Raw genomic sequence first — 57671 nt, 5'->3', positions numbered from 1 at the left:
GGTGACCGTGGCAGCGGCCACCGCGCTGCTGTTCGGGTCGCTGTTCCCCAACGTTCTTCCCTCGACCCTCGACGCGGCCTTCGACCTGACCATCTACAACGCGTCCTCGACGCCCTACACTCTGCGGGTGATGAGTTGGGCCGCAGTGCTGGTCACCCCAGTAGTGCTGGTGTACCAGGGATGGACCTACTGGGTGTTCCGCAAGCGGATCACGGTAGAGCAGATCCCTGCCTCGGTGGGCCTGCCACTGGAGAGCGCGCGGGATCGGTGACATGGCCCGCCCGCCGATCGATCCACGCCTGTGGCGATACGCCCGTTCGGCGCGTAGCTATCTGGCGTTGAGTATCGCGTTATCGGTAGTGATCACCGGTGCGATTGTGCTGGCGGCGGTGTTGATCGGACGGGTGCTGGCCGGTGTTGTCACCGATCCGGACCAGCGCACACTCGGTGCATGGACAGTGGAGGTGTTCGTCCTCGCACTCACGATCGTAGTGCGGGTACTCGCCACCTGGCTGCAATCCAGGCTGGCTCACCGCGCGGGCGCGAATGTCGTAGCGGAGCTGGAAAACGCGGTGCTCGCGGCAGGTGCGCGGCAGCCCCCGCGCGAACTCGACACTCACCGGACCGAGCTGGCAGTGGTGGTCGGTACCGGGCTGTCGGGTTTGCGCGGCTATCTCGTCGGCTATGTGCCCGCATTGCTGCTGGCGGTACTGGTGCCACCGATCGTGCTCGTGGTCATCGCGGCGTACGATCTGACTTCTGGTGTGATCGTGGTGATCACACTGCCGCTCATCCCGGTTTTCATGATCCTCATCGGGAAGTTGACTCAAGGGCGGGCCGAGGCCACACTCGCGGCTACCACCCGGTTGTCGGATCAGGTGCTCGACCTATTCGCGGGCATGCCGACTCTGCGGGCGCTCGGCCGGGAGACCGGCGACACAGAACCTGTTCCGACAGTGCGCTCGGTGCACGCGCGGCAGGGTGACAATGGTTCGAGTATGCCGGGCGATGCCGCCGGAACGCGCACCATGCGGTACCGGGTGCGCGATCTCGGGGACGCACTGCGGCAGCACACCATGCGGGCGTTGCGCATCGCCTTCCTGTCTTCGATGGTGCTGGAGCTGCTCGCGACTTTGAGTGTGGCGCTGATCGCGGTCTCTATCGGTATGCGTTTGGTATTCGGCGAGATGAGCCTCTACTCGGGCCTGGTGGCCTTGATGCTCGCCCCTGAGGTGTATTTGCCGTTGCGCATGGTCGGTGAGCGTTTCCACGCTGCCCAGGACGGTATGGCTGCCGCGGAGAAGGCATTCGCACTCCTGGAATCGGTGCCCGCCGAACGAAGCCACCCCACCGCAGACCTGTCTGGGCGGGTTCCGGCTGATCAGGCGGTAGCGGGAGACGATGTCCAGCGCGTGCGAATAGCTGGAAATTTGCTCGAAATCGATGATCTTTCGGTGCGAACACGGGATGGGTTCGCACCGGCAGGGCTGTCAGCAGTCTGTACTCCCGGCTTTCTGACTGTGCTCACCGGGCCTAATGGGAGCGGTAAATCGACAGCGGTACAGGCGATTCTGGGTTTGATCACCCCTGATCGCGGAGTGGTCACAGTCGGTGGAGTCGATGTGCGCGGGCTGTCCGCGGATCGGTGGTGGGCTCATTTGGCGTGGTTGCCGCAGCGACCGGTGTTGGTGCCTGGCACATTACGGGATAATCTCGAGCTGCTCGGCGCCGCAGCGGTGGACTGGAGCATGGGGGAGCGGAACGATGGTACGGATGAACTCGCCGCGGCATGCGCGGTCACCGGCTTCGACACGGTGCTGGACGAGTTGCCCGACCGCTGGAACACTGTGGTCGGCCCTGGTGGCACCGGGTTATCGCTAGGGCAGCGGCAACGCCTCGCACTGACCAGGGTGCTGGTCGCGGATCGACCGATTCTGTTGCTGGACGAGCCGACAGCGCATCTGGACGCCGAGGCCGAAGCCGCAGTGCTCCGCATGCTTCAGCAGCGGGCCAGAGCGGGCGTGACGATCGTTGTCATAGGGCATCGCCCTACGGTGCTGGCCGCGGCCGACCGGATTATCCAGGTGCACGCGGATCGGCTCATGGAGGTCGGTCCATGAGCAGAGCGAGTTCTGACTGGGCACAGCGGCTGTCGAGGTCGGCTGGCGCCACCCTGTTCGGCGATCTGCGTCGGATGTGCGTATTGCTCGAGCTTTCCGCACCGCGGGTTCTGGTGGCGATCGCCTGGGGTGTAATCGCACTGGGCAGCGGGTTGGGTCTCGCGGCGTTGGCCGCGTGGCTGATCGCCAGGGCATGGCAGATGCCGCCGGTGCTCGACCTGACTATTGCCGTGGTCACAGTGCGCGCGTTGGGTATTTCACGCGGTCTGTGCCGGTACTTGGAACGCCTCGCGACCCATGATGTCGCGCTACATACCATGACAGCGGCGCGCGCTACCGTCTATCGGACGTTGGCCCGCTCGGATTTCTGGCTGCGACGGCCGGAGCCCGCGGACATCGGTAGTCAGCAAGCGATCGAGTCACCGCAGGGCAAAAGTAGTTCTGCTCCACTACGACGGGGTGATCTTCTCGTCCGGATCGGCAGCGACATCGATGATCTGGGTGCTGTGGTGGTGCGCGTCTTCGTGCCGGTCGCAGTCGCTGTCGTCCTTTCTCTCGCGGCGGTAACGTTGCTGGCCATACTTTCGGCGGCGGCCGCCATGATTCTGGCGGCCGCATTGGTGTTGTCCGGGGTCGTCGCGCCGTGGCTGTCAGCAAAAGCGGCGTCCGATGCCGAACGCGCAGTGCGTGCCGACCGAGCTGAGTTCACCGCGCAGGGGCTCACCATCCTCGATCACGCGGCTGAGTTACGCGTAGCAGGCAGGCTCGATGCCGCCCTCGCCACTGCGTCGGCCGCCTCGAGCCGGGCGGCCGACGCGGAAGACACCGCAGCGGCTCGAAGTGCGTGGGCGGCCGCGGCGATGCCACTGTCGATCGGCGTCAGTGTGCTCGGTGCGTTGATGATCGGCATTACCCTCTACGGCCCTGACGGAGCGGCGACGGGGGTGACGACACCCATGGCGCTCTGTGTATTGGTGCTGCTTCCCCTCTCGGCTTTCGAGGCTGTCGGTTCGTTGCCCGCTGCGGCACAGGCATTGACGACTGCGCGCGCGGCCCTGCGCCAGCTGACTGGGTTGGAAGGTGATCGGGCCGAGGGCGCCAGAACCGCGCGGCGTACAGTCCGGGCCGGGATGGCTGATTCGGCCCGTGTCGTCGATGCGTACATTCCAGAGCTACCGGAAGGACAGCGGATCGCGGTGGTCGGCCCGAGTGGCTCCGGAAAGACGACACTGCTGATGACCTGGGCAGGGTTATTCGACACACCGCGTCCCGACATCACCTTCTTCGCTGAAGACGCTCATCTGTTCAGCACATCGGTACTGGAGAATCTGCGGGTAGTCCGGGGTGACCTTACCGAGAAGGCCGCCGAGAGCGCTTTGCGAACAGTCGGTCTTGGTCCTTGGTTGGATGGGTTGCCTGCGGGGATACACACCGACCTGACCGCAGGAGCGTCGGCTGTGTCGGGTGGTCAGCGACGGCGTATTCTGCTCGCTCGCGCGCTGGTGTCACCAGCGCGGGTGCTGCTGCTCGACGAACCCACCGAGCACCTGGAGGCAGCGGCCGGCTCGCGGCTGCTGTGTGAGTTGTTGGACGTCGATAGCGGTTTCGTCGAACCCGATCGTGTCGTTGTGGTGGTCACCCATCAACTGCCGCCAGATCACCGAGCCGACGTGGTACTACGGCTCTCCGCATCCGGTCAGGTGACGGCTGATTTCACGGCCTGCGCAACTGTATCGGAGGCTCGGTTCGCGCCTCGACGATAATTCCGTTGCCGATGTACTGACGCGTCGCTAGATTCGGTCGTACACGAGAAAGGAGGTGGTTCGAAGAATGATTATTCATAGGACACGTGAGGTGGCTGTCCGCTAGCGCCACCGCTGCAGGCGATGACGCTCGCGCGAGCGCTGAGCGAATACCAGGCAGTCACCCGGCCCCCGAGCCCCGGTCCGTCCGGCCGGACCTATGCGATAGCGATATCGTATAGGTATGGCTCGGGGGTCGTCTCGCTAGCGGAGCAGCGCCTGGTCGAGTGGTCAGCCGATGTAGCGTTGGAGTCGGGCGGAGAGGCGGGGTTCGAGGGGGCCATCGGCGACGACACGCTCTTCGACGTAGGCCAGGTCGCCTCCTTCGACGATGCCGTAGAGGCGTTTGGCGCCGCCTACGACAATGCCGGATTGGCTGCGGATAACCACATCGGTGACCAGCTCCCAGGACGACTGTGTCAATGCCTGCCCGTAGAACAGTTCGACGATGCCGCCACTGTGCGTGAGTAATAGTTCGATGATCTCGTCGTCGCCGTCGATACCCATTCGCCAGAAGCCGCTCTCACGCAGATCGGGGCCTGCGTAGCTCCCCTCGGGATCGATGACCCAGGACCTGGACTCCCAAGAGAGGTAGTCCCCGCCGTCATGGGAGACGACGATCTGCTGGCCGAACCGGTAGTCTCCGCGTTCGGGATCGTTCCCTTCCCCTTCGCCGCGCCATACACCGACCAGTGGCAGCAATGCGAGCATCGAAACGCTCAGATCCGGCCCGAGCCGCAGATTAGCGGTGTCCTCGGGTAGCGGAAGATCCGGCAGGACAGGGATGTTGCGGGCGCCGGTCGATTTCGCCCGCACGGCAGCATCGGCGACAGCCTGGTCGCCGCTGCGGCGTGCGGCGGCGGCAGCGGTGGTGCCGTTCAGTTGTTCACTCGCTCGCTCGGCCGGATCGGCACCCTCGCTCGCGAGTTCGCTCATGATTCGGTGAACAGCCGGTAGAAGACGTACAGGCCGAACCAGCCGGTCAGCACGGCTATGGCTACCAGCAGAATCTCGAAGAATAAGACCACGTTTCGAGTGTAACGACACCCGCATCCTCCCGTGTAAACAGCCCCGGCCGCTTCTTCGAGAGATGAAGCGACCGGGGCCGTCCAAGCGCGAAGCGCGGTGTTCGCCAGGTCTTACCTGGCGACCGTGATGTCGACCGCGTGGATACCCGCGCCCTCGGGACGCACTTCGGCGGAGCCGTTGCCTGTCGGAGACAGTGCGCGAACGGTCCACGAGCCGGGAGCCGCGAAGAATCGGAAGTCACCGGTGCCCGATGCGACAACCTCGGCGGTGAAATCGCCCTTGCCGTCGAGCAGGCGTACGAATGCGCCGCCTACCGGCTGACTATCGGTGCCAAGGACCCGACCGGTGATGACCGTCTCCTTTTCCACATCGACCCCCGCCGGAATGGCCTGGCCCTGGGTAGGTGCTGCACACATAGTGATTATTCTCCCAACTCGATCGGTGCGCCGACGAGGGAGCCGTACTCGGTCCAGCTCCCGTCGTAGTTCTTGACATTCTGGTGGCCCAGCAGTTCCTGCAGCACGAACCAGGTGTGCGAGGAACGCTCACCGATTCGGCAGTACGCGATGGTTTCTTTGGTGTCGTCCAGACCTGCGACTCGGTAGATCTCGGTCAGATCGGCGTCGGACTTGAAGGTGCCGTCCTCGTTCGCGGTCTTGCTCCACGGCACGTTGATGGCGCCAGGGATGTGGCCGGGGCGCTGGCTCTGTTCCTGCGGCAAATGCGCGGGCGCCAGGATCTTTCCGGTGAACTCGTCAGGCGAACGCACATCGATCAGGTTCTTGGTGCCAATGGCCGCGATGACTTCGTCACGGAAGGCGCGGATCGACAGGTCAGGCGCGGCGGCCTTGTACTGGGCCGCGGGCCGGTTTACCGGCTCGGCGGACAGCGGACGACCGTCCAGCTCCCACTTCTTGCGTCCGCCATCGAGCAGCTTGACATTGTTGTGGCCGTACAGCTTGAAATACCAGTAGGCGTACGCGGCGAACCAGTTGTTGTTGCCGCCGTACAGGATGACCTCGTCGTCGTTCGAGATGCCGCGCGCCGAGAGCAGATCGGAGAACTGCTCTTGGTTCACGAAGTCCCGTCGAACTGCATCCTGTAGGTCCTTCTTCCAATCGAGCCGGACGGCACCCTCGATGTGACCACCGTCGTAGGCGGAGGTGTCCTCGTCGACCTCGACGAAGACCACGCCGGGGGCGTTGAGGTTCTCTGCGGCCCAGTCAACGGAGACTAGGACATCGGAGCGAGCCATTGTTTTCCTTTCAGATATGGCGTGCGATGACGTGTAGCGATCAGTTCGATACCGGAGACAGGGTCCGGCGGAGCTGAGCGACCAACGGATAGATCCGACAGCCGAGACAGATCCCGAACGCAGCGTTCAGGGACGCCGCGAATAGGGCCGAGCCGACGAACACAGCGCCGACGACTGGGGAGCCGAGCACGAAGCCCAGCAGGCCGGCAACCACGGTGCCGAAGCCGATCAGCTGCGCGAGTTGCAGTGGGGCTACCGGTTCTGTCGCACTGGTCGGGGCGCGATGTGGCGCGACGAACCTGGCGTAGAACCGGCCGTACGGATGGCGGCGTGGACCATAGGTGGCGCCGATGGCGAAAACGGCGGCCTGAAAGATGATCAGCACGGTCGCGACAACCGGGGACAGCGTAATCGCGATCAGAGCCGCAGCGAGGACGGCAGTGGTGACCCATGCGGCGAATCGCGGCCCGTGAATGTCGACGTGGTTACTGGGAACGAGAGCCGGTCGGGAAGAATTATGCGATTGGGTGGACATTGTGCGTACTCCTGCGCTGAAGATGCATAATCTATGGAGAATTACCGGTTACCGGAGTGTGGAGATCACACTCGGCGCGCGCGGTCGGCGTCAGAGAATCCGCAGAAGCCGACCGATCAGCAGCACAGGCAGCAACAACCACCGAGCCGACACAGATCTACTGTGCGGCGTCGGGTGAGCATCAGCTCATGGTCGGAAAGCACGTAAGCAGCTTACCCAATTCGGCGGGGAAATTGGACTCGGGGCTGCCGCAACCTGTTGGTTGGGCTTGTTCGCGCAGCTCAGCTGGTGGTGAGTGGCTCCAGCGCAGAACGCAGAGCCGTGGCCTTCGGCACGCCGGAGATCCGGAATCGTTCGATGCCCGCGATGTCGAAGACGAATGTGGTGGGCAGTGAGAGCACGTTCAGTTCGCGGGCGAGCGCGGGCGCGGCGTCGATATCCACCTCGATGTCTTGCGGCGGCCGCGCTGATTCCGTGAGCTGGCCGGTGACGCTGGCGACCACCTGGCGAACGGAAACGCATGGCCCGCACCACTCGGCGGAGAAGTGCAGGACCGCAGGGCCGGAACCGGTCACGCCGACCGCGGCGAGCAGCGCGGCGCGGCGCGGATCGGACTGGGGGATGCCCTTCGCTACACGCACCAGGCCTGCGCGGCTGCGCAGCCAGAGGCCCACCGCGAGCGCGGCGAGTAATGCTACCGCCAAAATGATGATTTCGATCATGGACGACGTAAGCGGTCGAGGTCTACTGTGACGTTTGTGCCCGTGCCTTCCACAACGATCTGGCCGCCTTTGGCGGAAACTGTGGTGGGCTGGATACCGAACGGCAGTTCTTTCGTATCGATGGTACGGGTGAACAGCGCGAGCACGGCAGAACGTTCGGCTTCTGTGATCGCTGCCACAGGCATAGTCTCGGTGTCGGAGTCGGCGCGATAGAAGTCGGTCGCCACAATCTTCACCTGATCGGCGTCGAGCATCAGATCGGCCTGCACGCTGACCTTCTGGCCGCTGTATCGCGTCCCGGCGAACTTCGGCAGGGTGCCGGTCAACACCAGCGCGCCTGCGGTGTTCTTGTCGGAGCCATCCGAGCCTCTCGCCTCATCGGATTTGTTCGCCGGGCGCGAATGCACCTGCAGGTCGGGAATGCCGAACAGTCTGCCGAGCTCGGTGGGTTCCACCCGCAGCCTGCTGTCCACCCGCTCCACGGGGACGCTGCGCAAGCTGCCCTCGACCAGTTCCTCCATCGGCAGCCGCACCCCGGTCAGTGTCGCTTCCAGGGCGATCTCGCCGGGAATATCTTTTCGGTTGGCGCGGGCCCGGATCTCGATATTGTCATAGCGGCTGTTCCATGCCTGGAGGAGGAAGGGGAAACCGTGCATCGTCACCTCGGGATCGGCGGTGAGATCGGCGCCGTCGCGTAGCGCCCGTGACACGCGGTACTCCGAATAAGCCGCGACGCTGAAGTCGACGATGACAGCGAATCCCGCCAAACACAGCAGGCCGATGATCAGCTTGCGCATGTTCCCCCGTTTCTGCGGGTCTCTGGCCGTGTCGGTCGGCCTCGTACGGCGCACATTCGGATCGCACGCCGTGCACCGCGTGGGTGCTGAGCGGGCGGCGGTGCGTAACCCATGCACGCACCATATCGGTTGGCTCGAGTCGGGGCCTCGGGTGTCCTCCGCTAGGGTCCGAGACCCGGAATACGTGGTCATGCCCGGTCACGCGCTAACCTTGCATCCGATTACCTGTGATTAGCGACGTGGCTGTGGCGGTGTTGCCGCATTCGCGAAGTTACGAGATGGGAGGAGGGCCTGTGGAGCTGCTCCTGCTTACCTCCGACCCCAACCCCGAGTCAGTGTTGCCTTCGTTGGCCTTACTCGCACACACTGTGCGCCCCGCACCTACAGAAGTGGCTTCACTGCTAGAGGCGGGCACGGCGGATGTGGCGCTGGTGGACGCCAGGACCGATTTGGCCGCCGCCCGCGGATTGTGTCGACTGCTCGGAAGTACGGGATCGTCTGTGCCGGTGGTCGCGGTGCTCACCGAGGGCGGACTGGTTGCGGTGAATGCCGACTGGGGGCTCGACGACATCCTGTTGCCCAGCACCGGACCTGCGGAACTCGATGCCAGACTGCGATTGCTTGTCGGACGTAACGGCGGCCTGACCAGCCCGGAGAACACCGGTAAGGTCACTCTCGGTGAGCTGGTGATCGATGAAGGCACCTACACCGCGCGGCTGCGTGGACGCCCGCTCGATCTGACGTACAAGGAATTCGAGCTACTCAAGTACCTTGCACAGCACGCGGGCCGCGTGTTCACTCGCGCGCAGTTGCTGCAGGAGGTGTGGGGGTACGACTTCTTCGGCGGCACCCGTACCGTCGACGTGCACGTTCGGCGATTACGCGCCAAGCTCGGCAGCGAGTACGAGTCCCTGATCGGTACGGTGCGTAACGTCGGCTACAAGGCGGTGCGTCCAGCACGTGCCGCGACCAAGAGCGAGCCAGCGAACTTGCCGGGCGACGAGGGCACCGGCGACTCCCCGCTCGCGCCGGTCAATGGCTCGGCGTCGTGAGTTCGGTGGCAGTTGATCACCAGAGCTCCCGGTGGCGCTCCTGATCACTTCCGGATAAGGCGTTCTCGGCCGAAGCATGCACGGCTGAATCCGACGACGTTGCAGAGGCGGGATCAGGCAAGGGCGCACAGGCTCGAAGAACGGAGGCCGATGAGCGGCGTGACGACACAGTGGGATGACCGTCCCGACCCGGCTACGGCACGGTCGATCACGGATCTGCTCGCACGGGCGACAGCCGCCGATGGGGTGGCCTCGATATCAGAACAGGCTGTGCTGTCGCTGTCGGCAGGAGGAGGCGCGGCTGGTGCAGGTGCCGATGCCCGGCATCTGCTCGCAGTACGCGGGGATGTGGTCGTGGGATATGCGAATCTCGTTCCGGCGCGCGGTGAACATCCGGCGATGGCGGAAGTAGTGGTCGACCCGTCGCAGCGCGATCACGGGGTGGGTACCGGCCTGGTCTTGGCTGTGCTCGCCGCAGGTGGTCCGCACACGCGAGTCTGGGCACATGGCGATCGGGCCGCTGCCAAAGCCGTCGCGGCCCGGCTCGGGCTACGCGCGGCGCGGGAGCTGTGGCAGATGCGTCGAGCACTTGCTACGCCAGAGCTACCTGAGCTGATCGTGCCGGATGACATCGTGCTGCGTACCTATCTCGGCCCAGCTGACGACGCGGAGTTGCTGCGGGTGAACAAAGCGGCCTTCGCTTGGCATCCTGAGCAGGGCAGGTGGACCGAGCGTGATGTTGCGATCCGCCGCAGTGAGTCGTGGTTCGATCCGTCCGGCCTGTTCTTGGCGTTCGCCGCGGCGGACCCCGACCGCTTGCTGGGGTTCCATTGGACCAAGGCGCACCATATGGCGCGCCCGCCACTCGGTGAGGTCTACGTGGTTGGTCTGGACCCGGCAGCACAGGGTCGTGGACTCGGGCGCATGCTCACCGTCGCCGGATTGCGCTATCTACGTGATCGCGGTTTCACCGAGGTGTCGCTGTATACCGAGGCCGACAACACCGCCGCAGTACGCACTTACACCCGGCTCGGGTTCGCACTCGCGCACAGTGATGTCGCCTACGCGGCGGACAAGCAAGTATGAATAGCGATCGGCAAGCACGTTGCCGACGAGTAGGATTGGGGCAAACGTCACACCGAACGCCGACGATCGCTCTGGGCTGTTCACCCTCCGTTCACCTGGTTCCGTCCAACTGTCAACCACGTGACCCTACGTTAAGTGAGGGCAGCAGAGGGCTGCCTGGTGCGCGAGTTCCCCGCGAACAGCACCACAGTACACGTCCGGACCGGTGAGGGGCCCGGACGAACAGGACGCCCTTCCGGAGGAATAGTGAATTTCAAGCGCAGCAGCGCCTTCGTTGGTGTGCTGGCCGTCGGTGCCATAACTCTCGCCGCCTGCGGCAGCGACGACAACGCATCGGCCCACAACGGTGTGGCCAAGGTCAACATCGACTGCGGAGGGAAGTCGGCCCTCAAGGCCAGTGGCTCCTCCGCGCAAAAGAACGCGATGGAGCGTTTCATCGCCGCCTACGAGAAGAATTGCGATGGTGCCACACTCGACTACACGTCGAGCGGCTCGGGCGCTGGCGTTAAGGAGTTCATCGGTGGTCAGACCGATTTCGGTGGTTCGGACTCCCCGCTGAGCTCGAAGAAAGACGAGCCGGCCAAGGCCGCCGCACGTTGCGGCTCGCCGGCGTGGAATCTCCCGACCGTGTTCGGTCCGGTAGCAGTCACCTACAACATCGCAGGTGTGACTGATCTGGCGCTGGACGGCCCGACCCTCGCCAAGATCTTCAACGGTACCGTGACCAGATGGGATGCTCCTGAGATCAAGGTGCTGAACCCGAACGCCGCTCTACCTTCTGAGCCGATCGCGGTGGTCTTCCGCAGTGACGAGTCGGGCACCACGGACAACTTCCAGCGCTACCTGGATGCCGCTTCCGACGGCACTTGGGGCAAGGGCGCGGGCAAGGCCTTCGCCGGTGGTGTCGGCGCCGGCTCGAAGGGCAATGAAGGCACCTCGGCCGCAGTGAAGAGCACTGCGAACTCGATCACCTATAACGAGTGGTCCTTCGCGAAGGCGCAGCATCTGTCGATCGCGCGCATCATCACTTCGGCGAGCCCGGACCCGGTGACGCTGAGCGTCGAGAGCGCGGGCAAGGCGATCGAATCGGCGAAGGTATCGGGCGCGGGCAACGATCTGGTCATCGACACCTCCTCGTTCTACATGCCGACGGAAGCGGGTGCGTACCCGATCGTGATGCCGACCTACGAGATCGTGTGCTCGAACTACGCCGACAACAAGACGGCCGAGGCAGTGAAGGCATTCCTCACCTCGGCGGTCAGCAATGGTCAGGAAGGCTTGGACAAGGCCGGCTACATTCCGCTGCCCGAGAGGTTCAAGACCAAGCTGACCACCGCCATCGACGCCATCTCCTGATATCGATCCCATGACCGTGCACGATGAGGTCCCTACTGTCGGCCAACCCGATTCGACTGGCAGGCGGGTAGGGGAAGATACTGCGCTGATGCTGAGTAAGCCAAGCAACCAGTCGGCTGCTGTTCGGGCCCGGCGGCGTATCCTGAGCGGGGAGACAGCCTTCCGCTGGATGGTCGCGACGGTGCGGGCGATCACCGACATCGTCTGGCGACGTCGCCCGAGCGCGGAGACAGTCTTCCGTTCGCTGGCCACGACGTCGGGGGCGATCATTGTCGCCGCTATCGCGCTGATCGCGTTGTTCCTGCTGATCCGGGCAGTCCCTTCGGTGTTAGCGAACGAAGCGAACTTCTTCACCAGCGCCGAATTCAAGACCTCTGACGCCGACCACCTCCGGTTCGGTATCCGGGATCTGTTCATGGTGACGGTGCTGAGCTCGATCTTCGCCTTGGTGCTGGCTGTCCCAGTCGGTATCGGCATCGCGCTGTTCTTGACGCATTACGCGCCGAAAGCACTGGCGCGGCCGTTCTCGGTGATTGTCGATCTGCTCGCGGCGGTGCCTTCGATCGTGTTCGGTTTATGGGGGATGCTGGTTCTCGCTCCGCGGCTGGAGCCGGTCCAGGTCTTTGTCAATGACAAGCTCGGCTGGCTGTTCCTGTTCTCGGACGGCAACATTCCGTTGGCCAGCGGTGGCACGATCTTCACCGCGGGCGTCGTGCTCGCGGTGATGATCCTGCCGATCATCACGTCGGTCAGTCGTGAGGTCTTCAACCTCACCCCCCGCGCGCACATCGAAGCGGCGCAGGCGCTCGGTGCGACGAAATGGGAAGTCGTCCGGATGACTGTGCTGCCCTATGGGCGCAGCGGCATGATCGCCGGTTCCATGCTCGGTCTCGGTCGCGCGCTTGGTGAGACGATCGCTGTGTTGATCGTGCTGAAGACCGCTGCCCAGCCGGGAAATTGGTCGTTGTTCGATGGTGGCTACACCTTCGCATCCAAAATCGCCTCGGCGGCGGCGGAATTCAGTGCTCCGCTGCCGACAGGCGCGTATATCGCCGCAGGCTTCGTGTTGTTCGCGCTGACCTTCATCGTGAACGCACTGGCGCGACTCGCCGCGGGCGGAAGGGTGAATGGGTGATGGATATCATGAAGACACTGGATCAGCCGATCAAAGCCCCGGCATTCCGGCAGGTGAGCCGGTCGCGTCAGGTACGTAACAACATCGCGACCGGTTCGGTCTGGCTAGCGTTCGCCATCGCACTTGTGCCGTTGGGCTGGGTGTTGATCATGGTGCTCACCAAAGGGTTCCGTGCGGTGGTCCGGGCGGAATGGTGGCAGAATTCCCTGAAGGGTGTGCTGCCCGAGCAGTTCGCGGGTGGTGTCTACCATGCGATTTACGGCACGATCGTGCAGTCGTTGGTCGCGACGGTGATCGCGGTGCCGTTGGGTGTCATGGCGGCAGTCTATCTGGTCGAGTATGGTCGCGGAGCGCTGGCCAAGACGACGACATTCATGGTGGATATCCTGGCGGGCGTGCCGTCGATCGTCGCGGCGCTGTTCATCTTCGCGCTTTGGATCGCGACGCTGGGATTTCCGCAGAGCTCGCTGGCGGTGTCGCTGGCATTGGTATTGCTGATGTTGCCTGTGGTCGTCCGCAGCACTGAAGAAATACTCAAACTGGTTCCCGATGAACTGCGGGAAGCTTCCTACGCACTCGGAATTCCGAAGTGGAAGACGATCGTTCGTATCGTCGTGCCGACCGCGCTGCCCGGTATGATCAGCGGCATTCTGCTGGCCGTCGCCAGGGTGATGGGCGAGACCGCCCCGGTGCTGGTGCTAGTCGGATACAGCAAGTCGATCAATATGGATATCTTCGACGGCAATATGGCCTCGCTACCACTGTTGATCTATCAGGAGCTGGCAAACCCGGAAGCGGCCGGCCGGGCGCGGGTCTGGGGCGCGGCATTGACCCTTATCCTCATCATCGCGATGTTGTACCTGGCGGCAGCAGTTCTCAACCGACTGCTCACGCGGAACCGATAGAAGCGAAACGGATTAGCGAAAATGGCCAAGCGGATCGACGTCAAGGATCTGAACATCTATTACGGCAAATTCCATGCCGTGTCCGATGTCTCGCTGACTGTGTTGCCGCGCAGCGTGACCGCCTTCATCGGCCCCTCCGGTTGCGGCAAGTCCACCGTATTGCGTTCACTCAACCGCATGCATGAGGTGATTCCGAATGCCAAGGTCGAGGGCGCGGTGCTGCTGGACGGCGAGGATATCTATGGCGCGCAGATCGACCCGGTCAGCGTGCGCCGCACCATCGGCATGGTCTTTCAGCGGCCGAACCCCTTTCCCACCATGTCGATCAGGGACAATGTGGTGGCCGGACTCAAGCTGCAGGGTGTGCGCAACAAAAAGGAACTCGACGAGGTCGCCGAGCGTTCGCTGCGGGGGGCTAACCTGTGGAATGAGGTGAAGGATCGCCTGGACAAGCCGGGTGGCGGTCTGTCCGGCGGCCAGCAGCAGCGGCTGTGCATCGCGCGCGCTATCGCAGTATCGCCGGATGTGTTGCTGATGGACGAGCCGTGCTCAGCGCTGGACCCGATCTCGACTCTGGCGATCGAGGACCTGATCACCGAGCTGAAGAAAGAATTCACTATTGTCATCGTCACCCACAACATGCAGCAGGCCGCGCGCGTGAGTGACCAGACAGGCTTCTTCAACCTGGAGGCTCAAGGCAAGCCGGGCAGGCTGGTCGAAATCGATGACACCGAGAAGATATTCTCGAATCCTTCCCAGAAGGCGACGGAGGACTACATCTCGGGCCGCTTCGGCTGATCGCAGCCGCGTAGCGCAGTTCGCGGACCGGATAGACCGAGGACGAAGAAAAGTCCCGAGCAGTGATTCGGCTACTCGGGACTACCCGCTTATCGCAGTCATCGGCAGGGGAACGCCGCAGGCTATTCGCTACAACTCGAGCTCGCCGCGGGGAGCGTCACTTCTCCGTTTCCGGGGGGAGAGCGCCAGTGACCAGGAAGATGACCCGGCGGCCGATTTCAACGGCGTGATCGGCGAAGCGCTCATAGTAGCGGCCGAGTAGCGTGACATCCACAGCAGCGGCGACGCCGTATTTCCATTCCCGGTCCATGAGTAGTGTGAAGAGGTGCCGGTGCAGGTCGTCCATGGCCTCGTCGTCCTCGTTCAACTGAGCGGCGCGCTCAGGGTCGCGAGTTTCCAGCACTTCTCGCGCGCTTGCGCCCATGTTCACCGCGATGCGACCCATTTCGGCGAAATAGCCGTTGACCGCTTCGGGCAGTGCGTGATTCGGGTGACGTCGTCGTGCGACCTTGGCCACGTGCAGCGCGAGCGCACCCATCCGGTTCACTTCGCTGACGATCTGGATTGTGCTCACCACTTGCCGAAGATCACTGGCTACCGGCGCCTGCAGCGCGAGTAGAGCGAAGGCTTTCTCCTCGGCTTCCTGGATCAGTTCGGCGATCTGGTCGTGTTCACTGATCACCTGCTCGGCCAGCAGGAGGTCGGCTTGGAGCAACGATTGGGTCGCCAAGTCCATGGCGGAGCCGGCCAGCCCAGCCATCTTGCCCAGTAGGTGAGCGAGATCGGCTATCCGCTCGTTGTAGATGACACGCATGTTAATCGACATTAGTTCGCGATGCTGACCAAGTCACGAACAACGAGTGAATCACCGGTGCGAACAGTTAGCATGTGTGTTACAGCAGGTAGGAACCTCACCAGGTCTGCAGTGCCGGTATCGGTCCCTACGCCGCGCGTGCTGTTCTGGGCGCAGGATGTGTGGACAGTCCAACGCTTGTGGGGCTGACGGTCGGGCTCGACCTCGGTCGAGCGCGACCGGAGGTGGAGCAGGAATCCACCGGAAACACGGCGTAGCCCGCACGAGCGGGAACCTCTCGCCTAAGAAGGGGGAGGACGTCAACCGCAGATGTCTTCGCCCGCGTTGATGTGCTCCAGATCGGAGGGAAGGGTGACCGGTGCTTTACTGACGGAGACATTTGTGATCGGATCCCCTACCGGCACCGGGCTGGTCACCTTGCCAGAGAAATCAGTCCCCAAAACAACCTCGATGATGCCGCCGAGATCGCTCGCCGGTTCCAGCTCCGCTCCAGGGATCGCTGAGGCCACTGTTGCCGCCGTGGCCTCGTGGCCTGGGGTATAGCGGATTCTGGTCTTGGTTACCTGGCCGTCGGAGTAGTTACCGGTGTTGTAGATATTGAACCCCTGATTGCTCAGCTTGGTCGCGGTGGCACCGGCTATCCCGGTGGCACCGGAACCATTCGAGATCAGCAGTGGCACTGTGCCAGGGTCGACCGCGGTGAACTTCGGTGGGGCGGGCGGTTTCGTTGTGCTTGTTCCTGCGGCGGGTGCCGATTTCTTCTCCCCTGGCAGCGGCTGGTCATCGATGATCGCGCGGAAGATGGCCTTGATGTCGGATTCGCGGGGAATCTCGTTACCGTAGGCGTTGGTACCCGAGGTCGGGATGGTCAGAAAGGTCACTGCGCCCGCATCGATTTTCTGCAGCGACCGCCCGAGAGTCAGCAGGTCGTTGGTGTCGACTCTGTGTACCCACGTATGTTCGGTGAACGCCTCGATGAAGCCGCGTAGCTTGCCGGGGTCCAAGAGCACTTTGCTGGACATCGCACTGCGTAGCAACGAGGCCAGGAACCGCTGTTGTCGTTTGATGCGGTCGTAGTCACTGCGTTCTTCGCCGTAGACGTGTCGGGCTCGCACGTAATTGAGCGCGGTCGTGCCACTGATGTGGTGCTTGCCGGGAGTCTTCAGGACTGGGCCGAGAATCCCGTCGATGATCGGCTTGGTGGTGCATACGTCTACACCACCGACCTGGTTGACCATTGCTTCGAACCCGGCGAAGTCGATGCTGATGAAATGATTGATGTTGAGCCCTGTCATCTTGGAGATGACGCTGTACAGGCACTTCGGGCCGCCTAGGGCATAGACGGCATTGAGCTTGTCACCGATGGCCGAGGGAAAGACCTCATCGGTGTACTTGACCTTTTCGTTGTCCCAGCCGTGGCATCGCGGTCTGGTGACATCCAAGTCGCGGGGAAACGACACGACCACGACGCGTGATCGATTCTGGGGGATGTGCACCAGCATGATGGTGTCCGAGCGAGAGCCTGCGGCATCGCTGACGGTTCCCGCGCCCACCTTCCCGTTGGCGCCTGCACGAGTATCGGTTCCGACGAGCAGATAGTTCTCGTCGCCGAGTTGTGCGCCCGAGTCGATAACGTCTCCGGAGTTGTCACCGAGTGCGGACAACTGATTGAAGCCATTGGCAGTGGAATTCAGGTAGCTCCAGCCGCTGCCGGTGGTCAGCAGAACGAGAACGGCCACCGCGGCCATTGACGTTCTGCCCAGTATCCGGAGCCGATTTTTTCGACGTCGCTGGGCGGTATTGAGGCGTGATCGTGGCTTCGCGCCGATCGCCTTCGGCCTACCAGCTTGTTTCTCGGTGCTTTCGGTAACTTCGCCGGAGTTGCTCTTGGTCGGCCAGTTGGTATGCGCGGCCCGCGACGGTTCGGTGGGTGGCGGGAGAACATCAGTGACTTCTTCAGCCGATTCCGGCGCGGAGTGCTCGAGACGACCATGGCTCGCCGAGCGTGGAGCCGAGGCGTTCGGCTTTCCCGTGGCGCGCTGCTCACCCGGTGAAATGCCGCTCTGCCGTGGTACCGACGTATCCAGCGTGCGGCGAGCGCTCGCTGCTTCGGCGCCGCGGCGATCCGCGGCCTCCGATAGCGGGCGGGAGATTGGCTCGGCCGGGCGGTGCGAAGTCGCCGGTGTTGCGGCGGGTTCGGTTCGATGCCGCCGGTTTGGTGGGCCGCTATCGGAGAGCGGGGCTTCGCCGCGTCGTTCCTCGGGGGACGCGGCATTTTGCGGCGCTGTCGGGGTGGGGGCTCTGCGCCCGCGTTCGCCGTCGACCTTCTCTACGAGATCTTGGACCGTGATCGGTGCGGAATCCTGATCAAGGCCGGTTTCGGTGTGCCGTGAGCGTCGGTGCGCCCGTTCGGGACGACCCGCCTCAGGGTATCGCTCCCACGGGGCGCGACCACCGGGCTTTGGGGAACGCCCGTTCCGATCGTCACCCACCAACGAACCTCGCTTTTCGTCCTACTTTTCCGCCTGAACCGCATCTCGACCGGCAGCATCTGATTCCGCAATGATAACGATTCTGTCAGGACGAGCCACCCAGGCACAGGATCGGCGAGGTCACACCGGTGTTTGACAATGCGGCTCGGGACGAGAACGTGCGATCAACCGCCGCTGTGCATCACATCAGCGGCTCGCGGTACCGCCGGATCGTCTGGATCGTCGAGCCAGCCGTGCGGCAAGGCGACTTTGCCCGGAGAGCCTTGACGGCCGCGGGGGCCCTCGGCATCTTTGGGGAACGGTGCGGTCGGATCGAGCTGCCCGACGAGGTCCGCCAGGTGTGCGAGGCTGCCGACGGTGGCGAACGCGCGGCGCAATTCGGCGCCGACCGGGAACCCCATCAGATACCAGGCCATGTGTTTGCGCAGATCACGAACGGCTTTTTCCTCACCGAGATGCTCGGCCAGCAGCACGCCGTGTCGGTACAATATTGCCCCGACCTGACCCAGGTCGGGTGCCGGCGGCAGTGACTCGCCGCGCAGCGCGGCCTGTAATTCAGCGAACAGCCATGGTCTGCCCAAACAGCCACGGCCGATGACCACGCCGTCGCACCCGGTATCGTCCATCATGCGAACTGCGTCGGCAGCGGCGAAGATATCGCCGTTACCCAGTACCGGGATCGAAGTGACGGCCTCTTTGAGCTGGGAGATCGCCGTCCAGTCGGCCTGGCCGGAATAACGCTGCGCTGCTGTGCGCGCATGCAATGCGACGGCCTGCGCGCCCTCGGCTTCCGCGATGCGCCCCGCGTCCAGATAGGTGAGATGATTGTCGTCGATTCCGATGCGGAACTTCACGGTCACCGGAACGCCTACCGGTTCGGCGGCATTCACCATAGCGCGCACGATATGCCGGAAGAGCGTGCGTTTGTACGGTAGTGCCGCACCGCCGCCGAGTCGAGTGACCTTGGGTACCGGGCAGCCGAGGTTGAGATCGATGTGGTCGGCCCAGCCCTCGCCGACGACGATCCGTACGGCCTCGCCGAGCGTGGCTGGGTCCACGCCGTAGAGCTGCACGGATCGCGGGTATTCGTCCGCGCCGAAGGACATCATGCGCAGCGTCTTCTCGTTGCGTTCCACCACCGCGCGCGCGGTGATCATCTCACACACATATATCGAGGTCGGGCTGCCGAATTCCCGGCACAACCTGCGAAATGCCAGATTTGTGATGCCCGCCATCGGTGCGAGTACGACCGGGGGATCGACCGGATACGGGCCGATCCGCAGCGTGGTATTCGCACCGGTAGTCATCGTCACGCCGTTCAGTGTCTCATTTCCGGACGTGAGCCAACCGGTACGGGCGGGCTGACCGATCAGCACGGTGGCCGCCTTCTCGACGACTTGGCATGAGTCGGCGAGATGTCCTCGATCCAGGAGGAGCCTTCTACGTATGACTATCGCGGCACGCCGATGAGCCGGGTATCCGGTCCGCCGACAGGGTATTCGCTCCTTACTGGTAAATCAGCTTGCAGTGGCATTGGTCATCTCGCGCTTCACCGCTTCACGGGCGAGCATGCGGTCCCGCTGCTCTTCGAACTTGATCACATCCCTGCCCAGTTTCTCCAGAAACAGGCCGAGGCGATCTCGGATCGCTTCGCCGCGTGCGGTGAAGTCGGTGCGCTCGAAGAGGTTCCACTTCTTCAGCACTGGCTGGATGACTTCTTCCAGATGCTGACGCAGATCATAGATGCCGTGCTTGGCCATCAGCACGCCGTTACGGCGGAAGTTGGGCATGCCCGCGCCGGGCATCTGGAAATTCTCCAGGATCAGTGCAATCGCTTCGATGGACTGGTCAGGAGCCAGATCGAGGGCAGCGCCACACATATTCCGGTAGAAGATCATGTGCAGGTTCTCGTCAGCGGCGACGCGCTGCAGCATACGATCGGCGATCGGGTCGTCACAGACCTTGCCGGTGTTGCGATGGCTGACCCGGGTGGCTAGCTCTTGAAATGTGACATATGCAACAGTGTGTAGGAATCCGGCGTCGTCTTCGGTGGGGGAGGCGAAGCCGTTGGTCATATGGACCATTCTGGCCTGTTCGAGGGCTACTGGATCGACTCCTCGGGTGACGACCAGGTAGTCGCGCATGACGATGCCGTGGCGGTTCTCCTCGGCTGTCCAGCGTCCCACCCAGGTGCCCCAGGCGCCGTCCTGGGAGAAATTCTCGGCGATCTCTCGGTGGTAGGAGGGTAGGTTGTCCTCGGTGAGGAGATTGGTGACCATGGCCGCCTTGGCGACCTCGCTGAGCTGAGATTGTTCTGGATCCCAATCGATGCCGCCGAGTGCCGCGAAGTTGCGGCCTTCGTCCCATGGAACATAGTCGTGGGGATGCCATTCTTTTGCTAGGGAGAGGTGTCGGTTGACGTTCTCTTCGGCAACCGGCTCCAACTCCGTGAGAAGCTCGAGTTGAGTTAGATCCCTTGCCATGTATGAACCCTTCAAGTGTGTACGTCCGGTTGTGCTGGTTGTCCGAAGGCAAACCGACACCAATGCGGCAATACCTTACGGCACCGTAGGTGTGATGTGAAACGCATTCTCCGGGTAGTGCTACTTGTATGACCTACGTCATACAGAATATTCGCTGCCCGTATACCCTCACGAGTGTATGAGGTCCGCGAGTGGTGCAGGGTTACGCTTCGGGCGCGGATCCGGATCGCGGGCTCGGCTGTTCGGGTCCGCACGAGGTAGGAGTGCCAGAGGTGCGCCGTGGTCTGCTGCCAGGCGCTGGTCGTCCAGGTTGCCGGAGAGTGTCTTCGGGCGGCCCTACGGACAGGTGGCCGCGTAGCCCGATCTGAGAAAGGCCCCACCGCCCGGGTCGGGGCGAATGGCGCAGAGGCTTCCCATGCGTAGTCGACTTGTCAGGCTCGTCATCGCCCGTCCTTGTCACGGCCGACACCTACCGTGGCTGACAGCACTGCGCTGTCGCGCGGTGACGTGGCGTCGGATTGCTGCCGCGGCTGGCGCATTCTGTCAGCCCTCGAGAAGGCGCGGAGTGCCGCTCCTTCCGCTGGGTTCGTCTGCCATGGCTGTTGTCGGCTATGCTTTTCAGCCGAGCCCCTTTAGCTCAGTTGGTAGAGCTGGTGACTTTTAATCACTAGGTCGTAGGTTCGAGTCCTACAGGGGGCACGTATCGGCATGGTGACTGCGCAGCGTGCTCGGCATGTCCACCGCGCTCCTGGCCTTACCGCTGCTGGAAGTGCTTCAGCGCTAGGGATCGGCATTCTCGGAGCCATCTGCCGCGCGTTCGGTGCGAAGGCGACCATGGCCTGATTGTCCCCGCCGGTCGGCTACACCTCGATCGGGCGGGTTTCCGTTGGCGGAGGAGTCGGCTGTGTGCCGATGCGAACCGCACGCTCAATGCGGCCCAGCTCTGTCCAGCGGAACTCCGTCTGGTTATCATCCAAACATGTTGGCTGACAATATCTTTGGTTTTACCCGGAGAGTTAGTGCCGATCCGGACGTGGTTCGGGGGGCTGGGCGGTGGGCGGAGTGTGCGCAACGATCGGGTATCGGGTCTGCTGATCGGCTCGGGCGAACATCACAGGAGTACTGGTGAATTCGTGTGATCAAGAGATAGACAAGCCGATTGCTGAATATTTGCCTCAATGGAATGCGAACGGGAATGGTTATCGAGCTCTCTGGTTTGCCGTGTGTCGGACAGGATTTCCGGGTACGGTGACGCCTTGGTGAATTCCGAACGAATCGATAACTCGGTTGGCACTGAGGAATTCCGCTTGACGTTGCCGTGTCCGACAGTGTCACGGTCGGCTCCGCCGAGGAAGACTCGGTGGAACTCGATGCCGCAGGAGGAGGCAGATTCGAGACGAACTAGAGCCCGGATGCGCACCCCCTGTAGCGCATCCGGGCAGGTGAATCATATCAGCTGGTGTGTTCCCGGTTTCTTGGCAAATTCCGTACCAAAAGTTTGAAAATAATCAAAAACCCTGATCTTCAGTATCAATTAATTATTAATTCGCACCAATATCTGTACCTTTGGGCGGCTGATTGGTGACGAGTAGGTTTCGGAGGCGTTTCGAGCATGGCACGGCAGCAGGAGCGGGCCCGCCGGACACGGGCGGCGATTATCAGGTCCGCCGCCGTTGAGTTCGGGAAGAGCGGCTATGCCGCGGCATCGCTCAACCGCATATTGGAAGGGTCGCGTGCCACCAAGGGCGCCATGTACTTCCATTTCGACTCCAAAGAAGAGCTCGCGCGCGCGGTGCTCGGGACTGCGGTGGAACGCTACCGTGTCTCTGTCGAGCGATGGCTCGCGCGAACGGATCTCAGCCCGTTGGACATCTTGCACGGGATGGTCGACGAGATTGCACTGCGGCTGGAGCACGACATCATCGTGCGGGCCGAGTACCGCTTGACCATAGAGTCGGATTTCTATCGAGATGTACAGACCGGTGGTGGTCGCATCTTCGGCCGCACGACCAAAGCGCTCACCATGAGTGCCATCGATCACGGTCAGCTGCGCACCGATGCGGACCCCGGTCGGTTCACCCGTACGCTCGCCGCCGCGCTGGCCGGACAGCGATACATGGTGGACTTGGTCGACGACCGAGTCGACTTGCGATCACGGTTCGAGGAGGCGCTCGAGGTGGTGATCGAGGCGATGGCTACCCTGGAGTGGCTGGAGAAGTTCCGCAGTGACGGCTGGCGCGCCCAGGCGCGTATGGAGGATCTCGGTTTAGGTCTTTGACCAGCTGGTTTGGGATTCCGTCCGGTTGTGTCATAAGCTATCCCAGCTCCCAACGGACAGCCGTTGAAAGCCGGTCCGGAGAAATCCGGGACGAGCCCCCTTCGTCTAGCGGCCTAGGACGCCGCCCTTTCAAGGCGGTAGCGCGGGTTCGAATCCCGTAGGGGGTACGATCTTCGGATCGTAGGTAGCAGAGCATGGCCCTGTGGCGCAGTTGGTTAGCGCGCCGCCCTGTCACGGCGGAGGTCGCGGGTTCGAGTCCCGTCAGGGTCGCCAGTAAGCGCCGGAAATATCCGGCGCCTCGCGTACGGCATTCACCTCGGGTGCCTGCGGCCAGGTAGCTCAGTTGGTACGAGCGTCCGCCTGAAAAGCGGAAGGTCGCCGGTTCGATCCCGGCCCTGGCCACCAGATCCCCTCGACGTATCACCTGGTCGGGGGGATTTTCCGTATCCGCATCCGGCATTGTCGGCCCCTGTACGGCACGTTATGCGGAGGAGGTTGCGTCTGATGAGATGCTTGAGGTATGGCTGAGCGCTGGTACTACTGCTTGAAGCACAATCGGGCTGAGCGCGGACGGCAGTGCTGGTTCCGTGATCGTATGGGACCGTATCCGGACCAGGCGATGGCGGAGCGGGCGCTGGATATCGCACGTGCCCGCACCGAACGTGAGGATGCCAGGGATCGGGCCTGGCGGGACGGAGATTGAGTCGCGATACCGCCATGGCGGTGCGGTACTGCGCGGAGTCTTTGTGCGGCAACTAGTTTCCGGTGTGCACACGTGATGCTCCGCGCAGGTGACGACGTGGCCGCAACACGGGGTCGGCCGCTGCTCGGATAGCGAAGTTGATCTAGAAATGCTGGTCGGAGGGTTGCCCGGTGCCACGTCGAGTGCGGCCGCTCGGCTGGTGGTCGGGTGCATCAAGTACCGTTCTCCAGAACTCGTCGAATGCTCGGTGGTCCTGGTGTGGGCTGCGAGCGGAACCAGGATCAGCAGGGAGGGCCGACCCTTGAGGGTTACCGTTGTTGTGCCGACCTACAACGAGCGGGACAATCTGCCGGTTGCGGTGAACCGGCTGACCGCGCTGCCGGTATCCGACCTGCGTGTGCTCGTTGTGGACGACAGCTCACCGGATGGCACCGGAGAGGTGGCGGATAAGCTGGCCGTCGAGCTGCCGGACGTGGTCAGTGTGCTGCACCGGACCGAGAAGGATGGGCTGGGGCGCGCGTATGTCGCAGGCATCACGCGGGCACTGGACGAAGGTGCGGATGTCGTGATCCAGATGGATGCCGACCTGTCGCATCCCGCCGAGGTCATTCCCGCCATGCTGCGGAAGCTGTCGACCACGGATGCCGGTGTGGTGCTGGGCTCCCGCTATGTCCCAGGCGGCTCGACCGCCGCCGAGTGGAAGTGGTATCGCAAGGCGCTGTCGGCTTGGGCGAACTTCTATGTCAACCTGATTCTGCGGTTGGGTGTCAAAGACGCGACCGCAGGCTTCAAGGCTTGGCGGGCCGACACCTTGCGCGCCATCGACGTCGGGGCGATCCGTAGCAATGGGTACTCCTTTCAGGTCGAGATGAACTATCGCACGATCAAGAAGGGCATCTCGATCACCGAGGTTCCGATCCGATTCGAGGAACGAACGCTCGGTGCCTCCAAAATGAGCCTCAAAGTGCAGCTCGAGTCAGCACTGATGCCTTGGAAACTGCTGTTCGGTCGCGCAGTCTGAGTACTGCGCGCCGGTCCGCTCCCAGCGAAGGGCTGGTGGTGTTTCGGGGTAGCGGCCTGCCGGCCACTTAGCGTGACAGGCCCGATGGTGGACACGTGAAAGCTCAGTCGGGCCAATGCAAGAGAGTGTCGGCGAACAGCTGCCGTACTTGCGCCACCTCGGTATCCATATCGACGGGATCCCATCCGCTGACATCGATGGGATCGAGGATTGCCACGTCCACTGTTCCGGGGCGAGCGACCATCGCGTTGCGCCAGCAGATTTCGCCCGCATTGCGGATCACGATCGGGATCACCGGCACTCCGGCTTGGATCGCGATATGAAACGCACCCTTTTTGAACGGTCCGACCCCTGGGGTGTAGGAGCGGGTTCCCTCTGGGGACATCGCGACCGACAACCCGCTGCGCAGGGTCTCGACCACCGGCTGCAATGCTGCTTTGGCCTGCGAGGTGTTCGCGCGATCGATGAAGGTCATTCCTGCGAAGCGCAGCAGCGGCCCGAATACCGGATTCTTGGTGATCTCTTTCTTTCCGATGGCGGTTACTCCGCCATCGAGCACCTTGGGCACGATGATGACATCCAACTGGCTCTGGTGATTGAACAGAAAGACCGCGGGTCGAGGTGAATTCGCGTTTTCGGCACCGGTAGTTCGTATCCGGATACCCGCGTTGTGCAGCGCGTAGCACGTTGCGTGCGATATCAGCGCGTCGGCCATCTGCTGTCTGTCTTTGGTGGGCGCCTTCGACACGACACCGAGGAGCGCACCCCCGAGCAACCCGACGAATCCCGCTGCGGTGCGGATGTAATCAGTCGTGCGTGGCCTGCGGCGGGGACGAAACCTCAGTGTTCTCCACTGTCGCTGGTCGGCGATTCCAGCTAGTGCGTCGTCGGGGTTGACTGCCACGGGGCAACCGACTCTCGAGAGCATGGGCAGATCAGCGATCGAGTCGGCATAGGCGTAGCTGTGTTCGAGGTCTAGGTGGTGCGCGGCTGCGAGCGAGGTGACCTTGTCGCCTTTGTTTCGGCGCCACAGTGTCTTCCCGCCCGGGTAGCCGGTGAGCACCCCAGCACGGGTGGCCATGGGGGTGTAACACACGTGCTCGATGCCCAGCTGCACTGCTGCGGGCAGCACTTGGAATCGGGTGAGTGAACTGATCAACACGACTGTGTGCCCGGCATTGCGATGGCTTTGGATCAGCTGCCACACTTCGGGATACAGATGTCCGTAGATGATGCGCTGGAACAGACGCCTGCCCAACTCGTCCAGCTCCTGTTCGGAGTGTCCGGCCAGGGTACGGGGGAGTTGCCGGAGAAACGTGCCGTACTCGCCGTCGGTCATGTTGTTACGGATGCCTCCGAGTAGTACCTCAGAGGGGGTGTGACGACGTAGTGTGCGCCGTCGCGTTCCCGGCCCATCGAACACTGTGCCGCCGAAGTCGAATATCGCGGCGATGGCAGGGCCCTGCGGTCCGGAGCGGATGGTGGCGATCGCGGTATCGAGCTCAGTGCGGGCGTGGGTCATTGTGCCTCCGGTGTGCCACGGCTTCATCGTGACGATAGCTCACCACGTCTGCATGTTGGACGGATCGAGTGCGGCTGCTCGCGCGATGCGGGCTCCTATACCGCGTAGGCGCTCGGCGAAATCTTTTCGGCGCTGAATCAGTTCCATACGGAGTTCAGCTGCATTGTCCGGCACGATTTCCAGCAGGCGGTAGTTCTCGGCGAGTTTCAGTGCGCTGGCGAACAGTTCGGTAGCGACCGACTCGGGGCCATGTAGCCGCTGCTGCAGGAGCATCTGCTTGCCGACCGCGACGCATTCGGTGATGAGCCCCTTGCGGTCGATTTCGTCACTCGGGTCGCGGGCGGCGAGCCGTTCGGCCAGAACCAGCTGTGCGTCGATGAATGAACGCAATACCCGATGGGCCATCAGGAATCCCGAGGCGGTGAGCTTTGCCAGAATATCCGCGCCGAAGGTGTCTTGGCGGGTATGACTGTACCAGTCCGGATCCACCAGCAGCATTTCCGCGACCATCTGGTCGGTGAACTCGCCTCGCTCGGGGAAGAAGAACTCGAACTTGAGCAGATCGCGTAGCCGGAATGCCTCGTCCCAGCCGGTTTCCAAGGCATCGGCGTCGCCGCTGTCGACCGAGGCGAGAATGGCCAGCTCGAGAATGGCGCGATTGACGAACCAGTGCACGGCGCTGTTGCGGTAGAACGCGGCTTCCAGGTGTGCGCCGGGCTCGATCGAATACACCGGTTCGAGTCCGCCGCGGTACACCGTGACCACCTTGGCCAGCGACAGCTGCTCCAGCACGACAGCCAGGCCTTGCTCATCGCGCAGGGCCTCTAGTTCACCGCCGGGCAGCTCGCGCCTATCGATATAGCCGAGCACCGGCGCGATCACGGTGCGTACCTCACCGAGAGTGAGGGCGCGTCCATGTATGCCTAATAGCGCGAGAGTGGCCAATGCGTTGACCGTGATCGGAGTGACCGCGTTGATACCCACTGCGACTTCGAAGGCCAGTCGCTGCACTGCTTTCCGTTCCTGCTCGGTGATATCCGCTGCTCGCTCCGCGTCCGCGGTCGTTTCGGTGGAATCCGGTGGCAACTGCTCGATATGGTGCAGGGGAATGGTCAGTGGCGGGGCGATGAGCGGATCACCATATGCGGCGAGGCGGTCTCGGGCCGACAGCGGCTCGCCGAACCGCACGTACACGTGTCCAGCGGAGTGTTGCTGGCTGCGGATATAGCGCGCGAGCCAGGTCAGGCCTTCCGGTTTCTTCTTCCCGCCGATCTGTTCGGTGGTGATGGCGCCGAGCTCATTGAGTCGCTCGTAGGTGATCGAGACCGGAACCAGCATGACGTCATCGATGCGATTCGAACGTACCGCCGCGGCGAGATAGTTCAGCAAGCCATAGCGCGGTGGGCGCAGTTTCCCGGTGCGGGTACGGCCACCTTCGAAGTACCACTCCAGATTGAAGCGTTTGGCGAGCAAATAGGCAAAATACTCCTCGACGGCGGCTTTGTATATCTCGTCGTCGCCGAAGCTGCGCCGGATGAATATCGTCCCGGTGCGCCGGGCGATCGGACCCATCGGCCAGAAGCTCAGGTTCGCGCCTCCGATCACATGATTCGGCGGGAAGTCGTTACGCGCGAGCACATCACCGAGCACGAATGCGTCGACGTAGGAGCGGTGTGAAGGCAAGAAAACCAACGGAAAGCGCCGGTTGAGGCCGCGCAGCGTGGAAAGACCGGACTCGTCGAAGCCGACTTTCCAGGTCGAGGCATGCACCGGCCGCATGGCTTGGGTGAACAGGTCGGAGACCAGCCTGCTCTGAGCGGCGACTAATTCGTTGAGTGCTTTCTCCGCGCGCCGGTACACCTCCAGCGAATTCGCCCCGATTCGGTCGGCGATAATCTCCAGCCTGCGCAGGAAGTCAGGGGAATCGAGGATTTCCTCGGCCACGAGTCGCGGCACTTTGTATCGGTCCCCGATGACGGTTCGCTCGGCGCGTTCGAGCGCTACGACTGCCGCACGTACAATGGCGCGAGCGAATGGCTCGGCGACGCCCTTCTCGAACAGCGCCGCGACCCCTGGGTTATTGGCGCGTAGTTCGCTGAGCCGGGCGGGCGCACCGGTCAGTACGATGTAGCGATCCGGTGCCTTGGCGAGCAGCCTGCGCTGCACTAACCGGTTGGGCTTGCGTGGGTTGGTCATCAGGGCCAGATCGGCGAAGGTGACGCGGCGCACGCCGTCGCGTTCCGGCGGCAACCACAGCACACGCACCGGCACTACCAATGGATCGTCGTGCCTGCCGACGAGCTGGACAGCGACGGCGTTCGCATCCAGGTCCAATTGGGTGACCAGGGCGGCGATGCCGAGTTCCGCGCCGAGCCCACCCTCTGCCAACCAGGTGCCGACGAGTTTGCGTTCCACACCCGACGCGGCATCGATCAAGGCCACCACCGATTCCGGTGCGGTCCTGGCTCGGGCAATCACTGGTGAATCGCCGCGGTGATCGATCATCGATGTCTTCCCTCCGCAGGTGACACTTCCCCCCATTCAATCCCGCTGGGTGGATTCCGCGCAGGCACTCGGCCCGATGAGTTCGGTTTTCCGGTACATATCGGCTGGGCTAGGCAGATCGGTGGGCAGCAGGCATGTTCCTGTGTGGTACTGGCTCCTGCGTGGTTTCTGACTATTGTCGCGAGCGATATCGGACGCAGTGTCTTCTTGGCGCGTAGGACGCAGTGTCTTCTTGGCGCGTGGTACGGCGGTGGAAGTATCGCTGGAACTGGTTCGCACGGACTCTCGCTTATGATTCAGGTAATGCTAACCTTACTTTTGTAATGTGGGTCAGGATAACTTTGGAGGATCGTTGTCGACCACGGAACGCCCGCGGGTTGAGTATGTGACCGATCCCGCGGCGGCGATGTCCCAGCTGGCAGCCGCGGGTCAGTTCGGCGAGTACGTGGTGTACGAGCGTTCAAAGGAATGGGTGTTCGCCGCCGATCCCATAGGGAGTGTCGAGTTGGACTCTCGGGAGCTGCGAGTCACCTGGAAGGGGCGGACCACGACCAGCCGCTGGGCCGGAAATCCAGCGGGGGTGATCGACCGCGCGCTCGGCGCGCTCGCGCTGGGGGGCCGCAATGTCTACGGATGGATCGGTTTCGAGTTCTGCGCATGGTCTCTCGGCGTGGCCGGGCATGTGGATCCGCGTACCGCGTTGGCTCATCTGATGATTCCCCGTATCGAGGTGCGAGTCGGCGAATTCGGTGTACGGATATCCGGCGCCACACTCGCGGAGACCGGTGATATCCACAAGTTGATCGCACAGTCGCAGTGTCTCGAGCTCCCGCAGGCACACCCGGTCGATGTCCGGATCGACCCGACCGGGTATCGAGATCGAGTCGCCGAGGCGGTCGGCGAGATCCGTGCCGGGCGGTACCAGAAGGTCATCCTGTCCAGGAAGGTGGATTTGCCGTTCGTGGTCGATATTCCGGCGACCTATCGGCTCGGCCGTGCGCACAACACCCCGGCGCGATCGTTTCTGCTGCGGCTCGGCGGCCTGGAGGCGGCGGGCTTCAGCCCTGAGCTGGTGGTCGCTGTGGATGATGAGCGGGTAGTGACCACTGAACCGCTGGCGGGTACCCGCGCTTTCGGTCATGGCCGAGCGGCCGATTCGGCAGCAAGAGAGGATCTGGTCACCGATCCTAAAGAGATTGTGGAGCACGCGATTTCGGTAAAGTCTTCCTGGGCGGAGATCGCGGCCGTCGCCGATCCGGGCACGCTCGCCGTATCCGATTTCATGGCGGTGCGTGAGCGCGGCAGTGTGCAGCATCTGGCGTCAACCGTGCGCGGGCGGTTGGCTGCCGATCGATCCAGTTGGGATGCGCTGGAAGCGTTGTTCCCCTCGGTGACCGCCTCGGGTATCCCCAAGAGTGTGGGGGTCGACTCGGTTTTCCGGCTCGATCATGACCCGCGTGGCTTGTACTCCGGTGCGGTGCTTACGCTCGCCGCGTCGGGAGCGCTGGAGGCGACCCTGGTGTTGCGGTCGGTGTACCAGAACGCTGAAGGGGCCTGGTTGCGTGCGGGTGCGGGTGTCGTCGGTCAGTCCCGACCGGAGCGAGAGTTCGAAGAGACATGCGAGAAACTGGGCAGCATCGCCCCCTATGTAGTGAAAGCCTGAGGCCGACCCGACCCAGCGGTGCGGTGGTGGCGTGTTGCTGGTTCGGCCCATGTCACGGATCAGTCTTCGGCACGCAGCGCTTTCTTGTCGATTTTGCCGACTGCGGTGATAGGCAGCTTGTCCCGGTGGCGCAGGACGTCCGGCAGTTTGTAAGTCGCCAGTCCTCGGTGGGCGAGGAAGGTTTTGATCTCGGCCAGCGTCGGCATTTCGCCGTCGACGACGAGAACGGCGCACACCCTCTCGCCGAGTGCGGGGTCGGGCAGCCCGACAGCGGCGGCATGCCGGACCGCGGGATGGGCGAGCAAGTGTTCTTCTAGCTCGTCGCAGGAGATGTTCTCGCCGCCACGGTTGATCACGTCTTTGATTCGACCCGAGACGACGAGATGGCCGCTGGGCAGGCGGCGAACCAGATCGCCACTGCGGTAGAAGCCATCCGGGGTGAACGCGCGCGCATTGTGCTCGGGCGCGCGATAATAGCCGCGAATCGTATATGGTCCCCTGGTCAGCAGCTCACCTTCGGCGCCAGGGGCGACGTCATTACCCTCGGTGTCCACCACACGGATCTCGTCGGCCGGCGACAGCGGCCTTCCCTGGCTATTGTGCAGCAGTTCGGCCGGGTCGTCGAGCCGAGTGTAGTTGAGTAGTCCTTCGGCCATCCCGAACACCTGCTGTAAGGTTGCGCCGAGCGCAGGGGTCACCTCCTTCGCGTTGACCTCGGCCAGCCGGGCGCCACCCACTTGGAGCAGGCGCAGCGAGCTCAGGTCGGCCTCTTCCCATTCGGTAGCGGCGCACCAGAGCTGGGCCAGTGGTGGTACGACAGCGGTGCAGGTGACCTGATGCCGTTCGATCGCGGGGAACGCGGCCTCCGGACTCGGGTCACCGACGAAGGTGACCGCGCCACCGGCGCCGATGGTGCCGAGGATGCCGGGACAGGCCAGTGGAAAATTATGTGCGGCAGGCAAGGTCGCCATGTAGACGTCGTTTTCGGTCAGAGCGCACACCTCAGCGCTCGCGGTTGCGTTGTAGACGTAGTCGTCGTGCGTGCGCGCGATCAGCTTCGGCAGACCGGTGGTGCCGCCGGAGACCAGCATCAGGGCGATGTCACTCGGATCGATCTCGGGTAGCTTGCCGCCATTGCGCGGGATCGAGCTCAGGTCAGTGAAGGGGCCCGGGTCACCGAGCACCAGTACCAGGCGCAGCTCGGGCACCGCGGATCGCACGGTGGTAGCCAGCTGGCGGTAGTCGAACTCGCCGATCTGGTCTGCGATGATGTAACCGACAGCTTCGGCCTGTCGTGCCAGATGTTCGATCTCGGCCCGCCGGTGTGCGGGCAGGCTCAGTACCGGGATGATCCCGGCGCGTGACAGGCCGAACAATACGGTCAGGAATTCGGGCACATTCGGCAGCTGGACCACTACCCGGTCGCCAGGCGCGAGGCCGAGCGCGAGCAGTCCATGGGCCATCCGATCCGCCGTGGCATCGACCTCGGCATAAGTGTGCGCGCCATTGGTATCGAGTAGCGCTGGTCGCAGTGGGTGTCTGTGCGCACTTGCGCGCAGCAGATCACCGAGTGGTCGCCCGGCCCAATATCCCGCGGCCCGATATTCCGCGGCTGTGGGCGCGGGAAAAGGTACATGGCCGACGCGATGCATCGTGTATGCGGAAGGGGTGGAAGTCACGGTCTGCCTCACAGTAATTCCGGGCTGAGCGGGCTGAGCCATCCTTAAGTAGGTTAGGCAACCCTATATCATAGTATTGCTGGCTGAGCAGCTGCGTGGGCCGAGAGCGCGGACTAGGCTTGCGTTCATGAGCAGGTGGGACATTTCGAATATCTCCGACCAGAGTGGTCGGTCGTTTATCGTGACAGGGGGAAACAGCGGACTAGGGGCGGAGACAGTGCGCGCGCTGGCCGCAGCGGGAGCTGAAGTGGTGCTCGCCTGTCGGAACGTGGCTAAAGGAGAGCGCGTAGCCGAGAAACTCGAACGGGTTCTGGTGCGCCGGCTGGATCTGGCGGACCTGAACTCGGTCCGCGAGTTCGCTGAGAGCATCGACCGGGCCGATGTGCTGATCAACAACGCGGGAGTGATGGCGCTGCCCGAGGGGCGCACTGTCGATGGGTTCGAAAGGCAATTCGGTACGAACCATCTCGGCCACTTCGCACTCACCGGACACCTGTTGGACAAGATCTCCGATCGGATCGTTACCGTCGCGAGCTTCGCGCACCAGATGGGCGAGATCGATTTGACCGATCCCAACTGGGAGCGGCGCACATACCAGCGCTGGTCCGCATATGGGCAGGCCAAACTGGCCAACTTGATGTTCGCGCGCGAACTGCAGCGCAGATTGACCGCAGTGGGCGCACGGAAGATTTCGGTGGCCGCGCATCCCGGCTACGCGGCCACGGAACTGCAGTCGCATACGGAGTCGTTTCTGGACAGGGTGATGTGGTTGGGCAATCGGCTGTTGGCGCAAAGTGCTGCCATGGGTGCGTTGCCGACGCTGTACGCCGCGACCGCTGATGTCGAGCCGGGCGGCTACTACGGTCCGACCGGGTTCGGTGGTATGCGCGGCTATCCGGGCCCGGCCGACTCGTCGAAGGCATCCAAGGACGAGAAGGTCGCGGGCGAGCTCTGGGAGCTATCGGAGAAGCTGACCGGCGTCACCTATACCTTCATGGAGTAAGCCGTAATCGCTGTGTTCATCGGTGCCATCGCGATGTGCACGGCCTGGAGTCGGACGGATGTCGTCGTGCGCGCCAGGTAGGTGACCGCATGCCTGTTCGGTAGGGGTGACAGACGGCATTGACTGGGGTCGACCACTGTCTCGGGTCGACCACTGTCTCGGGTCGACCACACCGGCACCGTAGCTGGGGCACTGTATGCCGCGGCACCACGAATTCATCTGACAGCGCTGGACTGGTACCGTGTCCGCCGTGCAGTGCGTGTATTTCTGGTTTAGCAAGCTGGCTCCGGGCGGGCTGGTCTGCGGCAACCACGCGCGCTGACGACATTCCACCCCGAGCCGGATGACCGGCTCGACGGGAACGTCTCCGTGGGTCGGCCCGAGAAAAGGAAACCCACGATATGACAACCGCAGCCGACATCGACGCACGGCATTCCGATCTGGATGATCAGCGCACCCTTGCCATCAGCCCGCTGCGCTCACCAGCGGAAGTGCGCCGCGTGCACCCGATCACCGATGGGCTCGCCGACACCGTCCGCGCCGGACGCAAGGCCACTATCGATGTGCTGAACGGCACCGACGATCGCCTCATGGTGGTTGTTGGGCCGTGCTCGGTGCATGACCCGGTCGCTGCGCTGGACTACGCGCGTCGTCTCGCGGCCACGGCTGCCGAACTAGAGGACCGGTTGCATGTGGTGATGCGGGTCTACTTCGAGAAGCCGCGAACCAGCTTGGGCTGGAAGGGGTTGATCAATGACCCGCACCTGGATGGTTCGTTCGATGTCAATACCGGCTTGGGTTTCGGCCGTAAACTGCTGGTCGATATCACCGCTCTCGGGCTTCCGGTGGCCTGCGAGTTCCTGGATCCGATTACTCCGCAATACATCGCGGATCTGGTGTCCTACGGTGCGATCGGGGCACGTACTGCGGCGAGCCAGGTGCACCGCCAACTCAGCAGCGCGCTGTCGATGCCGGTCGGCATCAAGAACGGCACCGACGGGGATGTCCAGGTAGCGGTGGATGGCGTGCGGGCCGCGGCAGCCAGCCATGTGTTCCCCGGCACTGATCTGGACGGTCGCTCCGCGTTGATCCGGACGACCGGCAATCCGGACTGCCATGTGATCTTGCGTGGCGGCAGTACTGGAACGAACTACGATGCGGCTTCGGTGGCCGAAGCGTGCTTACGGCTGAAGAAAGCCGAACTTCCGCAGCGGATAGTCGTGGATGCCAGTCACGGCAACAGCAATAAGGATCACAGTAAGCAGGTCGATGTGGTCACCGACATCGCGCACCGGTTGGCGGCGGGTGAGATCCATGTGGTCGGTGTGATGCTGGAGAGCTTCTTGGTCGCGGGTCGTCAAGACCTCACCCTCGGCCGTGCGGGAGACCTCGCCTACGGTCAGTCCATCACCGACGCGTGTCTCGACTGGGAGACCACCTCGGGGCAGTTGCGCACGCTGGCCGATGCGGTACAGCGCCGCCGCACACGCTGACGACCGCGGAGGTCGCACAACGCGGAGGTCGCACAGCACTGCCCGCACCGGTCCGTGGCTCGACCTCATGGACCTTGCCGGTCGCTGCCCCGCCGACTGTTACAGGCGAGGCAGCGACGGGCTCGACGTGAACTGGTCTCAGTTGGAAGAACCGAGGAACCAGTCCGGCGTCGAGAAGCCGGATCCTGAGTCGCCGGTCGAGGAGCCGAGGAACCAGTCCGGCGTCGAGGAGCCGAATCCCTTGCTCGCGATCAGGTCGTGTGCGACATGCCGGAGGAAGTCCAGTGAGTATCCGGCGAATTCCGATGTGGCCGGATTCGCAATGAGGTCGAGGTAGGAGGACATTCAACGCCCCTTTCGGGATATCCGCGGAGAGCGGTATGTGCGGTAGAACACGGCGAGACTAGCTTCTATCGGGGGAAGCGGACAGCCGTATGGCAAAAATGTGAAACATAGATGTTTGCTATTAGGTGGCAATATTCTCATTGCGGAGTCGGCCTGCGGGGTTGGATTCATCGGTACAGATAGCGAACTCCTTGGCACGTTCGGCGACTCGTCGGCACCGACGGATACCGGCGGTCTGGTTAGGCTTCGAATATGTCCTCGCGACTTCAAACCGTTTCCCGCTTGCGTCCGTTCGCCTCCACGATCTTCGCTGAGATGACGGAGCTCGCCGTCCGACACAACGCGATCAATCTCGGTCAGGGATTCCCGGATACCGATGGTCCTGCGAGCGTGCTCGAGATGGCGCGTAGCGCCATAGCCGAGGGACGCAACCAATACCCTCCCGGACGCGGTATGCCGGTCCTGCGTCAGGCCGTCGCCGAAGATCGGGCTCGGCGCTATGGGACACACTACGACCCGGATACGCAGGTGTTGGTGACGGTGGGTGCGACAGAGGCGATCACCGCCGCAGTGCTCGGATTGGTGGAGCCGGGCCAAGAGGTTGTACTGATCGAACCTTATTACGACTCCTATGCTGCCGCGGTGGCACTGGCCGGGGCCAGGCGGCGCACGGCTCGATTGGTAGCCGACGGCGACAGTTTCGTCCTCGACCGGGACAGCTTGCGCTCCGCGGTTACTCCCGCGACCCGGTTGCTCATCGTCAACTCACCGCACAATCCGACCGGTACGGTGCTCGGGCACGCGGATCTGCAAGCGATCGCGGACATCGCCTGTGATCTCGATCTCCTGGTGCTCACCGACGAGGTCTACGAGCACCTGGCTTACGACGACACCGAGCACATCAGCCTGGCCACTCTGCCGGGGATGGCTGAGCGGACGATCGTAGTATCCAGCGCAGCAAAGACATTCAGTGTCACTGGATGGAAGATCGGGTGGGCCTGCGGACCTGTCGAACTGATCGACGGCGTACTCGCGGCCAAACAATTCCTCACTTTCGTGGCGGGCGGGCCATTCCAGCCCGCGGTCGCGCACGCGATCAATCATGAGCTTGGCTGGGTCGCGCGACTACGACAAGCGTTGTCCGAAAAGCGCATTCGACTCTCCGCTGCACTGGCCGATGCCGGGTTCGGGGTACTGGCCAGTGCAGGCGGTTATTTTGTGTGCGCCGACATCACCCCGCTCGGCGCCGTCGACGGTCTGGCGTTCTGCCGGGAATTGCCGAAGCGCCTCGGGGTCGCGGCGGTACCGGTCAGTGTGTTCGCCGACGATCCAGCTGCCTGGAACCATCTGGTGCGTTTCACCTTCTGCAAGCGTGACGAGACACTGGACGAAGGAGTCCGCAGGCTGCGTCTCGGCTGATTCATCGCTGAGCCGGCTCACTGTGGGTCTCATCGTCTTGTGCTGGCCGAGTGAGGGCGGGACGGGATCAATGGAGCAGCGGAATACCGGTGGCAACTGTCCAGCTCGGTGTAACCGTTATTGTCCCGGAACAGGAAATCGAATGCTGGGCATCTAAGGACAGATCGGTATCCGCTGCCGACGATGCTATGAGCCGAGAACGGAATATGCACGTTGTGCACAGGCACCGGAAACAGGGCTTGTGGCCGACGGTCGGGGCGAATATCGCCGTTGATGGATATCGTGTGCAGTGCTATTGCTGACAGCCGGAAGTTTCGCGATCCAACCGATTATCGGAGTAACCATATCGTCATAAATATCCAGGTCAGGATACCCAGTCGGCGGCGAGTCGGCACGACACAGCCGATTGGAACGAGAACAATGCTGCGCATGACGGCCACGGTCGGAAGCGGGTTGCGAAATCAACGGACGGACCGGCTGCGCAATGCATCACCATGGCAGGGGTTTCGACAAGACATCCAGGGATTGCGGGCGGTCGCTGTTTCGGTTGTCGTGTTGTTCCATGCGGGTGTTCCCGGGATAGCAGGTGGATTCGTCGGTGTGGACGTATTTTTCGTCATTTCCGGCTTTCTCATTACCGGAATACTCTGCCGTGAAGTAGCGGCCACTGGAACTATCGGCCTGGCCAGATTCTACGGTGCACGCGCCCGCAGGCTGCTTCCTGCGGCGGGCCTTGTGACGATCGCTACCGCGGTCGCCGCAGTCGTGCTGTTGCCGCCATTATCGGTCCGCCGAGTGCTCGGTGACGGGATCGCAGGCGCGCTGTACGTCGGGAATTATCGGTTCGCGCTGCACGACACCGATTACCTCGCTGACACGGCATCGCCATCACCGTTTCAGCACTTCTGGTCGCTCGGGGTGGAGGAGCAGTTTTATCTGCTGTGGCCTGCGTTCATTATCGCAGTGGCCTGGCTTGTGCGGCATCGCCGTGGCGGTGTGGCATCGTCATGGCCCTATCTGCTGGTTCTCGCGGTTGTCGTAGTGGCCTCCTACGCGGTCGCGCTGAGCTGGACCGGAACATTGCCACCGTGGGCGTTCTTCTCGTTGCCCACCCGGGCCTGGGAGCTGGCTGCCGGTGGTCTGGTGGCGCTCTCGGCGTCCGCGTGGTCCCGGCTACCGAAACCGGTGGCGGTAGGAGCTGGATGGGCTGGACTGGGTTTGATCGTCGCGGCCTGTGCCTATCTGAGCGAGGGGACGCCGTATCCAGGCACTGCGGCGCTGGTGCCGGTGGCAGGCACCGTTCTAGTGCTCATCTCCGGATGCGTGGAGACACGATCCGGGGTCGGACGGGTCCTGGCCGCGCCCGAGCTGGGGGCGATCGGTGCGGTGTCCTACGCCTGGTATCTCTGGCACTGGCCCGTGTTGGTGTTGGCGCCGGAGGCACTAGGCCGCCCCCTCGGGCTGGTCGGTTCGCTGGTGGCGGTCGCCGTGGCAGGCGGGCTCGCCGTACTTACCCAGCGGCTGGTCGAGAACCCGATCCGTTTCGCCGCGCCGCTGCGTAATTCGGCCATGCTCAGCCTCGCCTTGGGTGGTGCGAGTACTGTGCTCGCCGCAGGCATGGCTTTGGTCTTGTTGGCGACCGTGCCCGCTCCGGTCGGTCGCGGTATGGCGGCGCAGGTCCTCTCGCTCACCGCACCTACACAACCAGCCGCTCCCGCTGTCGATCCACGCGATGCGGCAGTCGAGCAGCTTGCGGCCCACATGCACTCCGCGATTGCCGCATCGGAAGAAATCCGTTACATACCTTCGAATCTCACCCCATCGCTGGCCGAAGCACCCGGCGACAAGGCGGTGGTGTTCGGCAATGGATGTGTGCGGTCCTGGCTCGAGGTCGGCCAAGCCGAGTGTGCCTCAGGCGTTCCGGACTCGGCCACTACTGTGGCGCTTGTCGGTGATTCGCATGCCGCGATGTGGCATCCGGCGTTCGAGCCGATCTCGGTATTGCGGCACTGGCGGTTGGAAACCATGGCCAAGGTCACGTGCCCGTTGCTCGATCTGCCCATCATCAGCCCTTATCTGGGCCGGGAGTACACTGAATGCAAGCAATGGCGCGGCCAGATCATGACCCGGCTGCAGGACGAACGGCCACGGTTGATCGTGGTGAGCATGTCCCGGCGCTATGGCGGCGATTTCGGCTTCGTTGCCTACGATCAGGCCTGGGTCGACAGTCTGAACCGCCTGGTAGCTCAGCTGAGAGCGTTCGGCTCGGCTGTTCTCGTACTCGGGGCGATCCCTGATCCACATGCCACTGTGCCCACCTGCTTGTCCGCGCATATCGACGATGCCTTGGCATGCACTCCCACGCGGCCGGTCGCGGTGAACGATGCGGGGATCGCGGCCGAGCAGGCGGCGGTCACCGCGGGCGGTGGACGCTACGCCGACCTGACCGCACTGTTCTGCACCGCCGCACGCTGCCCTCTCATCGTCGGCAGCAATCTGGTGTACCGCGATGACAATCACCTCACAGTTGGTTATGCCCAAGCGCTCGGCCCATTCCTCGGCGCGCTCGCTGACCGAGCGCTTGCCCCTGACTGAGCTGCTGTGACCGTGCTCGCAGGTCGATCGGGTGGTCTGATGTAGCGCGCGGATCGCTTCTGCGTGGTCGAACCCATACGGCGACTGTCGTCTGGCCTCGTTATCGTGGACTGATGTCGCACGATGGTGACCAGGTATCCGGGCCGCTGATCGTCCAGAGTGACAAAACGCTGCTACTGGAGATCGACCACGAGTCAGCCGAAGCGGCGCGTCAGGCGATCGCGCCGTTCGCCGAGCTGGAGCGGGCACCGGAGCATGTACATACCTATCGAGTGACCCCGCTGGCGCTATGGAACGCGCGGGCGGCGGGGCACGATGCTGAGCAGGTGGTGGACGCGCTGGTCCGCTTCTCGCGATACGCGGTGCCGCAGCCGTTACTCGTCGACGTGGTCGACACCATGGCTCGCTACGGGCGATTGCAGTTGGTCAAGCATCCCGCGCATGGGCTGACACTAGTCAGCTTGGATCGCGCGGTGTTGGAAGAGGTACTCCGGCACAAGAAGATCGCCCCCATGCTCGGTGCGCGTATCGATGTCGACACCGTGGTGGTCCACCCGTCCGAACGCGGCAGGATCAAGCAGATGCTGCTGAAGATCGGCTGGCCTGCTGAGGATCTTGCCGGCTACGTCGATGGTGAGGCGCACCCGATCGAGCTGGACTACGCAAACGAGGGTTGGCACCTGCGGGACTACCAGCAGATGGCCGTCGATTCGTTCTGGGCGGGCGGCTCCGGCGTGGTGGTGCTGCCTTGCGGCGCGGGCAAGACGATGGTCGGTGCCGCGGCTATGGCCAAGGCGAAGGCGACGACACTGATCCTGGTTACCAATACGGTGGCGGGTAGACAGTGGCGGCGCGAATTACTCGCGCGCACAACGCTCACCGAGGATGAGATCGGCGAATATTCCGGCGAGCGTAAGGAGATCCGCCCGGTCACTATTGCCACCTACCAGGTGATCACTCGCCGCAGTAAAGGCGAGTACAAACATCTGGAACTGTTCGACAGCCGCGACTGGGGCCTGGTTATCTACGACGAAGTGCACCTGTTGCCCGCTCCGGTCTTCCGGATGACCGCTGATCTGCAATCTCGCCGCCGCCTCGGCCTGACCGCGACCTTGGTCCGCGAGGACGGCCGGGAGGGAGACGTGTTCTCGCTGATCGGCCCGAAGCGTTATGACGCACCGTGGAAGGACATCGAGGCGCAGGGGTGGATCGCCCCGGCAGACTGCGTCGAGGTCAGAGTCACCCTGACCGACGCCGAGCGGATGACTTACGCGACCGCCGAGCCGGAGGAGCGTTACAAGCTGTGTGCCACCGCCCATACCAAGATCGCGGTAGTCGAGTCGATTCTGGCGCACCACGCAGACGCGCCGAGCTTGGTCATCGGCGCATATCTGGAACAGTTGGACGAGCTCGGTGTCACGCTCGATGCCCCGGTGATCCAGGGCTCGACGAAGACCAAAGAGCGTGAAGAACTCTTCGACGCTTTCCGTCGCGGTGAGATCCCGGTACTGGTGGTGAGCAAGGTCGCGAACTTCTCCATCGATCTACCGGAGGCGTCAGTGGCCGTGCAGGTATCGGGTACTTTCGGATCACGCCAAGAGGAGGCCCAGCGGCTCGGCCGGTTGCTGCGCCCGAAGCAGGACGGCGGTCAGGCCCATTTCTATTCTGTAGTGGCACGCGACACTCTCGATGCCGAATACGCCGCCCATCGCCAGCGTTTCCTCGCTGAACAGGGGTACGCCTATCGCATCACCGATGCCGATGACTTATTGGGACCACCGATCGGATAAGTGGAGGATTTCCCTCCAGAAACTGTGCTAGGAATGAGGGCGTGCGTCGCTTCGAATTCGCAGTTGACCGCAGGCATGCTCACACGGTCAATGAAGTCTTCGCTGGTCTTCGTAGGCTCCGCCGCATGGCCGCCGCCACCGCGATCATCGCCGCGATGGGGACGGCGTTTCTGATCTGGTTGGATCACCCCTGGGCGTACCTGCTCGCTGTCGCTGTCGCGTTGGGTGCGGCGACCGCGCTCTGGGTGGCGTTGTGGACGCCGTGGCATTCCAGCATCGACAAAATCTATGCGGACGGCGAACTGGTTCCCGCTGTGGTCTCGGCGGCTACTGCCTCCGGGTTGGTGCTGCTCGCGTTGGTCGATGTATCCGCTCCGGAGGCGGAGACCCCGCGCTATGCCTTGGTGACCAGGAAAGTCCGTGCATTACCCGGACACAGGACAGGAGTGGGCGAGCGGGTGCCCTCGATTGCGGTGCGCACCGACCGAGCGCCAGGGCAGGTAGGCGAGCGTTGGCAGTCGGTGAGTGCGATGCCGATTGCTTGGGGTACTACCGATGGTTCGGTTATCGAGCGTGCCCGTACTGCGATCAGTGAGGCCGAATGGCGGTTGCTCACCGATAATCTCATCCTCGCCGAAAAAGTGCCACGGACCACTGCGAAGCGACTGTTACTCGATCCGCACCAGCTACCAAGGGAAATCGGCTGCTGAATCGCCGCCCGATCCAGGAATGAGCACCTGGATCGGGTCGGCACCAGGATTCTGTCCAGCCACACCGATCCGTGGGCCCTCGGCACTCGACAGGCGCGTCGAGTGCTGATTATCGGTCCCGGCGTGCCGATGGCGTGGATCGGCACTGGTGCCGGAGAAGCAACTACCATTCAACAAGATCGATATCGAAGAGTTGTTGGCGCAAAGGGTGGTTGGTGGTATGCGAGTATTCGATCGGATATGTGTTTCCGTCGTTTGCGCGTTCATCGCGACATCGGCTGCCCCCGTGTACGCCGTGCCGTTCGCGGATCCGCTGGTCGGGTCGCCCGGCCTGGGGGATCCGTACTACCCGCTGGACGGCAATGGTGGTTATGACGTCCAGCATTACGAAGTCGGCATCGATTATGACCCGCCGAGCCGTTGGTTGGCCGGAACCACGACGATCAATGCTGTTGCCACACAGGCTCTGCGCATGTTCAATCTCGACTTCGCGGGGCCGGAGGTGCGCGCGGTGGCGGTGAACGGCCAGCCTGCCGGGTTCGACCGTAACGGCGAGCATGAATTGACCGTGATGCCGGTGATTCCGTTGCTGCCCGGCTTACCGTTCACCGTTGCTGTCGATTACGCGGGCTCTGCTGTCGATACCCAGGGCAAGGGGTGGACCTTTGCGCCGAGCGGCGGTGCGTTCGCCGCGGGTGAGCCGCATTCGGCGACCAGTTGGTATCCGCTCAACGACACTCCCCTGGATAAGGCTACGTTCGTGTTGCGCGCCACCGTTCCCGCGGAATGGGAGGTGGTGTCCAACGGGGTGCGTACCGAGAATGTCGTGCACGGTGACAAGCGGACAGTCAGTTGGGTAAGCGTCGAGCCGGTGATCGGCTATCTGACGACCATCGCGATCGACAAATTCGATTACCTCGAGCAGCGCCGAGCCGATGGCACCCCGCTGGTGAGCGCGTTCGCGCCGAATGCGGGACACTATCGAGAGATTGAGCAGCGATTGCCGGAGATCCTCGATTTCGCCGAAGTGCTCTATGGTCGGTACCCGTTCAACACGGCCGGGGGCATCTACCTGGACGCCGACCTCGGGTTCGCGCTGGAGACGCAGACTCGTCCGATCTACTCGTCGCGAACTGATCTGCGGACTATCGTGCACGAGATCGCCCATCAGTGGTGGGGTGATTGGGTATCGGTGCGGCACTGGTCGGATATCTGCCTCAATGAGTGCTTCGCCAGCTATACCGCCGACTACCTATGGCCGGAGCGAGTGCAGGGCGAAGACGTCGATGAGGTCTACCGAGAGACCATCCGGAAGTATCGCGACGACCAGGAGTTCTGGGAAGTTCCTCTGGAGAACCCTGGTGCTGGAAAAGAATTCACGTCGGTTTACTGGCGTGGACCATTGTTCTTGCACGCGCTGCGCAGACAGATCGGCGACGAGGTGTTCTTCGTGGCGGCCAGGGACTTCCTCGCGGCGCACGCGTACGGCAATGCCTCGATGCCGGAGTTCCGCGCGTTCGTGCAGTCCAGATCGCCCGTTGATCTGACCGGTTTCTTCGAGGCATGGTTGCACCGCACCGCACCGCCGCCGGAAGAGTATCTGTTTCCGGGTGCCCTGCACGACTGAGCTTGCCTCTGGTGCGTGGCAGAACAGTCCACCGGCGCCGGATACCTTGCGGGCGGTCACGCGTAACGATGTGGTTCCGTGCAGCGAAACAACTCGCGTACCGGACAGGAGTCCGGTTGGTGGATACGAAAGGCGTTGCAGTGAATTATTCTGCGTTTCAGCTGCTCGGGCGACTGGTTCCCAGCATCATCGGGTTTTCGATCCTGGGTCTCTACGCCCTGCATATGTAGTCGTCGTATCGCATTCGGACACTATCGAACTGATGCGGCTGTTGTGGTAGTGCGGGTATCCTCACCGAGTTCGTGAGCTGGTGGACATGTTCGGTGAGAGAGGTTTCAGGTGAGATTTCCAAGAGCGGGACTGCCGGTGCGGGGCGTGCTCGCGCTCGTCGCGGCGACCGCGGTGGTCGGTTGTTCGACGACCGAGGATGCGAGCACGTCGAACATGGCCAAGGCCGAGGTCGGCGATTGTATCGAGGGTTCGACGGCTGATTCCACCACTGAGTCGGTGGACTGCTCATCGGCCAAGGCTGTGTACAAGGTCGCACAAGTTTACGATAGGAAGACCAAGTGTGCCGCCGGGTATATCTCCTACAAGGAAACTCTCCGCGGTGGCACCACTGCGTTCTTGTGCCTGGTTCCGAATTTCAAGGAAGGCAGCTGTTACAACGGGAATGGCGTGACCGGATACAAGCACATCGACTGTGGTTCGCCGGAGGCGGGTTTCCGCGTGTTGAAGCGTATCGACGGCCGAGCCAATGAATTGCTGTGCGGTAGGGAGTCCACCAGCTTCCGGCTTGTCGAGTCGGATCCGAAGATCACCTTCTGCACGACCGAGCTGAAAAGCTGATCACTCCAACAGGGCAACCGACGCGATCCGGTGCAGAGTGAAGTGCCGGACCGCGCCGGTCACCGGGTCCAGTGCGTCCAGTTGTCCATTGCCCACCTTCAGTGGCTCCACCACCCGTTGCGTGGCGACCCCCTTGGCATCGACATAGCCGATAGCCACTGGCCGGTGTACTCGCGCTGCCAGATGGAGCAGAGCGAGGGCCGCGGCGGTATTGGTCCTGGTGCCATCCGGCCGCACCGCTTGGCTTGAACGGGCATTCGCGGCTCGCTCGCCTGCGCGTAGCTCCGCAACGAGCGACTCCAGTTGCTCAGCGCTGGGGGGTGCTGGGCGATACGATGCTCGTGCGGTGGACCGTACCGAGATCCTCGCACCAGGCGGGCGGAGATCGATGATCATTCCTGCCGAATCCTCGCCTGCGGCTGCGAAGCCGGCAGCGCGCAACTGCTCCAGCAGTTCGCCCAGTGATACTTGGGCAATAGCGACACTCGGGGCGATAGATCTTAGCGCCAAAGCGCTAGCCACCGGCGCGGCCAGCACCTGGGCGAGCAGTGTCGGGTCGTCGCTACGGATGAACGACTGCGCCATACCCACCCGTAGCTGACCGTGACGCCGGGCCACGTCATCGATCAGATAGGTCAGCGCCTGCGGAATGGGTGTCCGAGAATACTTGGCGAACAGGTTGTGTAGCTCGGCTGCGGTCGCCCCAGCGTCGAGGGCACGGCGCACGGAGGATTCGCTGATGCGATACACCGTGGCTGCGCCAGCGGATTCGACGTCGGCGACCACTATGATGCGACGCTGAAGATCTGTCGTCAGCGGACCTGGGGCGATAACGGTCAGATCTGCTTGAACCAGTACGTGGTCCACCGGCTCTGGCAGCGCCGACGTCATTTCCGTTTCTGCATCGGCTACGCTGGTCGCCGCCGCGTGCAGTAGCGCTCGTGCCGCCGAGCTGAGCCCGCCGCGACCGATGAAACCGAGCGCCGCTGCCTCGGCCAGAGTCTGCTCGATCACTTCCGGACGGAAATTGCGACGTTTGCGCGGCTGTCGCCACGCCAGTACCCGGCCGATATCGGCGGGGTCGAGCGAGGTGCCGGGCGGATACTCCGCGAGCAGATCGAGGATCGCCTTCCGGTCGTTTGGCGCATGTGGGACGCGCAGCTCCAGCGCCAGCGCTGCCAGCGGTTTGTCATTGGCGTCACGCATACCGACCATCCAAGGCATCCGATCCAATTCCAGCCAGGCGACCGCTAGCGTGGCCCAGCGCCTGGCCGGAGGCGAATCCAGCCATGCGTCAACCGCTGGAGTCGGCGCCCAGAAGTCATCGGTCGAATCGAAGTCGGGTGGCGGATCTGGTAGGCCTTTCTCCAGAAGTTTCGTGGCCGCGAGCAATTCGATGAGTAGACCCGCTCTCGGTTCGCTGACCCCAGCTTGCTTGGCGATACGGCGTAGTTCACGAACCCCTAGGCCGCCCGCGCGCAAAGCGGGGGCGGGGGTTTGGCCCAGCGTCTCCAGTACCGCTGCGCAGTGCCGTAGCAGCTCGCCAACTTCGCCTGCTGCGACCGAGTTCACTTCGATGGGCGGGTGTTTGCTCGGCCACGGTTGTGGCGGTACCAGCGCATACGGATGGATAACCGGTTCCAGGCGCAGCACTTGGCCGACAGTGACGGGTAATTCGACGGTCTCGTCGTCGATGTAATGCAACAGCCGCCGCGCCAGCAGTCGCTGGATCGGACGATCAGCTGGGGTACCTGGTGCGGCGTCTCTGGTGCGTCCGCGTGGACCGGTCGTTGCCAGCTTGTCCAGCAGAGTGCGTTCGGCAGGTGCGAGCTCGGTGAGCGTGGCGACTACTTCGGGTTCGGTGAGTGCGTCGGGAATCTCGGTCGCGCTGCCGATCGGCCACGGTAGCGCCTCGGCGGCCGCCGAGATCAGATGCACGCATTGTTCTTCATCGAGCCAGACCAGGGCGCGAGCGGTCAGACGCTCCAGTGCGTCATCGATCGCGGCGCGTGGCACCCGTTCGTCCAGTTGCCTATACAGTTCGGCTCGGTCGAGCGGGCTGTTTTCCCGATCGGTGTGCGGCATGTGTCGCACCGCAAGAGTTTCTATAAGGGCGAATTCGAGCGTGTTCAGGGTTTCAGTGGCCCGCAGTACCGACGAGCGTTGTTCGGCACGAACGGCGAGCACGGCCATTGAGGAGGGCAAGGGAACAGCTAGGTCCGGCCGAAGCCGCAGCAGCGTAATGAGCTGGGCATCACTGCGAGAACCGAGCCATCCGGTAAGGGAATCGGTCGCGGTCATCCGGTTCAGCCTACGATGCTGGATAGCTACCCGCCTAGGTCGGCAGCAGGGCGGGCCTGTGCCGCACCGGACGTGCCGCGCGGGTTCAAGTGGTCATGTCAAAATGGGGCCGTGGTGAACAAATCGAAAGAACCCTATGTCGACAATGGCTGGCCCGAGGTTGCCGACGGTGATCACGTGGTTACCGAACTCTCTTCGGCCCGCTCTGGAGGTCTCTCGCCCTACGGCGAAGACATGGAATTCCCGGTCCCGGCTGAGCAGTTGCCCTATATGCACCCGAACACGGTGATCAACCGCTGAGTGTGGTCGAACCATGCGCGATTACGCGGAAGGGCCCCGCATGCACATCATGGCGATGCGAGGCCCTTTCGCGTACCGTGGTCAGGTTTCGTAGCGATCAGGAAGGCAGCAGTCCTTTGTTGGCTTGGTAGAAGTCGATGATCGCGGGGTCGAGCTGGATTCCGCTGGTCTTTGCGGCATCGATGAAGTCGAGAGCTTCCTTGGGTACCTGCACGCCCTGACCCTGCACGACCTGGATGGCGCGGTCTACGGCCGAGAACACCTGCTGAGTACCGTCGAGGGTCTGCGGGGCCTCAGCCTGCGGCGCGGACTCCCGGTGGGTGGTCTCGGGGGTATTAGGCGCGGTGCGGAGGGTGGGCGAGCTACTCAGGCCGAGCCGGGCGGAGCAAGAAGGCCAAGCTCCCCAACCTTGTGAGGCAAGGACCTTCTCGGCGACGACTATCTGTTCTTCGCGGCTGGCCTGGTTGGCGGTGGTGGCGTACTCCTGACCTCCGTGGGCATTCCAGGTACTCTGGGAGAACTGCAGCCCACCGTGGTAGCCGTTGCCGGTGTTGATGGCCCAGTTGCCGCCGGCCTCGCACTGAGCGAGTCGATCCCAGTCGGAGTCGGGTGCCGCGCTGGCGTTGCCGGCGAATGCCACACCGGCGGTACCGATGATCGCGCCGGTAACGGCGACCTTGGCTACCGTCTGTCCGGTCGAGCTTGGCTTGCGATGGCGTCCACTCATATCGGGTTCGTCTTCCTCTCGACGCACCTGCGACGTCTTCGGTTCTGGTTCGGACTGAGAGGTCGTCCGTTCCGCCCTCGCCCCTACTTTCTGTCGGGTGTCCGGTTCCCGCGGGGCAAGGCTCGGTGCGGCGGGCCGGTGATCGCCGGGTCTCCCGGCTGGGTACGACCGTACGACGATCTTCAGAAAAAATCACTATTTGGTAACCGGCATGTGTGGACAGGTTTCGGCTCGATATCGCGTGGGGAATGCTTTTATCGCAGCTAGAAGCATTGAGATCGAGTTAGGAATACGGCATTACCGTCTCGTGATCCACATGTTATGTGACGAGGATCACATAACATCACGGATAATGATCCGTGTCAGATGCCCGATTTGTGCCGCATCGGAGATATGTTCTCCGTTTTCTGCGGGAGTTATTCGGGAGCTGTCAGCGAGATCTCCGGCCTGAACTGAGCGCGAACACGAGGGCCAGAACGAAGCCGAGTGGCGTGAGCAGAGCCCCGAAATACAGCCATAGCCCTGGCGCAGTATCGGTGTAGATCGGGGTTGCGAAAATAGCGGCGATCGCCAGCAATCCCAGTGTGAATAAACACAGCGCAAGCTGCAGCAACCAATCGCCGCGGCGGCGCGGCTCGCCGCCGGGCATGGACGGAGTGGAAGGGTTTGTCACGACTCGACGGTAAAACTGGCGTGCTTACACTATCCGCAGCGGGGTAGACTTGATGGTAACCGCGTCCTGCAATCCTGCTGGGCGCGTTCTTTTCGCTACAGGAACAGAAGACCGGTCGTGGCGCCGCCGCGGAACCGGTCGGGCAGATGACGTAACTCGGGCCGGAGAGGTTCGGGTTTTCGATGACGAACGGGTGAGCGCAGTGCCGACCGGCAGGGTGAAGTGGTACGACGTCGAAAAGGGCTTCGGCTTCCTTTCCCAGGACGAGGGGGAGGACGTCTATGTTCGCTCGTCCGCGCTGCCGCAAGGTGTCGCGGCCCTCAAGCCTGGACAGCGCGTCGAGTTCGGTATGGCAGCCGGTCGTCGCGGCCCTCAGGCGTTGAGCCTCAAGCTCTTAGAAGCCCCGCCCTCGGTCCGGCAGGGCCAGGAACGCGCCGCGCGTAAAGAGCCGCCCGCGCGTAGGCACACCCCGGACGAGTTGCATGGCATGGTCGAAGACATGATCACGCTGCTCGAAGCAAAGGTGCAGCCTGACTTGCGCAAGGGTAGGTACCCGGATCGAAAGACCGCGCAGCGCATTTCAGAGGTCGTCCGCGCGGTGGCCCGCGAGCTCGACAGATAGCTGGTTTCCGCGGTGCCCAGTGGCGGGCATGAGTCGCTTACGCGGTGCTGATCGACCAAGCGGCGTGTGGGACGTAGAACTCGTTTCCTCTTTCGTCGCGGGCGAGGATCGGTAGCTGGAGTTCGACACCGAGAAGACGAAATCCGGGTTCTGGCGCCGAGTCGATAGTGACAGCGAGGGTACGGCCGGAGTAGTCGTCGTGGCTGATCACCCGCTCGGCACGGGCGCCGTTGGGTTGAGCGTAGATCAGCTGAGCGAGCCAGGGCGCGTCCGCGATTCGCTTCGGCAGCGACAATTGCAGCGGGAGACCGGCGGGGACTTCGAGCTGGACGGTTCTACCGCGGTGACAGTCCAAGGCGTCGGGGGGGCAGCTGAGCATCGCGAATACTGTGCCTTCTGTGGCGTGTTCGGGTAAAATGCTGCAGTCCTGCATGGTCACTGTGCAATAGCTGAATGGCCGGACAGTGACCGTTTGGCCATGCGCGTAGGCAGTGAGAGTGACATCGGGTTGGTCGGCATTGCGGATCAGCACCGCCAGCACGCCCGCGAAGGCGGCGGTGAGCGTGAGTGCAGCGGTCGCGACCAGCGCGACGATCGTGCGTGGGTTGGGCGTGCTCACCAGGTCGGGTCTCCTTGTTCTCGTTGGATATGTGTGGGTTCTCGCTGGATATGTTTGGTGTCGCCGGTGTATCGCGGCGTCGGGGCGTATGTACGGAGTGGGTACGCGGGGTCTTCGTCTATCCGGGCCACCGGAACCTCTTGTTCCGCGTGCTGCGGGCGGTTGCCGCCGAGGCCTGGTATCAGCGAGTGCCCACGGAAAGTGAGGAAAGTCTGTATCGAGCCGAGCACGAGTATCGCGGTGATCACCGCGAAGCCTTTCCAATAGTCGGTCGGTAGCAGGACGCCTGCCGCTCCGCCGACCACCCAACTCAACTGCAGCACAGTCTCCGACCGCCCGAAGCCGGAGGCGATGGATTCCGGTGGCAGGTCGTCTTGGATCGCGGCGTCCAGCGACACCTTGGCCAGCGCGCTCATAGCGGCTGCGAGCAAGGCGGCGACCGCCGCGCCGAGTAGGTTGTCCGCGAACGTCGCCAACAGCGCGGCCAGCGTGCACGTCGCGGTACAGCTGAGCACGATCAGCGAGGGCCTGCCGAGGGCGAGTCGGGCGCCCGTCGCATTACCTGCGAAGTTACCGACCGCCGCGGCTACACCGACCGCACCGAGCATGGCTGCTTGCTGCGTCGGCCGTTGCTCGGTGGCTTTCGCGACGAACGCGATGTAGAAGGTGAGAAACCCGGTCAGCACGCGGATGGCGCCGTTGCCCCATAAGCCGGTCACCACGGTGCGACCGAGTGGTTGCCTGCGCTTGCGCGGCGGCACGGTGGATTCCTCACTGGATGACAGCACCTCGGTATGCGCGTCGGCGCCGTGATAGCTCAATGTCGCGGGCACCTCACCCTCGGTGACTTCGACCCAGGACGGGATACGTAGGCTCAGATACGTTCCCGCGCAGGCGATCGTAGTGGCGAGAACTAGCGCGCCACCCGAGCCCGCGACCATGGCGATCAGACCAGCCAGCGCTCCGGCACCGATAGTGCCACCGACGAGGCCGAAAACTGTGAGCCGGGAGTTGGTGCGTACCAAGTCGATATCGGGCGGCAGCACCCGGGGTGTCACCGCGCTCTTGAGGACGGAGAAGGATTTACTGCCGATCATCATGCACAGCGCGAGCGGATAGAGCGCCCAGGTGTTGAACTCTATGATCAGTGCGACCGCGATGATCGCACGCGAGGCGAACGAGGTCGCCAGCGCTAGACGGCGGCCACGCTGCAGGCGATCGAGCAGCGGTCCGATCAGCGGGGCGATCACCGCGAACGGAGCGATCGTGATCAGCAGATACAGGGCGACCTTCGTTTTGCTTTCCGCGGTGGCACTGGCGAAGAACAGTGTGTTCGCCAGTGCCACCGCGATAGCTGCGTCGAGGGCGAAGTTCGCCATGGTCGCGTAGGTGAGTGCGGTGAGGCCCGACTTGTCCGCGCCATCTGCCTTCGCCGCGCGCTGGAAAGTCGCGATGCCCTTTTCGGTGAGTTCCTTGCCCCGCATAGCGGCGACGCGAGTCACAGTGAGCTTGCGGGGGACACGTTGTGAGCTGAGCGGAGTCTGGGTTTCGGTCGGGTCGACCGGCTCCTGGACCTTGGTTTCGGGCTGTTCCTGCGGGTCGAAATGCCGCGGTGACCCCGAACGGTTGGGAAAGTCATGCCGGGGTGTGCGATCGGAGACAGGCGGAATTCCTGGGCCCCTGCCCTGCGCTTGCGATCCGGGCTGGTCGGAGCGCTCGGTGCGGCTCTGCGCTTCCGAGCGCAGCGGGGGCAGCGGATTACGGCTGCGTAGCGTGTTGGGCGGTGGATACCGGTCGAAACCTGGATGCCGTTCGAGCGACGGGAACTTCTCGCCTTCCCGCCGATCACGGTCGGGACCGGAGGGTTCGCGGGAAGTAGGCACGCATCTAATTCTGGCGTACTTCCGCGAGGGGCGTTCACCCGCGCTCCATGATGTCGGCGGAAGGTAGCTTCCTAGTCGCTCCAGTTGGCTCACGAGGAGGTGAAGCGGACTTCGAAGATGGTCGGCCAATTCTTACCAGTGAGCAGGAAACGATCGGTTCCGGGCAGTTGGGCGATGCCATTGAGCGTGTCGACGGTGGCGCGCACAGTCGCGGGAAGCAGGCCGGCGGCATCGATAGCCGCCAGCACCCGGCCGGAGTCCGGGTCGATGCGCAGAATGGTGTCCGTGGGCCAGACATTGGCATAGACAGAGCCATCCGCCGCGCACTCGAGCTCGTTCAAGCGCGCGTTGTTGCTGCTGGTCAGTCGTACCGAGCCGATTGGAACGAAAGTGACCGGATCACGGAAGGTGAGCTGGTCGGTGCCGTCACTCATCACCAGTTGCCCGGCCCTGGCGCACAGCCCCCACCCCTCCCCGTCATAGCGCACCCTGCCGCGTTCGGCCAGGGTATCCGGATCTCTGGCGATCGCGATGCCGTCCTGCCAGGTGAGCTGCCACAGGGTGGTGTCGGTGAGAGTGATGCCCTCACCGAAGTACGGGGCGGGCAAGTCCACCCGCGCCAGCTCGGCTCCGGTTGCGAGCCGCGACGCGCGCACGCTGGATGCGCCGGACAGTCCGGTGCCTTCGTAGAGGATGTCGCCGCTGACCTCGAGCCCCTGGGTGAATGCCATCGGATCATGTGGCCTTGTGCTGATTATTTCGATGTTCATTCTGGGTATCGTGTCCTCGGCACCAGTGCATCCGCTCATCAGGAGCAGACTGACCAAGACACCGACGGCCCACGAGCGCCGATTGCGTTCCATACGGCAAAATGTAGGTTGTGAGCGCAGTTTCTGTATCGGAGTCCAGCGTGCGGCCGATTCTGGCTGATTCCGTCGATCTGGCCCGTCGTGCGCTCCTGGAATTGGAGTCGGATGTTGTAGGAGCGCACCTCGGTGTGATCGCCGAGGATGAGTATGCGGCGACCCACCGGTTCGAGGCCACGCTGCCCGGCTACCGTGGGTGGCAGTGGGCGGTCGTGGTGGCTGCCGCGCCCGACGCGGAGCAGGCGACGGTCAGCGAGTCGGCGTTGCTGCCCGGCCCCGATGCCCTGATCGCACCCGATTTCGTGCCCTGGGAGCAGCGGATTCGTCCGGGCGACCTCGCGCCAGGAGACCTGTTGGCCCCGGCCGCCGATGATCCGCGCCTGGTGCCCGGCTATGTCGCGTCCGGTGATCCGGTGGTCGACGAGGTCGTCTACGAGGTGGGCCTCGGCTGCACCCAAGTGATGAGCGGGCAGGGGCGCGAAGAGGCCGCCCAACGCTGGTACACCGAATGGGGTCCCGATTCCGATATGGCCAAGGCCGCGCCGTCCACCTGCGGACGCTGCGGTTTCTATCTGCCGCTGGCCGGGTCGCTGCGTGCCGCATTCGGTGTCTGTGGCAACGCCATGGGTGCCGATGGGCATGTTGTCCACGTCACCTACGGCTGCGGCGCGCATTCCGACACGGTGATTCCAAGTGGTAGTGGGTCCCCGCTGCACGAAGCTTATGACGACGCTGCTGTCGAATTGATCTCCCTGGATGGCGATGCGGAAGAGCCGAGTGCGGTACCGGTCGGCACTGATGTGGTAGACGAATCCACTGTGGTAGACGAATCCATCGAGCAAACGCTCGGCGCGGTCGGCCGATCCGTTCTCCCCATGGTGGCCGCGGTGGCTGAGGTCCCCATAGAGAGCGAGTCGACCCCATCGCCGCGGAGCTGACCGAGGCTGCCGATCCTTTCGGTACCTCGGCGCTGCGCGCGGCGGTGCTGGCCGCATGGCGTGATTCACCGACGCGGCTGCGCGAGGATGCCGCGACCGAGAACGATCTGGTGCGGGCGGGCTACCGCGATCGTCTGCTGACTGAGTTGGCGCAGAACGCTGCCGACGCCGCAGCCGAAGCGGGTGTCGATGGTTGTCTTTCCGTCCAACTCGAGGGGAATGTCCTACGGATCGGCAATACCGGCGCACCGTTGGACCGCTCCGGCGTGCACGCGCTCACCGCATTGCGCGCGTCGGAGAAGCCAGGTACCGGCACAGTGGGCCGTTTTGGAGTCGGGTTCACCGCAGTGCTCACGGTGAGCGACGACATCGAGGTGCGTTCGACCACAGGATCGCTGCGTTTCTCCCGCGAGCTAACCGAGCAGGCACTCGACTCAGGTGCTGTCAGGGTTCCGCCCGTCGACGTAGGCGAATTCGCCCCTCCAGTGCTGCGATTAGCTTGGCCGAGTACGACGCGACCCGCCGCTGATCTCGACACTGAGATCGTGTTGCGGTTAGGTACCGAGATAGACGCCGATGCGTTGCTGGCTACGATGCGCGCCGAAGCCGTCGACCTGCTTCTGGAACTTCCGGCTTTGCGGCGTATCAGGATCGGCACCGACGAATTCGTCAGCAGCGTCGAGGACCTGAGTGGTGGTCTGCACGCAGTGCATGTCGACGGTCCCGGTGGCGAACGAGGAACCTGGTGGCAGTACCGCGCGACGCGTGCTCGCTGGCTGCTGCCGGTACGGGATGGCGTGCCGGTGGCCGTCGCCACGGATGTGCTGCGCGCGCCGACTAGATCCGATGAGGCGCTGTCCCTGCCCGCACTGCTCATCGCCGATATCCCCATGCAACCGGATCGCCGCAGGTTGTTGCCCGGTGCCCGGCTGAACGACCTGGCCGAGGGCTACGCGGATTTCGCTCGCGCGCTCCCGCCATGTGAGCGCCTTGTCCTGGTTCCTTCCCCTGGTTTCGCGTGCAGTGCGGTCGATGCCTTACTGCGTGAGGCATTACTGCGCGAACTACAAACTCAGCCCTGGCTTCCTGTTGTAGCTACTGAGCGGAGCGTGCGGCTGGACAGTGCCACAGGCGCTGCGGTGGATTTCTGCCTCGATGGCGTGTCGATCAGCGCACCACAGGCCCGGCCATCCGACACCGCGGTCCCCACTCGTGCGTCCGTCTTCACCGGTCTGACCACGGAGTCGGCCGGCCTGTTCGACGACGTGGCAGGCCCGTTGGTGATTCCGGACCTCTCCGGCCGGACGCAGGCCGAGGCAATGAGCGTGCTGGACGTGCACCGACTGGGATTGGCGCGCCTTGCGGAACTGTCGGCAGGCTTGCAGCGGCCACCGATCTGGTGGCGGTCGTTCTATGCGGCGTTGGAGCCGTTTGTGTCGGATCCGCTCACGGTAGAGGAGCTCGGGGCGCTGGCGGTGCCGTTGGCTGACGGCAGGCTGGTCACCGGGCCGCGTACGGTGGTGCTGGACGATCAGCTGGATATCGCGATCCCGGTGCATTGGGCTCGGTTGGTGCACCCGGAGGCCGTGCACCCGCTGCTGGCTCGGCTCGGTGCACGGGCGGCTGCTGCCGAGGATCTCCTCGGTGACCTTGGGTTGCATGCCGCCTTGATAGACCACCCCGGCGATCCGGATACCGTTGAGGCTGTGCTGCGGCTCGCCGCGTATGCTGATCCGGCCGTGTTACCTTCTTGGCTCGGGTTGCTGGAACTGCCCGCCGCCGAAGGCGGGGTGCTGCCCGCTGATCAACTGCTGTTGCCCGGTGCTCCGCTGCGTGATCTGCTTGTGCCCGACGCCCCGTTCGGGACGGTCGGTCAGGACGTGGTCGACCGTTACGGAGCGGATACGCTGCGTGCTGTGGGGGTCGGCTGGGATTTCAGTGTGCTCGTCGATGCCGAACCGACCGGTCCGGACCATGATCTGCATGATGAGGAAGACTGGTGGGCGGCACTGCCGGATGATCCGCCGGAGCTGGTCGCGGTCCGAGATCTGGACCTGGTGGACGATGCCGCTTGGCCGGAAGCGTTGCGGCAACTGGCCGCAATGCCTCGCATTCGTCGTCTGCTCACCGATGCTGACGGGTACACCGCATGGTGGTTGCGCAGATACGCGCGGATCGACGGCACCCCGCTCGGTTTGTTCCGTCACCCAAGGAGTACCACATTCGCCGGGCTGCTATCGACGTTCGCCGTCGCCGACATCGACCCGGACGACTTCCTCGGCGTCCTCGCCCAGCCGGGATCAATTACTCATGAGTTGGCTGCCGCGTTGCTGGACGCGTTGGCCGATCCAGCGAAAATACCTGTGCCGGAGATAGTGTCGAGCGCACATGCCAGACTGGGCGCCGCGGTCGCCGCAGGCCTGCTCGAGCTCGCCGAGCTAGAGCCGCCCGATCGAGTGCGTGTGCTCTCCGGGCTGGTGGTCGCCGCAGAGGATGCGTTCGTTCTCGATCAGCCGTGCTTCGGCTTGGCGGTACCGCCGGACCGGCTGGTGGCAGGGGATATCGAAACCGCTTCGGCTCTCGCGACTTTGCTCGATGTGCCGCTTATCTCCGAGGCTGTCACCGCTGAGGTGGTCGGTCCGGGCCGTCGTGCCATATGGGCGGCGGAGCCGCTCGGTATCGTTTTGCGCCTGATGCTCCCCCGGCTCGCGTCGGAGACCGAGCTGGTTGTGCACGATGATCTGCTGGTGCGGTTGAGCGGTGCGATCGAGGCCACGGTCGAGGTGCCCTGGTGGCAGGAGGGTTCGACGGTCCACCTCCGCGCACCACACCTGCGCAGCTGAGCGGCAGCTCAGTACTCCGCGTACTCGGTGAGAACCTCGCTCAACAGATTCAGTTGCCTGCGCGCGCTGTCGCTATCACCATCCACCAGCCACCGCAGTACGGCACCGTCGATGACACCGAGAGTGAATCTGCTCAGTATCTGTACCGGGACCGACCATCGGGTGCCGGTCGCGTCACGCGCGTGTTTCAGGATGCCGGCGACAGCGGAGTCGTTGAACTCGTACTGCTCGCGTGCGATCGCGAGTTTCGCGGGGGTGTGCGCTCCTTCGCGCAGCGCGTATGTGGTGGTTTCGTAAGTGAGCAGCTGCCGCTCAGGAGTTTCTTCTATGTTGAGCCACAGGAGTTCCAAGCCGGTGCGGATCAATTTCTGAAGAGCTTCTTTTCCGCTTCCGATGCCTTGCCATACCGTTTCGTTCGCATCGATGGAGTCACGTAATTCCGTCGATAATGCTTTGACCAATTCGGTCATCAGTGCGTCTTTGCTTTCGAAACAGTAATGCACCACACCGAGCGAGACACCGGCGGCTTGGGCGACATCGCGAGTGGTTACACCCGCCACGCCCCTTTTTTCGGCGAGGCCGATCGCGGCCTCGATAAGATGGGCCCGTCGTTCTTCGACGCTCAATCGGGAGGACACCCAAGGAGTTAAGCGCCCGTGGCGCGCGCAGTCAATCGCCCGATGGAAAGAACCTTTGCTGGACGATTGACCAGTTGTGTGGTTCGCTGCATCCTACGAAAGAGAGATGAGCATGTCACTGTCGCGCAGAACTGTTCTGGCCCAGACCGCGATCGGTTCCGCCACGCTCATAGCCGTGACGTCGCCTGGGATGAGTGATGCGCTCGGTGCCGTGGCAGGCGCTACGCCAGATTCCGGCGGATATGAGATCGGCGTCGGGCTCTCCGATATCACCGGACCGGCCGCCGAATGCGGAATGATGGGGTATTCCCAGGTCGAGCAGCAGACCGCTGGTATTCACCTGCGGCCGCGCGCCCGAGCGTTCATCATCGGTAGTGCGGGGCGCCGCGTCGTTTTCGTAGTCGTCGACAACGGCGCGCTCTTCCCCTCCGTGCACCGCGGTGTGCTGCTCGAACTGGCCCGTCGCTTCGGCGATCTGTATACGGAACAGAACGTATTGCTCACTTCGACCCATTCGCATGCGACTTGCGGCGGCTCCAGCAACGACTACGCCTACAACCTGTCCATCCTGGGCTTTCAACAGCAGGTGTACGACGCCGAGGTGAATGGGATCATCGAGGCGATCGGGGCCGCGCACGACGATCTCGGTCCCGGCTCGCTCGCGCTCGGTCGCAGCGAGCTGCGCGACGCGAGTGTGAATCGTTCCCGGGTCGCTTGGGAGCTCAACCCGCCTGCCGACAAACAGCACTTCCCCGATGCCATCGATCCGGCGGTTACCGCGCTCACCTTGCGCAAGAACGGCAGAACGGTGGGGGTTATCACGTGGTTCGCCACTCACGGCACTTCGATGACCAACACCAACCATCTGATCAGCGGGGACAATAAGGGGTACGCCTCGTTCGCCTATGAGTACATCGAGCACGGTGTCCGCTATCTGGACGGTGAGCCTGCTTTCGTCGCCGCCTTTCCGCAGACCAATGCGGGAGATATGTCCCCGAACTTGAATTTGCGGCCGGGGTCCGGTCCTACCGACAACGAGTTCGAAAACACTCGCATCATCGGTGAGCGCCAATACCGGGCATCGAAAGAAGCAGTAGCGCAAGCGCGGTCGATGCCGGGTCCGGTCGATGCGATGCTCTGCTATATCGACCTGGCCGATATTGCCGTAGCCGGTCGTTTCACTCCGGACGGCCAACCTAGGCATACCGCTCCCGCTGCCGCGGGTGTTTCCCTCTTCGCGGGCAGCACCGAGGACGGTCCTGGGATACCTGGCGTGCCTGAGGGCGTACGCAATCCCTTGTTCGAGCCGCCCGGCGACCCCGTCCAGCCTCCTCCCGCATGGCTGACCGACGCCCAGGCACCCAAAGTGATCGCGGCGCCGCTCGGTTTGCTGCCTCCAGTGCCTTGGGTACCGAATGTGTTACCGATTCAGCTGGTGCAGATCGGTGAACTCTACTTAGCTGCCGCAGGGGGTGAGTTCACCATTACCGCGGGATTGCGTATCCGCCGGGCCGTCGCCGCGGCGTTGAACGTTTCCTTGGAGCAAGTGCTCACACAGGGTTACTCGAACGCCTATCACGAATATGTGACTACACCAGAGGAGTACGACTCCCAGCAGTACGAAGGCGCTTCGACATTGTTCGGCCGCTACACACTGTGCGCTTATCAACAAGAATTC

The 57671-nt window shown here is 63.3% G+C and carries 47 protein-coding genes and 4 tRNA genes (2 of these 51 cut by a window edge); 30 read left to right on the top strand and 21 right to left on the bottom strand.

Annotated features, from left to right (window positions below; genetic code table 11):
- From cydB to cydC, 3 genes are all read left to right on the top strand, one after another.
- Positions 1 to 271, top strand: the final stretch of a protein-coding gene (gene cydB, locus ACX4ZE_RS09620) for a cytochrome d ubiquinol oxidase subunit II (RefSeq protein ID WP_480272981.1). Its footprint begins 764 nt before the window's first position; the window shows 271 of its 1035 coding nt (coding positions 765-1035); the start codon falls outside the window, past its left edge; the stop codon is at positions 269 to 271.
- Position 272: 1 nt separating this feature from the next.
- Positions 273 to 2120: an ABC transporter ATP-binding protein/permease gene (locus ACX4ZE_RS09615; RefSeq protein WP_480272980.1), complete on the top strand. Its 1848-nt coding sequence runs from the start codon at positions 273 to 275 to the stop codon at positions 2118 to 2120.
- 74 nt (positions 2121 to 2194) lie between these two features.
- Positions 2195 to 3883 carry a thiol reductant ABC exporter subunit CydC gene (cydC, locus tag ACX4ZE_RS09610; RefSeq protein WP_480273035.1) on the top strand — a complete coding sequence of 563 codons (1689 nt, stop codon included), beginning with the start codon at positions 2195 to 2197 and terminating at the stop codon, positions 3881 to 3883.
- Positions 3884 to 4153: 270 nt separating this feature from the next.
- Here the strand turns inward: cydC and ACX4ZE_RS09605 are convergent, their stop codons facing one another.
- The 6 genes from ACX4ZE_RS09605 to ACX4ZE_RS09580 all read right to left on the bottom strand — a co-directional run bounded on the left by ACX4ZE_RS09605 (position 4154) and on the right by ACX4ZE_RS09580 (position 8260).
- The gene (locus ACX4ZE_RS09605; RefSeq protein WP_480272979.1) at positions 4154 to 4858 is read right to left on the bottom strand and encodes a heme-binding beta-barrel domain-containing protein; all 705 of its coding nucleotides are present in this window, start codon (positions 4856 to 4858) and stop codon (positions 4154 to 4156) included.
- 203 nt (positions 4859 to 5061) lie between these two features.
- Entirely contained in the window at positions 5062 to 5367 is a 306-nt protein-coding gene (locus tag ACX4ZE_RS09600) for a DUF1416 domain-containing protein (protein WP_480272978.1), read from the bottom strand.
- A 5-nt stretch (positions 5368 to 5372) separates the two neighbouring features.
- On the bottom strand, positions 5373 to 6206 hold the full coding sequence (locus ACX4ZE_RS09595; RefSeq protein ID WP_480272977.1) for a sulfurtransferase: 834 nt from the start codon (positions 6204 to 6206) through the stop codon (positions 5373 to 5375).
- 40 nt (positions 6207 to 6246) lie between these two features.
- Complete coding sequence (locus ACX4ZE_RS09590; RefSeq protein ID WP_480272976.1) at positions 6247 to 6741, bottom strand: DUF4395 domain-containing protein; 495 nt, start codon at positions 6739 to 6741, stop codon at positions 6247 to 6249.
- Between the two features lie 281 nt (positions 6742 to 7022).
- Complete coding sequence (locus ACX4ZE_RS09585) at positions 7023 to 7463, bottom strand: thioredoxin family protein (protein ID WP_480272975.1); 441 nt, start codon at positions 7461 to 7463, stop codon at positions 7023 to 7025.
- Positions 7460 to 8260, bottom strand: a complete 801-nt coding sequence (locus tag ACX4ZE_RS09580) for an LmeA family phospholipid-binding protein (protein ID WP_480272974.1) — start codon at positions 8258 to 8260, stop codon at positions 7460 to 7462. Before ACX4ZE_RS09580 ends, ACX4ZE_RS09585 begins: the two co-directional genes overlap by 4 nt.
- Positions 8261 to 8553: 293 nt before the next feature.
- On the opposite strand from ACX4ZE_RS09580, the gene ACX4ZE_RS09575 reads away from it, so the two are divergent.
- From ACX4ZE_RS09575 to pstB, 6 genes are all read left to right on the top strand, one after another.
- On the top strand, positions 8554 to 9312 hold the full coding sequence (locus tag ACX4ZE_RS09575; protein ID WP_480272973.1) for a winged helix-turn-helix transcriptional regulator: 759 nt from the start codon (positions 8554 to 8556) through the stop codon (positions 9310 to 9312).
- A 150-nt stretch (positions 9313 to 9462) separates the two neighbouring features.
- Positions 9463 to 10398 (top strand): mycothiol synthase, encoded by a 936-nt coding sequence (gene mshD / locus ACX4ZE_RS09570; RefSeq protein WP_480272972.1) that lies wholly within the window; start codon positions 9463 to 9465, stop codon positions 10396 to 10398.
- Between the two features lie 246 nt (positions 10399 to 10644).
- Positions 10645 to 11754, top strand: coding sequence for a phosphate ABC transporter substrate-binding protein PstS (gene pstS, locus ACX4ZE_RS09565; protein WP_480273034.1), 1110 nt, complete (start codon positions 10645 to 10647; stop codon positions 11752 to 11754).
- Positions 11755 to 11923: 169 nt separating this feature from the next.
- The gene (pstC, locus tag ACX4ZE_RS09560; RefSeq protein ID WP_480273033.1) at positions 11924 to 12889 is read left to right on the top strand and encodes a phosphate ABC transporter permease subunit PstC; all 966 of its coding nucleotides are present in this window, start codon (positions 11924 to 11926) and stop codon (positions 12887 to 12889) included.
- Positions 12890 to 12894: 5 nt separating this feature from the next.
- Positions 12895 to 13794 carry a phosphate ABC transporter permease PstA gene (gene pstA, locus ACX4ZE_RS09555; protein ID WP_480273032.1) on the top strand — a complete coding sequence of 300 codons (900 nt, stop codon included), beginning with the start codon at positions 12895 to 12897 and terminating at the stop codon, positions 13792 to 13794.
- 21 nt (positions 13795 to 13815) lie between these two features.
- The gene (gene pstB / locus ACX4ZE_RS09550; protein WP_480272971.1) at positions 13816 to 14592 is read left to right on the top strand and encodes a phosphate ABC transporter ATP-binding protein PstB; all 777 of its coding nucleotides are present in this window, start codon (positions 13816 to 13818) and stop codon (positions 14590 to 14592) included.
- 157 nt (positions 14593 to 14749) lie between these two features.
- Here pstB and phoU read toward each other — a convergent pair whose 3' ends face one another.
- The 4 genes from phoU to ACX4ZE_RS09530 all read right to left on the bottom strand — a co-directional run bounded on the left by phoU (position 14750) and on the right by ACX4ZE_RS09530 (position 20381).
- Positions 14750 to 15406: a phosphate signaling complex protein PhoU gene (phoU, locus tag ACX4ZE_RS09545; RefSeq protein WP_480272970.1), complete on the bottom strand. Its 657-nt coding sequence runs from the start codon at positions 15404 to 15406 to the stop codon at positions 14750 to 14752.
- A 299-nt stretch (positions 15407 to 15705) separates the two neighbouring features.
- Positions 15706 to 17898, bottom strand: coding sequence for an LCP family protein (locus ACX4ZE_RS09540; protein WP_480272969.1), 2193 nt, complete (start codon positions 17896 to 17898; stop codon positions 15706 to 15708).
- A 164-nt stretch (positions 17899 to 18062) separates the two neighbouring features.
- Positions 18063 to 19205 carry a tRNA dihydrouridine synthase DusB gene (dusB, locus tag ACX4ZE_RS09535; RefSeq protein WP_480273031.1) on the bottom strand — a complete coding sequence of 381 codons (1143 nt, stop codon included), beginning with the start codon at positions 19203 to 19205 and terminating at the stop codon, positions 18063 to 18065.
- A 210-nt stretch (positions 19206 to 19415) separates the two neighbouring features.
- Positions 19416 to 20381 carry an acyl-ACP desaturase gene (locus ACX4ZE_RS09530; RefSeq protein WP_480272968.1) on the bottom strand — a complete coding sequence of 322 codons (966 nt, stop codon included), beginning with the start codon at positions 20379 to 20381 and terminating at the stop codon, positions 19416 to 19418.
- A 626-nt stretch (positions 20382 to 21007) separates the two neighbouring features.
- On the opposite strand from ACX4ZE_RS09530, the gene ACX4ZE_RS09525 reads away from it, so the two are divergent.
- From ACX4ZE_RS09525 to ACX4ZE_RS09495, 7 genes are all read left to right on the top strand, one after another.
- Positions 21008 to 21080, top strand: a tRNA-Lys gene (locus tag ACX4ZE_RS09525).
- A gap of 913 nt (positions 21081 to 21993) precedes the next feature.
- On the top strand, positions 21994 to 22659 hold the full coding sequence (locus ACX4ZE_RS09520; protein WP_480272967.1) for a TetR family transcriptional regulator: 666 nt from the start codon (positions 21994 to 21996) through the stop codon (positions 22657 to 22659).
- Positions 22660 to 22753: 94 nt separating this feature from the next.
- Positions 22754 to 22826: transfer RNA gene (locus ACX4ZE_RS09515), tRNA-Glu, on the top strand.
- 29 nt (positions 22827 to 22855) lie between these two features.
- A tRNA-Asp gene (locus ACX4ZE_RS09510) sits at positions 22856 to 22932 on the top strand.
- A gap of 55 nt (positions 22933 to 22987) precedes the next feature.
- A tRNA-Phe gene (locus ACX4ZE_RS09505) sits at positions 22988 to 23064 on the top strand.
- 115 nt (positions 23065 to 23179) lie between these two features.
- Positions 23180 to 23362, top strand: coding sequence for a hypothetical protein (locus ACX4ZE_RS09500; protein ID WP_480272966.1), 183 nt, complete (start codon positions 23180 to 23182; stop codon positions 23360 to 23362).
- Between the two features lie 319 nt (positions 23363 to 23681).
- Positions 23682 to 24383 carry a polyprenol monophosphomannose synthase gene (locus tag ACX4ZE_RS09495; protein WP_480273030.1) on the top strand — a complete coding sequence of 234 codons (702 nt, stop codon included), beginning with the start codon at positions 23682 to 23684 and terminating at the stop codon, positions 24381 to 24383.
- 103 nt (positions 24384 to 24486) lie between these two features.
- Here ACX4ZE_RS09495 and ACX4ZE_RS09490 read toward each other — a convergent pair whose 3' ends face one another.
- A complete protein-coding gene (locus ACX4ZE_RS09490) occupies positions 24487 to 25905 on the bottom strand; it encodes a 1-acylglycerol-3-phosphate O-acyltransferase (RefSeq protein WP_480272965.1) in 1419 nt (472 codons plus the stop codon).
- 39 nt (positions 25906 to 25944) lie between these two features.
- Positions 25945 to 28410: a glycerol-3-phosphate 1-O-acyltransferase gene (locus ACX4ZE_RS09485; protein WP_480272964.1), complete on the bottom strand. Its 2466-nt coding sequence runs from the start codon at positions 28408 to 28410 to the stop codon at positions 25945 to 25947.
- Between the two features lie 352 nt (positions 28411 to 28762).
- Between ACX4ZE_RS09485 and ACX4ZE_RS09480 the strand changes: the two genes are divergently transcribed.
- Complete coding sequence (locus ACX4ZE_RS09480; RefSeq protein WP_480272963.1) at positions 28763 to 30073, top strand: salicylate synthase; 1311 nt, start codon at positions 28763 to 28765, stop codon at positions 30071 to 30073.
- Positions 30074 to 30132: 59 nt separating this feature from the next.
- Here the strand turns inward: ACX4ZE_RS09480 and ACX4ZE_RS09475 are convergent, their stop codons facing one another.
- Positions 30133 to 31770: a (2,3-dihydroxybenzoyl)adenylate synthase gene (locus ACX4ZE_RS09475; RefSeq protein ID WP_480273029.1), complete on the bottom strand. Its 1638-nt coding sequence runs from the start codon at positions 31768 to 31770 to the stop codon at positions 30133 to 30135.
- A gap of 109 nt (positions 31771 to 31879) precedes the next feature.
- On the opposite strand from ACX4ZE_RS09475, the gene ACX4ZE_RS09470 reads away from it, so the two are divergent.
- A complete protein-coding gene (locus tag ACX4ZE_RS09470; protein ID WP_480272962.1) occupies positions 31880 to 32755 on the top strand; it encodes an oxidoreductase in 876 nt (291 codons plus the stop codon).
- Between the two features lie 401 nt (positions 32756 to 33156).
- A complete protein-coding gene (locus ACX4ZE_RS09465; RefSeq protein ID WP_480272961.1) occupies positions 33157 to 34248 on the top strand; it encodes a 3-deoxy-7-phosphoheptulonate synthase in 1092 nt (363 codons plus the stop codon).
- A gap of 138 nt (positions 34249 to 34386) precedes the next feature.
- Here ACX4ZE_RS09465 and ACX4ZE_RS09460 read toward each other — a convergent pair whose 3' ends face one another.
- Positions 34387 to 34593, bottom strand: a complete 207-nt coding sequence (locus ACX4ZE_RS09460; RefSeq protein ID WP_480272960.1) for a hypothetical protein — start codon at positions 34591 to 34593, stop codon at positions 34387 to 34389.
- Positions 34594 to 34845: 252 nt separating this feature from the next.
- On the opposite strand from ACX4ZE_RS09460, the gene ACX4ZE_RS09455 reads away from it, so the two are divergent.
- From ACX4ZE_RS09455 to ACX4ZE_RS09430, 6 genes are all read left to right on the top strand, one after another.
- Positions 34846 to 36012 carry a pyridoxal phosphate-dependent aminotransferase gene (locus tag ACX4ZE_RS09455; RefSeq protein WP_480272959.1) on the top strand — a complete coding sequence of 389 codons (1167 nt, stop codon included), beginning with the start codon at positions 34846 to 34848 and terminating at the stop codon, positions 36010 to 36012.
- A gap of 429 nt (positions 36013 to 36441) precedes the next feature.
- Positions 36442 to 38607: an acyltransferase family protein gene (locus ACX4ZE_RS09450; RefSeq protein ID WP_480272958.1), complete on the top strand. Its 2166-nt coding sequence runs from the start codon at positions 36442 to 36444 to the stop codon at positions 38605 to 38607.
- Between the two features lie 113 nt (positions 38608 to 38720).
- The gene (locus ACX4ZE_RS09445) at positions 38721 to 40397 is read left to right on the top strand and encodes a DNA repair helicase XPB (protein ID WP_480272957.1); all 1677 of its coding nucleotides are present in this window, start codon (positions 38721 to 38723) and stop codon (positions 40395 to 40397) included.
- 125 nt (positions 40398 to 40522) lie between these two features.
- Positions 40523 to 41107, top strand: a complete 585-nt coding sequence (locus ACX4ZE_RS09440) for a DUF3239 domain-containing protein (RefSeq protein WP_480272956.1) — start codon at positions 40523 to 40525, stop codon at positions 41105 to 41107.
- Positions 41108 to 41255: 148 nt separating this feature from the next.
- Entirely contained in the window at positions 41256 to 42734 is a 1479-nt protein-coding gene (locus ACX4ZE_RS09435) for a M1 family metallopeptidase (RefSeq protein ID WP_480272955.1), read from the top strand.
- A gap of 339 nt (positions 42735 to 43073) precedes the next feature.
- The gene (locus tag ACX4ZE_RS09430; protein WP_480272954.1) at positions 43074 to 43583 is read left to right on the top strand and encodes an LppU/SCO3897 family protein; all 510 of its coding nucleotides are present in this window, start codon (positions 43074 to 43076) and stop codon (positions 43581 to 43583) included.
- On the opposite strand, the gene ACX4ZE_RS09425 is transcribed toward ACX4ZE_RS09430, so the two are convergent.
- Positions 43584 to 45884: a helicase-associated domain-containing protein gene (locus ACX4ZE_RS09425; RefSeq protein ID WP_480272953.1), complete on the bottom strand. Its 2301-nt coding sequence runs from the start codon at positions 45882 to 45884 to the stop codon at positions 43584 to 43586.
- Between the two features lie 111 nt (positions 45885 to 45995).
- Between ACX4ZE_RS09425 and ACX4ZE_RS09420 the strand changes: the two genes are divergently transcribed.
- The gene (locus ACX4ZE_RS09420) at positions 45996 to 46184 is read left to right on the top strand and encodes a hypothetical protein (RefSeq protein WP_480272952.1); all 189 of its coding nucleotides are present in this window, start codon (positions 45996 to 45998) and stop codon (positions 46182 to 46184) included.
- Positions 46185 to 46281: 97 nt separating this feature from the next.
- Here the strand turns inward: ACX4ZE_RS09420 and ACX4ZE_RS09415 are convergent, their stop codons facing one another.
- Together ACX4ZE_RS09415 and ACX4ZE_RS09410 are read right to left on the bottom strand one after the other, a co-directional pair.
- A complete protein-coding gene (locus ACX4ZE_RS09415; protein WP_480272951.1) occupies positions 46282 to 46911 on the bottom strand; it encodes a transglycosylase family protein in 630 nt (209 codons plus the stop codon).
- Between the two features lie 430 nt (positions 46912 to 47341).
- Positions 47342 to 47584: a hypothetical protein gene (locus ACX4ZE_RS09410; protein ID WP_480272950.1), complete on the bottom strand. Its 243-nt coding sequence runs from the start codon at positions 47582 to 47584 to the stop codon at positions 47342 to 47344.
- Between the two features lie 202 nt (positions 47585 to 47786).
- On the opposite strand from ACX4ZE_RS09410, the gene ACX4ZE_RS09405 reads away from it, so the two are divergent.
- Positions 47787 to 48206: a cold-shock protein gene (locus tag ACX4ZE_RS09405; protein WP_480273028.1), complete on the top strand. Its 420-nt coding sequence runs from the start codon at positions 47787 to 47789 to the stop codon at positions 48204 to 48206.
- Between the two features lie 37 nt (positions 48207 to 48243).
- Here the strand turns inward: ACX4ZE_RS09405 and ACX4ZE_RS09400 are convergent, their stop codons facing one another.
- The 3 genes from ACX4ZE_RS09400 to ACX4ZE_RS09390 form a co-directional block, all read right to left on the bottom strand.
- On the bottom strand, positions 48244 to 48825 hold the full coding sequence (locus ACX4ZE_RS09400) for a DUF2771 domain-containing protein (RefSeq protein WP_480272949.1): 582 nt from the start codon (positions 48823 to 48825) through the stop codon (positions 48244 to 48246).
- Positions 48822 to 50708 (bottom strand): MFS transporter, encoded by a 1887-nt coding sequence (locus ACX4ZE_RS09395; RefSeq protein WP_480272948.1) that lies wholly within the window; start codon positions 50706 to 50708, stop codon positions 48822 to 48824. The genes ACX4ZE_RS09400 and ACX4ZE_RS09395 overlap by 4 nt, the downstream gene beginning before the upstream one ends.
- Positions 50709 to 50797: 89 nt before the next feature.
- Positions 50798 to 51571: a glutaminyl-peptide cyclotransferase gene (locus ACX4ZE_RS09390; RefSeq protein WP_480272947.1), complete on the bottom strand. Its 774-nt coding sequence runs from the start codon at positions 51569 to 51571 to the stop codon at positions 50798 to 50800.
- Positions 51572 to 51588: 17 nt separating this feature from the next.
- Between ACX4ZE_RS09390 and ACX4ZE_RS09385 the strand changes: the two genes are divergently transcribed.
- Entirely contained in the window at positions 51589 to 52512 is a 924-nt protein-coding gene (locus ACX4ZE_RS09385) for a DUF3027 domain-containing protein (protein ID WP_480272946.1), read from the top strand.
- Between the two features lie 44 nt (positions 52513 to 52556).
- Positions 52557 to 55355 carry a sacsin N-terminal ATP-binding-like domain-containing protein gene (locus tag ACX4ZE_RS09380; protein WP_480272945.1) on the top strand — a complete coding sequence of 933 codons (2799 nt, stop codon included), beginning with the start codon at positions 52557 to 52559 and terminating at the stop codon, positions 55353 to 55355.
- 8 nt (positions 55356 to 55363) lie between these two features.
- Here the strand turns inward: ACX4ZE_RS09380 and ACX4ZE_RS09375 are convergent, their stop codons facing one another.
- Positions 55364 to 55993 carry a TetR/AcrR family transcriptional regulator gene (locus tag ACX4ZE_RS09375; RefSeq protein ID WP_480272944.1) on the bottom strand — a complete coding sequence of 210 codons (630 nt, stop codon included), beginning with the start codon at positions 55991 to 55993 and terminating at the stop codon, positions 55364 to 55366.
- A gap of 112 nt (positions 55994 to 56105) precedes the next feature.
- Between ACX4ZE_RS09375 and ACX4ZE_RS09370 the strand changes: the two genes are divergently transcribed.
- Positions 56106 to 57671: the 5' portion of a neutral/alkaline ceramidase gene (locus ACX4ZE_RS09370; RefSeq protein WP_480273027.1), read on the top strand. 483 nt of this gene lie beyond the right edge of the window; 1566 of the gene's 2049 nt are visible here — the first part of the coding sequence; its start codon is at positions 56106 to 56108; its stop codon lies off the right edge, out of view.

This window comes from Nocardia sp. TBRC8007, assembly GCF_056629435.1.
The sequence above is the reverse complement of the archived record's forward strand: the minus strand, read 5'-3'. Positions and strand labels throughout refer to the sequence as shown.

What these genes read in the sequence shown, in the direction of transcription:
- ACX4ZE_RS09390 (WP_480272947.1), bottom strand. Translation starts at nt 51,571, where the DNA reads ATGGAACGCAATCGGCGCTCGTGGGCCGTCGGTGTCTTGGTCAGTCTG.
- ACX4ZE_RS09460 (WP_480272960.1), bottom strand. Translation starts at nt 34,593, where the DNA reads ATGTCCTCCTACCTCGACCTCATTGCGAATCCGGCCACATCGGAATTC.
- cydC (WP_480273035.1), top strand. Translation starts at nt 2,195, where the DNA reads ATGTGCGTATTGCTCGAGCTTTCCGCACCGCGGGTTCTGGTGGCGATC.
- ACX4ZE_RS09615 (WP_480272980.1), top strand. Translation starts at nt 273, where the DNA reads ATGGCCCGCCCGCCGATCGATCCACGCCTGTGGCGATACGCCCGTTCG.
- ACX4ZE_RS09445 (WP_480272957.1), top strand. Translation starts at nt 38,721, where the DNA reads ATGTCGCACGATGGTGACCAGGTATCCGGGCCGCTGATCGTCCAGAGT.
- ACX4ZE_RS09595 (WP_480272977.1), bottom strand. Translation starts at nt 6,206, where the DNA reads ATGGCTCGCTCCGATGTCCTAGTCTCCGTTGACTGGGCCGCAGAGAAC.
- ACX4ZE_RS09415 (WP_480272951.1), bottom strand. Translation starts at nt 46,911, where the DNA reads ATGAGTGGACGCCATCGCAAGCCAAGCTCGACCGGACAGACGGTAGCC.
- ACX4ZE_RS09530 (WP_480272968.1), bottom strand. Translation starts at nt 20,381, where the DNA reads ATGGCAAGGGATCTAACTCAACTCGAGCTTCTCACGGAGTTGGAGCCG.
- ACX4ZE_RS09450 (WP_480272958.1), top strand. Translation starts at nt 36,442, where the DNA reads ATGACGGCCACGGTCGGAAGCGGGTTGCGAAATCAACGGACGGACCGG.
- dusB (WP_480273031.1), bottom strand. Translation starts at nt 19,205, where the DNA reads ATGACTACCGGTGCGAATACCACGCTGCGGATCGGCCCGTATCCGGTC.
- ACX4ZE_RS09465 (WP_480272961.1), top strand. Translation starts at nt 33,157, where the DNA reads ATGACAACCGCAGCCGACATCGACGCACGGCATTCCGATCTGGATGAT.
- ACX4ZE_RS09590 (WP_480272976.1), bottom strand. Translation starts at nt 6,741, where the DNA reads ATGTCCACCCAATCGCATAATTCTTCCCGACCGGCTCTCGTTCCCAGT.
- ACX4ZE_RS09440 (WP_480272956.1), top strand. Translation starts at nt 40,523, where the DNA reads ATGGCCGCCGCCACCGCGATCATCGCCGCGATGGGGACGGCGTTTCTG.
- ACX4ZE_RS09490 (WP_480272965.1), bottom strand. Translation starts at nt 25,905, where the DNA reads ATGACCCACGCCCGCACTGAGCTCGATACCGCGATCGCCACCATCCGC.
- ACX4ZE_RS09470 (WP_480272962.1), top strand. Translation starts at nt 31,880, where the DNA reads ATGAGCAGGTGGGACATTTCGAATATCTCCGACCAGAGTGGTCGGTCG.
- ACX4ZE_RS09605 (WP_480272979.1), bottom strand. Translation starts at nt 4,858, where the DNA reads ATGAGCGAACTCGCGAGCGAGGGTGCCGATCCGGCCGAGCGAGCGAGT.
- ACX4ZE_RS09485 (WP_480272964.1), bottom strand. Translation starts at nt 28,410, where the DNA reads ATGATCGATCACCGCGGCGATTCACCAGTGATTGCCCGAGCCAGGACC.
- pstC (WP_480273033.1), top strand. Translation starts at nt 11,924, where the DNA reads ATGGTCGCGACGGTGCGGGCGATCACCGACATCGTCTGGCGACGTCGC.
- ACX4ZE_RS09520 (WP_480272967.1), top strand. Translation starts at nt 21,994, where the DNA reads ATGGCACGGCAGCAGGAGCGGGCCCGCCGGACACGGGCGGCGATTATC.
- pstB (WP_480272971.1), top strand. Translation starts at nt 13,816, where the DNA reads ATGGCCAAGCGGATCGACGTCAAGGATCTGAACATCTATTACGGCAAA.
- mshD (WP_480272972.1), top strand. Translation starts at nt 9,463, where the DNA reads ATGAGCGGCGTGACGACACAGTGGGATGACCGTCCCGACCCGGCTACG.
- ACX4ZE_RS09580 (WP_480272974.1), bottom strand. Translation starts at nt 8,260, where the DNA reads ATGCGCAAGCTGATCATCGGCCTGCTGTGTTTGGCGGGATTCGCTGTC.
- ACX4ZE_RS09600 (WP_480272978.1), bottom strand. Translation starts at nt 5,367, where the DNA reads ATGTGTGCAGCACCTACCCAGGGCCAGGCCATTCCGGCGGGGGTCGAT.
- ACX4ZE_RS09425 (WP_480272953.1), bottom strand. Translation starts at nt 45,884, where the DNA reads ATGACCGCGACCGATTCCCTTACCGGATGGCTCGGTTCTCGCAGTGAT.
- phoU (WP_480272970.1), bottom strand. Translation starts at nt 15,406, where the DNA reads ATGCGTGTCATCTACAACGAGCGGATAGCCGATCTCGCTCACCTACTG.
- ACX4ZE_RS09500 (WP_480272966.1), top strand. Translation starts at nt 23,180, where the DNA reads ATGGCTGAGCGCTGGTACTACTGCTTGAAGCACAATCGGGCTGAGCGC.
- ACX4ZE_RS09455 (WP_480272959.1), top strand. Translation starts at nt 34,846, where the DNA reads ATGTCCTCGCGACTTCAAACCGTTTCCCGCTTGCGTCCGTTCGCCTCC.
- ACX4ZE_RS09585 (WP_480272975.1), bottom strand. Translation starts at nt 7,463, where the DNA reads ATGATCGAAATCATCATTTTGGCGGTAGCATTACTCGCCGCGCTCGCG.